This window comes from Bradyrhizobium sp. STM 3557, assembly GCF_045571465.1.
Lineage (GTDB): Bacteria > Pseudomonadota > Alphaproteobacteria > Rhizobiales > Xanthobacteraceae > Bradyrhizobium.
Genome location: NZ_CP120697.1, coordinates 6,058,704 through 6,116,374, shown reverse-complemented (window position 1 = coordinate 6,116,374; position 57,671 = coordinate 6,058,704). Strand labels below are relative to the sequence as shown.

Sequence of the window (57,671 nt, the reverse complement as noted above, 5' to 3'; positions counted from 1 at the left end):
TGCGGCGAAGCGCTACCGCGTCCGGCGGCGCATGCCTCCACGGCGGATGTGACATTGGGCGACAATCAAATATCAGCGAGCGAAACTCCGGCGCATCAGGCTCCTCAGGGACGGCTTGGCCTGTTGTCGCTTTCGGCACTGGGTGTCGTGTTCGGCGACATCGGCACCAGTCCGCTCTACACGTTCAAGACCATTCTCGGTGCCAGCGAGCAGACGCCAGATCCGGCATCCGTGCTCGGCGCCTTGTCGCTGGTGCTATGGACTCTGTTCATCATCACAACCATCAAATATGTGCTTTTCGCGATGCGCGTCGATAATGACGGCGAGGGCGGCATTCTGGCGCTGATGGCCTTGCTTGGCGTCAAGCGGCAGCACCGGCCGACCATCGTTGCCGTGGGCCTGTTCGGGGCCGCGCTGATCTATGGCGACGGCGCGATCACGCCGGCGATTTCGGTGCTGTCCGCATTGGAAGGCGTCGAGATGGCGACGCCTGCGCTGCAGCCCTACGTCGTTCCGGCGGCGGTTGTGATCCTCCTAGCATTGTTTGCGATCCAATCGCGTGGGACAGCTACAATCGGTCATCTGTTCGGGCCGGTGATGCTGGTCTGGTTCGCCACCATTGCCGTAATGGGACTGATCGGCATCGCAAGACACCCCGCAGTTTTTGAGGCCGTCAATCCGCTGTATGGTTTGTCGTATCTGGTCTCCAACGGCGCCACCGGCTTTCTGGTGCTCGGCGCCGTGTTTCTCTGCGTCACCGGCGCAGAAGCCCTCTACGCCGACATGGGACATTTCGGCGCCCGCCCGATCAAGCTCGCATGGTTCGCGATCGTGTTTCCGAGTCTGATCCTGAACTATGCCGGTCAAGCCGCATTGGTGCTGAACGGCGCACCGACCGACGGCAATATCTTCTACCGGCTGTGCCCGCAGACGCTGCTCCTGCCGCTGATCGCGCTTGCGACACTGGCGACCATCATCGCAAGCCAAGCCGTCATCACCGGGGCATTCTCGATGACGCGGCAGGCGATCCAGCTTGGCTGGCTGCCGCGGCTCGCGATCAAGCAGACGTCTTCGGAAGGCTACGGTCAGATCTATGTCGGGGTCGTCAACTGGCTCCTGATGATCGTGACGCTGGGGCTCACGATCGGTTTTCGCAAGTCCGACAATCTGGCCTCGGCCTACGGCATTGCCGTATCGTTGACGATGCTGATGACGTCGGCGCTGCTGTTCATCGCGATGCGCGAGATCTGGGGGTGGGGCCTTGCTGCGGCAGGTGCTGTAGCTGCGCTGTTTCTGATCATCGACAGCGCGTTCTTTCTGGCCAACCTGACCAAGGTTGCAGAGGGCGGCTATGTGCCGCTGTTGCTGGCGATCGGCGTCTACGGCATCATGTGGATCTGGCATCGCGGTGCCGCTGCAGTATCGGCGCGCCTGCGCGAGACGTTGACTCCGCTGCCGACGTTCATGGCCGCAGTGGCCGAGAAGCACATCGCGCGCGTTCCTGGAACCGCGGTGTTCCTGACGCGCACCGAGGGCGGTGCGCCACCGGTGATGCATTGGCACGTCAAGCACAATCGCGCCTTGCATGAGCATGTGTTCGTGCTGCGCGTCACCGTGCAGTCGGTGCCCTGGGTGTCTGCCGCAGATCGTCTCAGTCTCGAAGAGGTGGTGCCGAATGTCTGGCGGGCGGAAGCGCGGTTCGGCTTCATGGAGCGGCCACATATTCCGGAATTGCTTGCGGCGAGCAAGGCGCTGGGTTGCACAGTCGACCTTGCGGATGTCACTTACTACGTCGGCCATGAGACCGTGATCGGCCGTGAGGATGGCACAGGCCTGCCGGCCTGGCAGGAACGCTTGTTTGCCGTTATGGAGCGCAATTCCGTCCACGTCAGCGATTTCTTCAGCCTCCCCCAGGATCGCGTCGTGGAGATCGGCCGGCACGTTGCGATCTGACGTTCCCGAGAGCTGGACCATCTGAATATCAGGGATGCAAAGCTCACTCGCACCTGATATCTGACGCCCGTTGCGCCCGCGCCTGACAAGAAGACGCACAAGGGAGGTCGTTGATCATGCATTCACGACGCAACATTGTCGGCTTTCTGGCAGGCATGGCGGTCGGCTTCAGCTTGGCGCCGCGGCGCATCTTCGCTCAGGCTGCGCAGCCGTCGGAAGTGATGGACACGCTCAGTGCCTATATGGGCGAGGCGCACAATCGCGCGCTGCCGGAGGAGGCTGTCGAGCAGGCGAAGCAGCATCTGCTCGACACGCTGGCGGCAATAATCTCGGGATCGGAATTGCCACCCGGCCAGGCGGCGCTGCGCCATGTCCGGGAGCAGGGCGGCAACGGCACGATCACCGTGATCGGCTCGTCTCTGACATCATCAGCGATCGATGCGGCGCTCGCCAATGGCGTGATGGCGCATGCCGATGAGACCGACGATTCGCATAATGAGTCACGCTCGCATCCCGGCTGTGCCGTCGTTCCGGCCGCGCTCGCAGCGGGCGAGAGCTTTGGCATCGACGGCGCGACTTTGCTGCGCGCGGTGGCGCTTGGCTACGACATCGGACCCCGCGCGGTGATGGCCATGGGCGGTGCCGGCTTCAGCTACGACAGCAGCCTCGCGACCCACAGCATCGCCGGCACGTTCGGCGCCGCCGCTGCGGCGGCCTGCGCCGCCGGCCTCGAGGCACGGCAGATGCGCTGGCTGCTCGATTATGCTGCGCAGCAGTCCTCCGGCATTGTCGCCTGGCGCCGCGACACCGATCACATCGAGAAGGCCTTCGTCTTTGCCGGAATGCCGGCCCGTAACGGCGTGACCGCAGCGCTCCTGGTCAAGTCCGGGTGGAACGGCGTCGACGACATTTTCTCCGGGCCGGACAATTTCTTCGCCGCCTATGCGCCGAAAGCGCAGCCGGAGCGTCTGATCGAGCAGCTCGGCGCGCGCTATGAGATCACCCGGACCGACATCAAGAAATGGGCGGTCGGCTCGCCGATCCAGGGACCGCTCGACGCAGTCGATTCCATCAGCACCAAGCACCCATTCGATGCGGAGCAGGTGAAACAGGTAGTGGTGCGGCTCGCGCCTTCGGTCGCCGCCGTGGTCGACAATCGCAACATCCCCGATATCTGCCTGCAGCACATGATCGCGGTGATGCTTGTCGACAAGACCGTGTCGTTTCACGCTGCACATGACAAGGCGCGGATGCAGGACCCGGCCGTGCTGAAGCAGCGCGCCAAGGTCAACCTGGTTCGCGATGACGAATTGGCCAAGCGGCTGCCGGTCCGCGAAACCGTCGTCGAGATCGCCTTCACGGATGGAAGCCAGGCCTCGGAGCGGGTGTCGGCCGTGCGCGGGATGCCCCGCAACCCGATGGAGCGTACCGAGGTGATCGACAAGGCGCGCGATCTCATCGCGCCAGTGCTGGGGCGCGACCCATTTGCGCGGCTGGTCGAGGCCGTGTTCGATATTGAGCGTGTGCCGGACGTTCGCAGTCTGCGGCGCCTGTTGCAGCGCTGATGCAGCGGCGGCGACCGGCCGGCCGGTTTCAGTAGCGCGGATCGTACATATGCGCTTCGACATAGCCGAGCAGATCGTTCGGCGCCGGCCCGGTGGCAAGCCCGTTCTGATAGGCCACGCTGGCCACCGCAGCGCCAATATGCGCGGAGACTTCGCGGATCCTGGGCAGGGCAGGATACAGACTGCCCTGTTCGAGATCGGCACCGGTCACGCAATTGGCGAGCGTGTGAGCTGCGGCCATGAACATCTCGTCGGTGACCAGCCGCGCTCCGCTCGCGATTGCGCCGAGGCCGACGCCCGGGAAAATGTAGGAGTTGTTGCCCTGGCGCGGCACGAACGTCTTGCCGTCGAGCCTGACAGGATCGTAGGGGCTGCCGCAGGCGAACAACGCGCGCCCGCCGGTGCAGCGATAGGCGGCTTCGGCCGAGCACTCCGCCTTCGACGTCGGATTTGACAAGGCAAAGATGATCGGACGCTCATTGAGCTCGCCCATGGCCTGCAGCACCTCGGGCGTGAAGGCGCCGCCCACCGCAGCCACGCCGATGATCGCGGTGGGCTTCAGCGTCTTGATCGCGGTCAGGAAGTCACCGATCGCCGACTGATCATGGGCATAGCGCAGCTTGTGGCCGCCGAGATTGTCGCGGCCTTTCACCACGAGCCCACGCGAATCCGTCAGCCAGTTGCGCCGCAACGCCTCAGCCTCCGACAGACCTTCGGTCATCATTGCCGACACCACGAGGTCGGCTATTCCGGTCGCGGCCTCCCCGGCGCCAAGGAACAGCACGGTCTGGTCGCGCAGCTTGCCGCCCTTGACGCGAAGTGCCGAGAAAAGGCCGGCGAGCGCGACCGCTGCGGTGCCTTGGATGTCGTCATTGAAGACGCAGGCCTCGTCGCGATATTTGTGCAGCAGCTTGAAGGCCGAGTGATTGGCGAAATCCTCGAACTGGATCAGCACGCCGGGGAAGGCCGCACGCGCAGCGGTCATGAATTCATCGACAAAGGCATCATAGGCGTCGCCAGTGAGGCGCTTCTGGCGAAGACCGATATAATAGGGGTCGTTGAGAAACTCTTCGTTGTTGGTGCCGACGTCGAGCATCACTGGCAGGCAGAGCTCCGGGTGGATGCCCGCGCACGCCGAGTAGAGCGACAGCTTGCCGACGGGAATGCCCATTCCATTGGCGCCGAGATCGCCCAGACCCAGGATACGTTCGCCGTCGCTAACCACGATCAGCTTGGTGCGATACGGCCAGTTCGCGAGAATATCGGCAATGCGTCCGCGGTCGTTGGCGGAAATGAACAGGCCGCGGGGCCGCTGGAAGATCAGCCCGTATTTCTGGCACGCCAGACCCACCGTCGGCGTGTAGATCAGCGGCTGGATCTCGTCGATGTGGTCGCAGACCACGCGGAAGAACAACGCTTCGTTGCGATCGTGCAGCGCATTCAGCGCAACATATTTGTCGAGATCGTTGGGCAGGCTGCGCAAGTTGAGCAGGATGCGCTCGACCTGAGCTTGCATCGACAGCACGCCCGCGGGCAGAAAGCCTCGCAATCCGAGATCATCGCGCTCTTGCTCGGTAAAGCCGGTGCCCTTGTTGAGCAGCGGATCGCGCAACAGCGCCAACCCGCGCAGCGAGGTGGATTGCGTCGGGCGCGGATTCGATCGTTCTGACATCGTCAAGGCAGCCTCCCAAGGAACGCTTCTGTTTAGCGTCGCCAGACCGAAGCGCAACCCGCATTGACGAAGATCAGGCGCGGAAAACATGGCAACTCACGCGCAGAATCATAGCGGGGAAGCTTTATCGCAGTGCATCAAACGCGTTTTGCACCCGCGATTGGAGGCACGGCTGATGTGTTGCAAAGCTAGAGGTTCGATCAGGAGGAATGACCGAGCACGGACGATCCGAGCAGTGCCAGCACGGCCAGCGCCATGAGGGCGGTGCCGACCCAGCCCAATCCGATCAGCCAGGACCTCGCGCGGAATTGTCCCATCAGCGCCGCGTTCGACACGATCACCATCATCATCACCATGATGGGCACGGCAACGATACCGTTGAGCACCGCGCTCCACACCAGCATATGGATCGCATCGATGCCGGTGAAGCCGAGACCGAATCCGATCACAGTCGCCGCCGCGATGATGGTGTAGAAGCCCGTCGCTTCGTCCGGCTTGGCTTCCAAAGTCGCACGCCAGCGGAAAATCTCCGAGACGCCGTAGGCGGCGGAGCCGGCAAGCACGGGGATGGCGAGCATGCCCGTGCCGATGATGCCAAGCGCGAACAGCAGGAAGGTGAAATCGCCTGCCAGAGGCCGCAGCGCTTCGGCTGCCTGTGTCGCCGAGCTGATATTGGTGGCGCCGTTGGCATGGAGCACGGTCGCGGTGGTGAGAATGATGAAGAACGCGATCACATTGGACAGGACCATTCCGACGCTGGTGTCGAGCCTGATGCGCTCCAGATCGGGATGGGTCCCCCGCCGCAGCTCGCGCAACGGTCGGTCGACCTTGCCCTGGTTCATCTCCTCGACTTCTTGCGAGGCTTGCCAGAAGAACAGATAGGGGCTGATCGTGGTGCCGAGCACGGCAACAACCATGAGAAGGTAATCAGCGTTGACAGTCGCCTTCGGCCAGACTGCGGCGAGCAGGGCGGTGCTCCAGGGAATCGTCACGGTGAACGCGGTCGCCACATAGGCGAACAGAGACAGCGTCAGGAATTTGAGCACCGGCGAATACCGGCGATAGGGCACGAAGACCTGCAGCAATGTCGAGGTGGCCGCAAAGATCAGCGCATGCTCATGATGGAGGCCGCCGATCACCAGCGACAGCGCCTCGCCCATGGCGGCGATGTCGGCTGCGATGTTGACGGTGTTGGCGCCGACCAGCAGGAACACCAGGCCGAGCACCATCCAGCGCGGTGCCACCTCCATGACATTGGCGGCAAGACCCTTGCCGGTGACGCGTCCGATCCGCGCGCTGACGAGCTGGATCGCGATCATGAACGGCGTGGTCAGGAACACGGTCCAAAGCAGCCCGTACCCGAACTGCGCTCCAGCCTGCGAGTATGTGGCAATGCCAGAGGGATCGTCGTCCGCAGCCCCGGTCACGAGGCCCGGGCCAAGCCGGCGCAGGAGCTGCCAGCCAGAGCGCTTGGAGGTTTGCAAACGCGCTGGCGAGGCAGTGTAGGTCGTCACGAGGATGCTCCGGCTGGCCGATCGGCGATCGAGGTTCGCACAAGGAAAAGCCGTTGGCGGCCAAATCGTTCCGGACCTGGGAACTCAGGCGCGCTGATTCCGTTGTGCTGTCACGAGCCGAGCTGGACGAACATCGCTATAGGAGCTCCCGAGGCCAAGAACATTCGTGCTAGCGGACGCTGACGAGCTTGCCCCAGACGGCAGCCAGGATTGCGGCTGTCAGCACATAGTGTGGATTGTCGCAGAGCGATCCGCCATAGCGGCACACGTCGTCACCGATCGAGCCGATCTCATGGTGACCGGAAACGTAGAGCAATCCGAACAGCACGCCGAGCGCTGCGGCGAAATTATACATGCGCAGTCTCCCTTGCTACACTATGCGCGATCGCCAGCGCGGCGATGCGCCGACTGGCGTGATGAGGCGCTTGCACGCTTGACTCGTCGGGCAAATCAGGTGCAGATTCACATCATCGACGAGACTATAGAGCCCGCGCCGAGAAATCGGCAGCGGGTTTTTCGCTAAACAAGCTGAGAATTTGCCAGGCCGGTTTCGGCGCGCCCAAGGCGATGTACGGCATTTTCATCAAATTTGACACGTCGGGCAAATCACCTGCATGATGTCACCATCGCAAACATCGCCTTCGCGGTAGTTCAGCCCGCAGCCGCAGAACCGGCCGGCGGGCTTTCGTTTGCCCGGATGCGGGCTCCTGTTTGCCAGATATTCTGATCGGACGGCGATCCGCACAACGGGACGCCCACAACTCGCCTTGCGTCGATCACGCGCGTCGCCGTCCACCCCTTTTTCAACCGAGCGTCGCGTCCCGATGTCGCGCGTTCGATCACTATTGACCGGCCCGCGCGAACGGGCCGGTCTGTGGCGCGGCGAATATCGCTGCCGCCGCTGCGGCCCCTCGGCAGTTCGAGGGATAGGGTTCGCGCCCGAAACGATCGCGCTGGCGAAACGCGATCTGCCGCGCCTTTCATTTGTTCAGGAGATGCCGACGATGACTGCCTATCTGATCTCTCTTGCCATTGCAGGCCTGGTCGCGCTTGCAATCTGCGACGCACTGCTCTGATCGATTGCCCGGTCGTCGTTACACCTTCCGTCGTCATCCAAGAGCAACAGAAGCAGACTATGCCAAAGACCCTGACCGACATACGCGCTGATTTTCAGCATCTGCGACGGTGGCGAAAGAGCGTCGAGCAGGCTCAGAGCTATACCTTCAAAGCTGTGATCACGATCATTGTCAGCGGCTTCGTTGGTGCGGTCTGGCTCGGCGTGAAGGCGATGCTCGGAAAGTGAGCCGAGTGCCGCGAAACGATAGCGGCGTCAGTCAGCGTGCATGGCGAGGGCTTGGGATGTATCGGATCCGGGAAGTCGACGTGCTCGACGAGGAGGTGGCCGACTTGTTGGCCGACCTGCATCGGATAACGTTCCTGAACAGCGCGCCACTGCCGCAGTTTGATGCCGGGCACTGGTGGATCGCGAGCCTGCGCCGGATGCCTGTTGCCTTCGCCGGGATCGTCCCGTCGGTTCTGGTTCCGGGCTGCGGATATTTCTGCCGTGTCGGCGTGGTCAGGTCGCACTGGGGCCGTGGCCTGCAGTTGCGACTGATGCGGGCCATGGAACATCGCGCGCGGCTTAACGGCTGGCGCGGAGTGGTTTCCGACACGACCGACAACATCGTCTCCGCAAACAATTTCATTCGTGCCGGCTATCGCCTGTTCGAGCCGCGCTTCCCGTGGGGTTGGACCAACACGCTCTACTGGCGCAAGGCGCTCTCGCCGATCGACGACTAGCTGTTGACACCGTGTTGTCGCGGCTTGCGCCGCAGCAACGCTTTCCTGCCCGGCGGCTATGTGGCCGCCGGACTTTTTTTCTGCGTCGAGGTGGGCTAACCAAAGACGGAATTGCACCCGAGGCCGCCAAGAGCCGCGGTGTTCAAGATCACGAAGATGATCGCTAGCGAGGGAGAACGCTGCGTATGGCCTGTCCAGTGCCGTTACCCGATCGGCCGCCGCGCGCAAAGGATGCGCCGACCGCGCTCGATGGCCTGCTCGTCATCGATTTCACTCGCGTCGTGGCAGGGCCGGCCTGCACGCAAACCTTGGGGGACTTTGGCGCCGAGGTCATCAAGATCGAAAATCCCGAGGGCGGCGATGATACCCGTGCTTACGAGCATGCGGAGGTTGCCGGCGAGAGCGCTGCCTTTATCAGCTTGAATCGCAACAAGCGCGGCATCGCGCTCGATCTGGCGATCCCGCAGGCTTGCGAGGTGGCGCGCGACTTGATCGCCAAGGCGGATGTCGTGGTCGAGAATTTCTCCGCCGGCGTCATGGGAAGATTTGGCCTCGATTATGCGAGCGTGTCGCCTGCAAATCCGCGGCTGATCTATTGCTCGATCTCGGCCTATGGGCGAAACGGGCCATTCGCCTGGCGTCCCGGTTTCGACCCGATTACGCAGGCGGAAAGCGGCTTCATGTCGCTGAACGGCTTCCCTGATGGTCCACCAGTGCGGACCGGACCGCCTGTTGTCGATTTGGCAACCGGCATGTCGGCCTGCAACGCCATTCTGCTGGCGCTGATGGCCCGCGAGCGGCTTGGGCGAGGGCAGTACGTCGAGGTCGCCCTTTACGACATGGCCATGGCCATGACCGGCTTCTACGGCATGGCGTATCTGATGAATGGAAGCAATCCAGGCCGTTTCGGCAATTCGCCGAACGGGTCCCCCAGCGTGGGTGTTTATGAAGCCTCGGATGGTCCGTTCTACATCGCATGTGCCAACGATCGGCTCTATCGCCGCCTGGTAACAGATGTGCTCGGTCGACCCGAACTCATGACGGATGCTCGATTTGTGACGCGGAAAGAGCGGTGGGCGAACAAAGAGAAACTGCGGACGATCATCGCCGAGGTGTTCGCAAGCGATCGCCTCGAGAACTGGATGGCCAAGATGAAGAAGGCGAACATTCCAGCGGGCTATCTGCGAAGCGTCGAGCAGGGATTCAATGCGCCGGAAGCGCGCGAACGTGATCGGCTCTCCCGTATCCCGCATCCAAAGGCGGGCTGGGTGCCGAACATCGAGACGCCGATCACCATGCAATTGACCCCGACCGTCACCCCCGTCGCCGCGCCGGTGCTCGGCCAGCACACGAACGAGGTCCTGCGGGATATCTTAGGTTACAGCGAATCCCGCATTGCAGCGTTGGGCAAAGCCGGAGCGTTCGGAAAATCCGCTGAATGACGGTTGCGGGCCGCAGGCTGCCCATGATCGGGATTGGTTGCCAATTCCGAGATAACGGATAACAATGAACAGACGAGCTAGGAGGTGGCGTGGGCAAGTCGGGCCGCGTCCAGCAATGCGTCACGGTCCGGGGCAGAGGACCTTTCGGCTGGCAAGGAAGGCGACGATGATGAAGGCTCCGACCCAGGGCCCGATCGGCAGGACGCGATGAGCGACCCGTTTGCCCCAATCGCCGAGCGCGTCCGTGCGCTCCTCCCGGCGCTTCGAAAGCGCGCCGAGTGGACGGAGGAGCTTCGCCAGCTGCCACCGGAAACCGAGCAAGACCTGCATGATGCCCAGGTGTTTCGGATCCTGCAGCCAGAGAGGGTCGGTGGCCTCGAACTGGACTATGTCGCGCTGGTCGATTGCACGGACCTGCTTGCGCAGGCCGATGCATCCGTCGCCTGGAACGTCGCCAATCTTGCCAGCCATCACTGGATGATGGCGATGTTCGACCGCCGGGCGCAGGACAAGGTTTGGGGGGATGATCCGAGCATCCTGATCGCGTCCTCGTTCATCTTCCCAGCCGGTCGCGCGCGGCGCGTGAAGGGCGGATATGAATTGCGAGGCAGTTGGCCGCTGTCGTCGGGCGTCGCCTCCTGCCAGTGGAATATGCTGGCCAGCGTTGTCGCGTCCGAAGATGAAGCAGATGGTGTCGAATATCGCATCTTTCTGCTGCCAAAGACGGACTACACGATCCTCGACACCTGGAAGGCGGCCGGTCTGCGAGGGACGGCGTCGAACGACGTCGAAGTGCGCGATGCCTTCGTCCCTGACGAAATGACAATCGGCGTAAACGATCTGGCTGGCGGTCCGACGCCGGGGAGCGCCAGCAATCCCAATGTGCTTTATCAGCTGCCGGTATTCTCGCTCTTTCCGTTTGTCATCTCCGGGGTTGGGCTCGGCAACGCGCAGGCCTGTCTCGATGATTATATCGAGGGCGCCCAGCACCGGGCATCCACCTACAATCGCGCCAGGCTCAGTGATCTCCAGAGTACCCAGATCAAGATCGCCGAAGCCTCTGCCAAGATAGACGCTGCCCGCATGATCATGCGCGCGAACTGCATCAGCGCGATGACCGACGCGAGAGCGAGCCGTGTCCCCGACATGATCACCAAGACCCGCTATCGGCGTGACGGCGCCTATTCGGTCAATCTCTGCACGGAAGCCGTCTCGTTGCTGTTCGCCGCGAGCGGCGCGCGCGGCTTGTTCACGTCGGGTGTGCTGCAGCGGCAATTCCGCGATGCGCACGCGATCAATTCCCACATCGCGTTCAATTTCGACGCGGCAGGCACCAGCTACGGGCGGGTTGCACTTGGCCTGCCGTCGGACAATTTGACGCTCTGAGGCATCCGGATGAACGACACGCCCAAGCATCCGGCCGGCCTAGATCCGACGAAAGAACTGGCCAGCGATAGCTCTCCGATCGATCCACGAGACTTTCGCAACGCGCTGGGAACATATGCGACCGGTGTCACGATCATTACCGCTGCCGACGACAACGGGAAGCCTTACGGTCTGACGTGCAACTCTTTCGCGTCGGTGTCTCTCAATCCGCCGCTCGTGCTCTGGAGTCTTCTGCTCTATTCGTCGAGCCTCAGCGTGTTTCAGAACGCCAGCCATTTCGCCGTGAACGTCCTGGGCGCCTCGCAACAGGCGTTGGCCAGCAAATTTGCGAGATCGTCCGATGACAAATTTGCTGGCGTGGATTGGACAGCAGGTCTCGGTCGAGCGCCATTGCTGGCCGATAGCGTGGCTAGCTTCCAGTGTCGCTCCGTCAACCGCTACTATGGCGGAGATCATGTGATCTTTCTCGGCGCGGTGGAGGCGTACGCCTACAATCGCGGCGAGCCGTTGCTGTTCTTGCGCGGCGACTTTGGTCGGTTCTCATCCGGTGATGATCGTAAGACGAACGAAGGTTGACGCTCCGGCTCGTCGCTCCTTGGTTGTGCCATCTACGTCCTTCTGCTCTCACGGCTAATAATGGGTCGTCTCATCCTCACCTTTGTCGCTCCGCAATACTGTGCTGTCGCAAATTCTTCATATGCGGCCATTAGTGGAAGCCCGTTGTTGGCCAAAGGGCCATCATGACGGAGTTTACCGTATGAAGATCACCCGCCTCGCCGTCGTTTTGCTTGCGCTATGCGTCTTGGCGCCGTGGCATGCGGCCAAGGCCGCCGACGTCATTTGCTACAATTGTCCGCCCGAGTGGGCGGATTGGGCATCGATGCTCAAGTCCATCAAGACCGATCTGAATTACGATATTCCGCACGACAACAAGAATTCGGGACAGGCGCTCGCCCAGATTCTGGCTGAGAAGAACAATCCGGTCGCCGATATCGGCTATTTCGGTGTGACCTTCGGCATGAAGGCCAAGAGCCAGGATGCTCTCGAGCCATACAGGTCGGCCCATTGGGACCAGGTCCCTGCCGGCCTGAAGGACCCGGACGGTTATTGGACGACCATTCATTCGGGCACGCTGGGTCTGTTCGTGAACAAGGACGCGCTTGGCGATAAACCGGTGCCGGCGTGCTGGAAGGATCTGCTCAAGTCTGACTATAAGGGAATGGTCGGCTATCTCGATCCGAGCTCCGCCGCTGTCGGATATGTCGGCGCGGTCGCGGTGAATCTCGCCCTCGGCGGATCGTCATCCAATTTCGATCCCGCGATTACTTTCTTCAAGGAGTTGCGCAGGAACGATCCGATCGTACCGAAGCAGACCTCCTATGCGCGCGTGGTGTCCGGTGAAATGCCGATTCTGCTGGACTACGACTTCAACGCCTATCGCGCCAAATATTCAGAGAAAGGAAATTTCGAGTTCGTGATCCCGTGCGAAGGCACGGTTGCGTTTCCTTATGTCGTCGGACTGGTCAAGAATGCGCCTGACAAGGAGAAGGCGAAGAAGGTTTTGGATTACCTGTTGTCCGACAAGGGGCAGGCGATCTGGACCAACGCCTATCTCCGTCCGGCCCGTCCGATCGAACTGCCTGAGGCGGTCAAGAGCAAGTTTCTGCCCGATAGCGACTATGCGCGTGCCAAGAGTGTCGATTGGGGCGAAATGGAAAACGTACAGAAGGGCTTCGTCGACCGCTATCTTGCCGAGGTCCGTTGATGCAGTATGATGCCTCGTAGGCGGGCATTTTCCTTCATGTCACACCGAAGCTTTGTTTCGCTGTGTTTGCTGCCGCTGATTGTGCTCACGGCCGCATTCTTCCTGATCCCGATGGCGAGGCTGCTGGTCACGGGCGCCGACGGGCCGCGCGGAATTGCGGAGTATTTTGCGATCCTTACCGAGGCCCGCTATCGCGCAACGCTGATGAACACGGTGTTGCTGGCGGCAGCGACCACCGTCGCCACGATGATCGTGGCGACGATCGTGGGGCTTTTCCTGCAGCGTCGCCGCTTTGCCGGACGGTCGCTCTTGATCGCCGTGCTGACCTTTCCTCTGGCCTTTCCCGGCGTCGTCGTCGGCTTCATGATCATTCTTCTCGGCGGGCGGCAGGGCTTGCTTGGAGAGTTGTCGACGCGCCTCGGCAGCAACAAGGTCGTCTTCGCGTATTCGATTTACGGGTTGTTTTTTGGCTATCTCTATTTTTCCATTCCGCGCGTGATCCTGACGATCATGGCTGCGGTGCAGAAGCTTGATCCGGGTCTGGAAGAGGCCGCGAGATCGCTTGGTGCGGGTCCCTGGGCTGTGCAGCGAGACGTCGTGCTGCCGGCGCTTGCGCCAGCATTTGTTGCGTCAGGCGCGATTGCGTTCGCCACAGCGATGGGCGCTTTCGGCACGGCTTTTACCCTTGCCACCAACATCGACGTACTCCCGATGTTGATCTACACCGAGTTCACGCTGGCTGGGAATCTGGCAACATCCGCAGCGCTCTCGGTCGGGCTTGGCATCATTACCTGGCTCGCTCTCGCGCTGGCTCGATCGTTCAGTGGCAGTGCTGTTGCGGCTGCTGGCTAAGATGATTCGCGATCGCCTCATCTTTACCGGCCAATTGCTGTTCACGTTTCTGGTGGCGGCGTTTCTCATTGTGCCGGCCGGTCTCTCCATCGCCGCAGGTGTGACTGTCAACTATTTCCGTGGTATTCAATCGGGGCTGACACTGCAATGGATCGCCCAGGTCTGGGAACTCTATGCAGCTACGATAGCATCCTCCTTCGTCATCGCATTCGCCACCCTGGCGATCACGCTGCTGGCCGGCGTTCCCGCGGCCTACGCGCTCCTTGTTCGAGGAGGGCGATTGGCCCGTATGATCGAGGAGATCATCACGCTGCCGCTGGCGATTCCGGGACTTGCAATCGCGTTGGCGTTGCTGCTGACTTATGGTGGCTTCGGTGCTTTCCGTCGTTCCTGGCTGTTCATCGTCGTTGGCCATGTCATCTTCACCATGCCTTTCATGGTGCGCTCCGTGATGGCCGTATTTGCAACTGTCGAAATCAAGACCCTGGACGAAGGAGCGGCCTCGCTCGGCGCACCGGCATGGCGGAGGTTCTGGGACGTCATCGTTCCCAACGGGACTCCGGGAATTCTTGCCGGTAGCTTGATGGTCGTCACGTTGTCGCTCGGCGAATTCAACCTGACCTGGATGCTCCATACGCCACTGACCAAGACATTGCCGATCGGGCTTGCCGACAGTTACGCCTCGATGCGGCTCGAGGTCGCCTCGGCATATACGCTGGTATTCTTCATCATGATCATCCCGCTTCTGGTCGCCATGCAGTGGATCGCCGAAAGGGGAGGCGCGCGGTGAAGCTGTCGGCGGGACACGGCGTTGCAGTTCGCATCGAGGCGTGCGCCAAGACATTTGCGGGTGGCGCACGCGTGCTTGCGCCTGTGACGCTTGACATTGCAAGCGGCGAAACGCTCGTGCTGCTCGGGCCGTCCGGTTGCGGCAAGACCACTATGCTGCGTATCATTGCGGGGCTCGAGCAGCCCGATGCAGGTGGACGTGTCATGTTCGATGGCAAGGACATGACACGGGTGCCGATCGAGCGGCGTAACGTCGGCATGGTGTTTCAATCCTATGCGCTGTTCCCGAATATGAGCGTCGCGGACAATATCGGCTATGGCTTGAAAATCCGCGGTGTGCCGCAAGCGAAACGTGCCGAGCGGATAGCCGAACTCGTCGAACTGACCGGTATCGACGGGCTCGAGGATCGCCGTGTCGATCAACTCTCGGGGGGACAGAGACAGCGCGTCGCGCTGGCGCGCGCCGTTGCGATCAGGCCCAGCGTTCTCTTGCTTGACGAGCCGCTTACAGCGCTCGATGCCGCATTGCGCGAACGGCTCCGCGGAGATCTGAACCGGCTGTTGCGCTCTCTCGGGATCACCACGATCTACGTGACGCATGATCAGGCAGAAGCGATGGAACTCGGCGATCGGATCGTCGTCATGAGCAAGGGGCGCGTTGCTCAGGTCGGTTCGCCGCGGGAGGTCTATTTCGAGCCGGCCAATCGCTTCGTGGCCGAGTTTATTGGTGCCGCCAATATTCTCGAAGCCCCGATTGAGGGCTGTCGACTCATGCTGCCGGGAGGCAAGCTGCCTGTCGACGGGGCTGCCAATCAGGCGCGAGCTATGGTGATGATCCGGCCTGAGACGATCCGTATTGTCAATGTCGATGCGGCGTCGCTTGCCGGCACGGTCGAGACCGTTCGCTTCGCAGGCGACCGACTGCGGATCACGGTTCGAGATGCCGCGGTCAATATGCTCGCGGTCGAAGCGCCTAATGCGGTTGCGGTAGCGGCTGGCGATCGGGTCGGGCTCTCGATCGCGCCTGACGCCATTCGCCTATTACCAGCGGAAAGCCAGTGAAGGACATGCCGAGCAAGCCGACCCGTATTGCGCAGATTTCCGACCTTCACATCAAGGCGCCGGGAAAGCTTGCCTATAGGCGCGTGGATACGGCGCAAGCACTCAGACGTTGTATTGCAACGCTGAACAGGCTTACGCCCGCGCCTGATGTCGTGGTGATCTCAGGCGATCTTGTGGATACGCCGACCGAGCACGAGTATCAGCACCTGACAACCCTGCTGGCCGAGTTGAGACTTCCATTTGCGGCTGTTCCGGGCAATCACGATTCGCGCGATCTGATGCGGAGCGCCTTCCCGGACTGCGCTTACGCATTTCCGTCCGGAGCCCTCAATCAGTGCATCGAGCTCCACACCCTCGACTTGTTGCTGCTGGATTCCAGTGTGCCAGGCAAGCCCCATGGCGAACTCGACGAGCCAACGCTCGAATGGCTCGACAGTAGATTATCGATGTCAGCGGATAGACCCGCGCTGCTGTTCCTGCACCATCCGCCATTTTTCACCGGCATCGGTCACATGGATCGGCAGAACCTGCGCAATGCCGCCGATCTCGCGTCAATCATAAGACGTCATGACCGCGTAAGACTGATTGCGAGCGGTCACGTCCACAGGGCGGTCTTGACGGCGTTTGCGGGTGTCATCTGCACGATCTGCCCGGCGCCCAATCATGCCGTCGCCCTCGATCTTGCGGAGCGTTGGGCGCCTTCATTTGCGATCGAACCGCCGGCACTCCATCTTCACGTCTGTTTCCCTGGGGAAGGATACGGCACGATCGTGAGCCACCAGGTTCCGATTGGCCAATTCGATGGCCCGCATCCGTTCTTCGACGCTGCTGGCAATCTGATCGACTAATGCTTCTTCGCGGTCTCGTCGGCTTCGGGCGGATCAAGATACATGCCTGACACGGTGTCGACCCAGCAGAGTTGGTCATGAACCGCCCTGACGCCTGGGATGTTCTCGGCTGCGACGATGGCCGCATGCCGCGATTGCTCGTCGGTAATCACCCCGCTCAAATGAACAATGCCATCTTTTACGATGACGCTGAGCCCGAACGGACACCAGTCGTTCTTCTCCAGCGCGTCAATCACGCGGTTGCGGATATGGTCATCGTCTGCCGTTGGATCCGGAACTTGGCGCGCGAGAGAAGCAACAGCCTGCAGCAGATTTGCCCGTGAGACGATGCCGACGAGCTGGTCTCCGCGCATGACCGGCAGCCGTTTGACATTATTCTTCTCCATCAGCGCGACGATCTCGGCCAGCGCAGTATCCTCCGCGATCGTCAGCGGCGATGTCGTCATGACGTCTGAAATCTTGCGCCCGTGCTCTTGGACAAAGTCGGAAGCGGTCTTTCCTGGCCCGAGAATGAAACGCAGCCAGCGACCGCGTTTACGCCCAGTGCCGATTTCGGCTCGGCGAATGAAGTCGCCCTCGGACACGATGCCGACGAGCTTGCCGGAGGTGTTGACGACCGGCAAGCCGCTGACATGGCGCCGGAGCATGAGGTTTGCGGCGTCGATGATCGGCGTATCGGGCGTGACCGTGATGACCGGGCGAGTCATGATCTGATGAGCGCGCATTGCAAGCTCCAAGAGGCCGGGAACCGGTTGACCGTAGCGCCCAGTCAGAGCGGAGATTTGATGCAGGTCAAGTGAGATATAGAAGCCGAATTGAAGCACCCTGGAACACGCAGGTTGAGGACGCGCTCAGACGCCGTTTCGCAGGTTAGTCTAGAGGCGTCCTCCCGCGCCTTATCGGTCAATGTTGGATCGAACAACGTTTTTCGATTGGAGAACCGTCGTGGACTGCGCGCCTTGCTGGGCTATGATGTCGGTCCAGATGGACGAATATTGATCCACCTCGTGCATCAACGTCGAACCCCTGCGGAATACGTCGATGTCGACTTATCGCTTGAACAACCTGCTGTCGCCACGTTCGGTCGCGTTGGTTGGTGCGAGCCCGCGCCGCAACTCGGTCGGTCGTGCAATCCTGCAGAATCTTGTCCAGAGCGGATTTGCCGGCGATGTTGGAATCGTCAATTCCCGATATTCCGAGATGGATGGTGTCGCCACCGTGCCGAGCCTGGACCGGCTCCCTTTCGTTCCGGAACTCGTCATCATTACGACGCCGCCGGCGACGCTGCCGGTTTTGGTTGAACAGGCGGGAAGGGTCGGCGCGGCCGGTGCATTGATCATCACGGCAGGCCTCGGGCACGGACCAGGGTCGTTGCTGGAGCAAACGGAGCGTGCCGCGAAGCCGTACGGTATACGGCTCGTCGGCCCCAATTCTATTGGCATCACCGTGCCGGCAATCCGGCTCAACGCCAGCTTTTCCGCCCACACGCCGCACGCAGGCAATCTGGCGCTGATCTCGCAGTCGGGCGCGATTGCGGCCGGGATGGTCGATTGGAGCGTCCAGCGCGGCGTGGGTTTTTCGGGCGTCGTCTCGATCGGGGATCAGCTCGACGTCGATATCGCAGACCTCCTCGACCACTTTGCGCTAGATACCAAAACGCGCGCCATCTTGCTCTACATTGAAGCAATCAAGGATGCCCGTAAGTTCATGTCAGCCGCACGTGCGGCTGCGCGAGTGAAGCCCGTTGTCGTCGTCAAATCCGGCGGTGGGGTGGAGGCAGCCAAGACTCCGGCTACGCATATCGGCGCGCTGGCTGGGGCGGACGCGGTCTATGATGCCGCATTTCGCCGTGCGGGTATCGTGCGTGTCTCCGATCTTCGTGAGCTGTTCGATTGTGCGGAGACGCTAGGACGCCTGGAGGCGCCGATTGGTAAGCGGCTGGCCATTCTCACGAATGGGCATGGAATCGGCAATCTCGCGATCGACCGCCTTCTCGAACTTGGCGGAGTGCCGGCGTCCGTAGGGCCGACCGTGCAGGCGAAGCTCGACGCCGTTCTTCCGTCGATCTGGTCGGCATCGAATCCGGTCGACATCGTCGGAGATGCTGACGCTGAGCGCTATGCTGCCGCGCTCGAGGCTCTGTTGTCCGACCAGGACAATGATGCCGTGCTGGTCCTGAATGTTCAGACTGCGATCGCAGCGGCAGACGACATCGCGGCGAGCGTCGCCAAATTGGTGCGCACCTATCGCGAGCAACATCGCCGTTGGGCCAAGCCGGTTCTCGCTGCTTGGATCGCTGCGGAGCAGGCGACGCTCGACACGCTCAGCAACGCGGCAATTCCCAACTATCCGACCGAAGGTGACGCCGTGCGCGGCTTCATGCATCTGGTTCGTCACCGTGAGGTCGTCGAGGCGCTCGCCGCCGTGCCGCCTGCGATGCCAAGCTCGTTTGCCCCCGACGTGGCGGTTGCCCGCAGCATCGTCGCGCGCGCAGTGACGGAAGGGCGAAGTTGGCTCGATCCGGTCGAGATCAAGCGGTTGCTCGAAGCCTATGAGATCGAGATGGTGCCGACCTTCGCGGCCTCCAACGTTGACGATGCTGTCCGCTCCGCTTCTGAACTGTTCGCGCAGGGCGCGACCGTGGTGCTGAAAATTCTCTCTCCTGATATCGTGCACAAGTCCGATGTCGGAGGCGTGGTGCTCAATCTGACCTCGCCGGACGCGGTACGAACGGCCGCGAACGAGATCATGGCTCGGACTGCGTCGTTGCGGCCGGAGGCGCGCATTTCCGGCGTGATCGTGCAGCCTATGGTCATTCGAAGCAAGGCGCGCGAGATTATCATGGGAATTGCCGACGACCCGACATTCGGCACCGTCATGGTATTCGGTCGCGGCGGAACTGCGGTCGAGATCATCAACGACAAGGCCTTGGCGCTCCCGCCACTTGATCTGCGTCTCGCGCGGGACCTGATTGAGCGAACGCGGGTGTCGAGACTGCTACGCGCCTATCGCGACGTTCCAGCCGTCAAGCCGGACGCGGTCGCAATGGTCCTGGTGAAGCTCGCGCAGATGGCGGCAGACATCCCCGAGATTCGCGAGCTCGATATCAATCCGCTGTTGGCCGACGAGAGCGGCGTCATGGCTGTGGATGCCCGGGTCGCGGTTGGCCGGACCGAGCCGAAGTTCAAGGGGTCTGGTCCATCCAACCTTGCCGTGCGCGCCTATCCGACGCAATGGGAGCGGCACCTGGAAATCAAGGACGGCTGGCACATCTTTGCCCGGCCGATCCGTCCAGAAGACGAGCCGCTCATTCATGACTTTCTGCGTCACGTGACAAGCGAGGATCTTCGCCTGCGGTTCTTTGCGCCGATGAAGGAATTCACCCATGACTTTATCGCTCGCCTGACGCAGCTCGATTATGCGCGCGCCATGGCCTTCGTCGCGTTTGATGAGGCAACCAACGAGTTACTGGGCGTCGTGCGGATTCACTCCGATTCGGTCTACGAGAATGGTGAGTATGCGATACTGCTTCGTTCCGATCTGAAGGGGAAGGGACTGGGCTGGGTACTGATGCAACTCATGATCGAATATGCGCGTTCCGAAGGACTGAAGGTTATCTCGGGCGACGTTCTGCAGGAAAACACAGTCATGCTCGACATGTGCCGCAATCTTGGCTTCGAGGTCAAAACGGATCCCGCCGAGCTCGATCTCTGTAACGTCAAACTGCGGCTCTAGCGCGCCGATTCTGAAGTTCGTATCGTAGTTGCGGCATCCTTGTTGGCGGACTTTGGAATCGAAGAGCGGTCGATACGACTGCCAACGCTCCATTTGATTTGGATCAAATGCCGTTTCACCGATCCGCTAAGATGCGCGCGAGGCTTCGGAGCTTTGCATGAAGACGTCACTGTTTGCGGTTGGTTCCAATGGACAGAGCTGTGCTGATTGTGCCGTCCGCGAGTTCAGCGTCTGTTCATCGCTGGATGAGGTCGAGATGCACGATTTCGAGCAACTCAGCCGGCGAGTTCATTTTTCGGCCTGCGAGACAGTGTTCGCCCAGGAGGACATGTCCTTGCCGTTGTTCAGCCTCGTCGATGGGGTGATCCGGCTCTACAAGCTGCTGCCGGACGGCCGCAGGCAGATCGTCGGCTTTGCGCTGCCCGGCGATCTTCTGGGCATGACGACGGCGGATCGCCATGGTGTCTCGGCCGACGCAATCGGCCCCGTCACCGTCTGTCGCATTGCCCGGGCGCCCTTTGCACGCTTTTCTGCGGATAACGCCAACCTGTTGCGCCGGATCAACGAGTTAGTCATTCGGGAGCTCAATCGGGCTCGGGATCATATGGTCCTGCTTGGGCGGCGATCAGCGGAGGAGAAGGTCGCAATCTTTCTGGTCGATTGGCGGGATCGTCTGGCCGAATTGCGGGAGACCACAGATGTCGTCCCCCTGCCGATGAGCCGGCAGGATATTGCCGATTATCTCGCCTGACGATCGAGACCGTGAGTCGAACCTTCACCAAGCTCGAGCGCGACGGCGTTATCGAGATCATTCCCGGCGGGGTCTGTCTCCGTAATCCCGCGCGGGTCGAGGCGTTGGCTGCAGCTTGACCTCTTGTCAGCTGGCAGCCGATGTCTCGTGAAGGCGGCCCGCTCGCCCGGCGTCCAATGCTCGCTAGTGCGGATCGTGACCGGGGGCGCCTCAGCCGCCGCTTGGCGCCATTCTACGGAGGTCCAATATGTTGCTTCCGACTTCAGTCTTCGGTGTAGGGTCTTGTCCGTCCTGTCCGACGGCTGCTAATTCGACTATTATTCTGTTTTGCGTCTCTGGGACGACACATCCACCTAATTTTCGGTAATATCTTCCGGTCGGCAGAGGCCGATATCTGGAGGACCGGCGTGATTGAGGATAAAAAGGCGAGTTCCCGTTCGTTGGCAGGCGGCAAATTGTCGGTGCTTCGTCAGCATCCGATCTTTCATGACCTCGATTCGGACGCCCTCGATCAGCTCTGTCGCTATGCCAAGCCGACCTCGCTGAAGCGTGGGGCCACCATCTTTTCCAAGGGCGATCCGGGCAACAGTCTCTACGCCATTATCAGCGGCACCGTTAAAATCAGCGTTTCGTCGCCGGATGGACGCAACGCGATCCTGAACCTGATCAGCGCCGGCGAGATTTTCGGAGAGGTCGCGCTGCTGGACGGCCGGGAGCGGACGGCCGACGCCACGGCCAATACCAATTGTGAGATTTTCGTTATCGACCGCCGCGATTTCCTGCCCTTTGTCAGGAGCCAGCCGATATTGGCCATGAAGTTCATCGAGCTTCTATGCGATCGGCTGCGCTGGACCAGCGATCAGGTCGAGCAGGTCATTCTGCAGGATCTGCCGCGCCGGCTCGCCAGCGCGCTACTCGGCCTTACCGAGAAGCGGAAGCTCGAACCCACCAGCCGGACCATCGCGATCACCCAGCAAGAGATCAGCGAGATGGTCGGCATGACCCGCGAGAGTATCAACAAGCAGTTGCGCGCCTGGGCTGCGCGCAACTGGGTCCGCCTCGAACATGGCGCCATCGTCCTGCTCAATCCGGATCCGCTCCGTGCGCTCGCGGAAGCCGGTGCCGACAATTCCGAGTAACAGAGAATCAAATCAACACGTGATGCGTGTGCTTTGCCGACAATCTCAGGCGAATGTGATCTCGTTCGCATGCTTCGGTGCGCAGATGCGCTAGGGCGGTCCCGCGATCTGCACAGGAGGCGCAATGCTCCGGCTTTACAATCCGCGCCCGCCCAAACCCCTTGTCGACTGGCCATGGACCGTCGGCCTTCTCTCCGCACATGGTCTGGCCTTGCTTGCCCTGGTCTGGCTCGCTCTCGTCAACCCGAAAATCCCGGTTTGGATATCGGAGGGGGCTGAGGCGGAGCTCGCAGCAGCGGTTCCCCCGGCCATCGCGTCAAGGGTACAGGTTGCGGAGCCCGCCGCCCCGAGGCGCATGCAAATTGTCGAGCGCGTCTACAAGTAGCCTTCGCCAGCTTCCGCGGCGAAGCGGCCCGGGTCGCCTTCCCAGACGATGCGGGCGTGTTCCAGGACATAGACGCGGTCGGCGTGAGGCAGGGCGAAAGTGACATTCTGCTCGCCGAGCAGCACCGTGATCGACGTGGTCTGCCGTAACTTCTCCAATGCTTTGGAGAGCTGTTCGAGAATGACCGGCGCGAGCCCCAGCGTGGGCTCGTCGAGGATCAGGATCTTTGGCTGCATCATGAGCGCACGTCCGATTGCCAGCATCTGCTGCTCACCGCCGGACAGCGTCTGGGCGAGCTGATCCTGCCGCTCCTTAAGGATCGGGAATAGCTCGAACAGCCAAGTGAGTTGTTTGTCGCGGGCGTCGTCGGAGAGATGCTGCCCGCCAAGGTCGAGATTTTCGCGCACGGTCATCTCGCCGAACAACTCGCGTGATTCCGGGCATTGCACGATGCCCTCGCGTGCGATCCGGGCAGGGCTGGTGCCGCGGAGCGGCGCGCCGTCGCGGACGATGTCCCCGCTGTAGGGCAGAAAGCCCGAGATCGCGTTGAACAGCGTGGTCTTGCCGGCACCATTGAGGCCGACCACCGAGACAAACTCGCCGTGGTGGATGTGGATCGAGACATCCTGAAGCGCCTGTGCCTTGCCGTAGAAGACGCTGAGGTTCTTCACCTCCAGCGCCGGCACCTTGTCCTTGAAGCTCGTCTCCGGACGCGCCGAGGTCTCGATCGCCCCTCCCAGATAGACCCGCCTGACCGTCTCGTTGCGCATCACCTCGTCGGCGCGCCCGGTCACGATCTCTTCCCCCAGATACATCGCCAGCACGCGGTCGACGAGCGCCGCTACGCTTTTGACGTTGTGGTCGACCAGCAGCACGGCGCGACCTTCGTCGCGGAAGCTGCGGATCAGCTCCGAGAACATTCCGACTTCGGCAAGCGTCAGACCGGCGAACGGCTCGTCCACCAGCACGACCTTCGGATCACGCGCGATTGCTTTGGCGAGTTCGAGCCTGCGCAGATCGGCAAACGGCAGGGTCGGCGGGCGCCGGTTCATCACCGCGCCGAGCCCGACGCGCTCGGCAATCCACTTGGCCCGCTCGGTCAGCGCCTTGTCCGGAAACAGCATCAGCAGGCTGTCCGGCAGCAGCGCCACCATGATGTTTTCCAGCACCGTCTGGCGGTTGAGCGGCCGCGAATGCTGGAAAACCATGCCGAAGCCCTTGCGCGCGATCTTGTGCGCAGGCAGGCCGGCGATGTTCTCTCCCTCGAAAATGACCTCGCCGCCGGTCGGCCGCTCGATCCCCATGATCGATTTCATGGCGGTCGACTTGCCGGAGCCGTTCGGCCCGATCAGGCCGAAGATCTCGCCGCTATGCAGGTCGAGGCTGATGTTCTTCACTGCCGTCAGTCCGCCGTAGCGCTTGACCAGGCCGCGGACCTGCAGGGTCGGAGTGGAGGAGCTTGCGTCGATCACGAGCGTGCCTCACGCGACAGGGCCGCTCCCAGGAAGCCGCCAGGGAAGAACAGAACAACGAGCAGCGCGACGAACGAGACGATGAAGGTCGCGAGCTCACCGGTCGGCCGCAGGAATTCGCCGGCAACGATCAGGAAGATCGCACCCAGCGCCGCACCCAGCACGGTGCGTCGGCCGCCAAGCACGGCGGCGACGATCACGTTGACGCCGACGGCGACGTCGATCACGGTTCCGACCGACGCCGTGCCGAAATAGAACACGAGGAGCGCGCCCGACAGGCCGGAGAAGAAGGCGCTGACGATGAACGCGAACAGCTTGTGCTTGACGATGTTGAAGCCGAGCGCGCCGGCCTGCACCGGATCCTGACCGCTCGCCTGCAGCACCAGGCCGAGCGGCGATTGCGACAAGCCGTAAAGGATTGCTGCGCTCACCGCCATGAAGCCGAGCGCGATCCAGTAATTGGCGTTGGCGCTGATGGTGATGACGTCGGGAATGGTGAGACCGATCTCGCCGCCGGTGAGATCGGCAAAGACGACAACGAAATTCTGCAGCATGAGCACCGCGACCAGGGTGGTCAGACCGAAATAGGGCCCCCGGACCCGCAAGGCTGGCAGCGCCAGCACGAAGCCGGCAATCACTGCCGCCAGCGCGCCGAGCACGATGCACAGATAGACCGACCAGCCATATTGATTGTTCAGAATGCCGGCGGTGTAGGCGCCGACTCCGATCAGGAAGGTCGGGCCAAAATTCACCTCGCCTGCGAAGCCGAACAGGAGATCCCAGGCCATCGCGAACACGCCGAAATAATAGGCGACGGTCAAGAGGCCCAGCACATAGCCGGAGACGTAGAGCGGCAGGGTTGCCGCGACCACGACCGCGAGAAGCGAAATCAGGAACAGGCGCGATCTGAAGAAGCCGGCCATCTCAGCGCCTCCCGAGCAGGCCCTGCGGCCGAATATACATGACGAACACCAGAAGCAGCAGCGCGGGAATGGTCCGATAGGCCGGCGAGATCAAATAGGCCGTCAGCGTTTCCAGATAGCCGACCACGAAGGCCGCAATCAGCGAGCCTGAGACGCTGCCAAGCCCGCCGAGCACGACGATGGAGAAGGCGCTCGCGGTCAGGGGACCGACGCTATAGGAGCTGACGCCTAAGAACATGCCGAGCAGCACGCCGGCGATACCCGCCAGCACGCCGTAGATGGTCCAGACCACGATGTAGATGTTGTTGAGCTCGAGTCCCAGCAGCGTGACGCCGCGCGGATTCATCGAGGCCGCCAGCACCGCTTTGCCGGTGCGGGTGCGGTTCACCAGCGCCCAGAGCAACGCGATCACGAAGCAGCAGACCACGGCCGTGAACACCTCGTTACGCGGGGTCCGCACGCCCAGGATGTCGATCACCCCTTCGACGATCGGCAGCACCGTCTTGGCGTTGTTGGTGAAGAAATAGGCGATCAACTCCTGGATCATGATGCCCCAGAGCAGCGTGCCCGTGAGGACGAAGATCTCTTTCTCTTCATTGGCGATGCGTTGCGATCGCTGGATCGGTTGCACGACCGCGAAATAGGTCGCGAACGAGGCGACGAGCGCGACCGCGACTCCGATCAGAGCCCCGACATAAGTGTTGGTGTGAAGGATGCTCGCCGCGGCCCAGGCCGCGACCGCCGCGAGCACCATGATGGCGCCATGGGACAGGTTGAGCACGCCGGAGACCCCGAAAATCAGGGTGAAGCCAGTCGCGCCGAGCGCATAGAGAGCGCTGACGGCAAAGCCGTCGATCAGGATCTGGAATGCACGCATGAATGTCCGCTGCAGCAGCAGCGGTGCCGCTGCCTTGGCTGAGATGAGGTCCTAAAGGATCTGCCCCCGAAACCAGCCGGGGGCAGGGTGTGTCCCATGTCAGTTCGATGTGACCTTGATGAAGCTTGGGAACTTGATCTGGGCCTTGGCGACTTCCTTCGGCCAAACCGCGATCTGTTGGCCGTCCTGCCACTGCAGCATCAGTCCCGTGATCAGACCCTTGCCGTATTTGAGCGAGTGGGTGAACGGATCATCCTTGCCGTAGAACTGGATGCGGCCGATCGTGCCTTCCCAATCGGTCTTCTCCAGCGCATCGACCAGCTTGTCGGCGTCGGTCGAGCCCGCGCGCTTCACGGCATCGGCGATGTAATAGACCTCGTCATAGGCCGTGTAGCCGGCGTAGGACGGGAAGTTGCCGAACTTGGCCTTGAAGCCGTCTGCAAACGGCACGGACTTCGGAGTCACGGCGACGCCCGGGCCGGACACGCCCTGATAGAGCACGCCGTTGGCGGCATCATTGGTGTCCTTGCCGAACGTCGAGTTGGTCGCCTGCGAACTGATGCCGAGCATCGGGATCGGCACCTGCTGGTTCTTCCACTGCACGGTTGGCTGCACGCCGACATGAGAAATGCCGGTGATGATCACGTCCGGCTTCGCTCCCTCGATCTTGTTGAAGATCGGCGTGAAGTCGGTGGTGTCGGGCGAGAAGCGGATATGATCCAGCACCTTAAGCCCGATCTTGGGCAGGCATTCCTCGTAGCCGATGTCGAGCGGCTTGGTCCAGGCGGCATCTTCGCTCATGATGACCGCAGTCGTCATGTGCTTCTGCTCGACCAGCAGCTCCTTCGCGGCATCACAGACCGACAATGCCAGCGCGGCCGAGGTCAGATAGCCATGGAAGGTGTATTTGTTCTTCTCGTAGTCGGCATGCACGCTCTTGCTGATCTCGTTGGAGGCAGCACCCGGCGTGATGAAGGGCGTCTTCAGGCGCGAGGCCCAGGGCTCGAGCGCCAGCACGACCTCGCTGATATAGCTTGCAATGACGACGTTGACCTTGTCCTCGTTGACGGCGCGCTGGAACGCGCGAACCGAATCGGCTGAGGAAGAGTGGTTGTCGTAGGTGACGATCTCGATCTTGCGGCCGTCGACGCCGCCCTTGGAGTTGATCTCGTCGGCGGCCATCTGCGCGGCCTGCGGAATCGAGGCGCCGGCGATCGCCTGGGCTTCCGCGATGACGCCGATTTTGATCGGGTCGGCCGCGAGCGCCTGGCTTGAGACGCTTGCCAAAAGCCCGAATGCTGCGACTGCGAGAATTGCGCGCGGCGGTAATGAATGGGATGAATACAGGCTTTTTTTCATAACGTTTCTCTCCGCTGATCATTTTTATCGTTCTGCGTTGAGCGCATTGTAGCGGCGCCCGTGCGCGCAGCAAGCGGAACCCGCTCGCTGCGACGCTGAACTACGACTAATTTATATGCATCCTTAAGATGTTAGCTGTCGAGAATCGCAACTGCGCGGGTCCAGCCGGCGGAGGCCCGCTCGATCTTGACCGGAAAGCAGGACACCATGAAACCGGTCGATGGCAGAAGCTCCAGATTGTGCAGCTTCTCCAGGTGGCAGTAGCCGATGTGGCGGCCGGCCTTGTGTCCTTCCCAGATCAGGCTTGCATCCTTGGTCTCGGCATATTTCCTGGCTGTGTGCACGAACGGCGCGTCCCAGCTCCAGCCGTCGGTGCCGGTCAGCCGCACGCCGCGCTCAAGTAGATACATCGTGGCCTCATAGCCCATGCCGCAGCCCGAGCTGACATAATCGGGACGGCCGTATTTGGCGCCGGCGGATGTGTTGACCACGACGATCTCCAGCGGCGAGAGCGTGTGTCCGATCCGCTTCAGCTCCTGCTCGACATCCCCGGCGGTTACCACGTAACCATCCGGCAGATGGCGGAAGTCGAGCTTCACGCCGGGCTGCAGGCACCACTCCAGCGGCACCTCGTCGATCGTCCATGATCGTTCGCCGCGATTCATGGTCGGATGGAAGTGCCAGGGCGCATCGAGATGAGTGCCATTGTGGGTCGAGAGCTGCACCTGCTCCACAGCCCAGCCTTGCCCGTCAGGGAGATCTTCGGCCTTCAGCCCCGCGAAGAAGTGCAGCATGGGCGCGAGACCCTGCTGATGATCGATATATTGGATCTTTGGATGGTTGCCGGGCGGGTCGGCCGGCACGTCGTTCTGCAGCGGCACTGAAATATCGATCAGCCTGCGCGCCATGATGCAATTCTCCGTCGTTGGGCGGCAGGATCTCAAGCCTGCACGTTCAAGAGCCTTGCTGCAGTGCGTCCGAGGACGTCAAGCTTCTCGTGGTCGCTGAGAACAGTTGACGCGAAGATGTGATCGACCGGATGCAGCTGCCACGGATAGGGATAGTCGCTGCCGAGCACGATCTGGCTGGCGCCGACCTGCGCAACCAGATGGCGGATCGCCTCGGGCGAGAAGATCAGCGAGTCGAAATAGATCTGCTTGAGATATTCGGTCGGCTTCTTCTTCAACGCAATCTCCGCCTTGCAGCCTTTCGGTCCGACGAGGCAGGCATAGTCGGAGCGATCGGCGTAGGAGGGCAGATAGCCTCCCCCGTGGGCTGCAATGATCTTCAATCCCGGGAAGCGATCGAACGTGCCTTCGAAGATGAGATGCGACAGCGCGATCGTTGTGCCGAGCGGATTGGCGATGGTGTTGGCGAGCCAGCCATTGCCGGCCAGTCGCTTGCTCAACTCAGGAACGCCCTGGGGGTGAATGAACAGCGGCACGCCGAGCTCTTCCGCCTTGGCCCAGACCGGGTGGAATCTGGCATCGGAGAATTCGGCGCCGTTCACGACGTCACCGATTGCTGCGCCCTTCAATCCCTGCTTTTTGACCGCAGTCTCTAGCTCCTGCACCGCAAGATCGGGCGCCTGCAACGTCAGTGATGCAAAAGCCGCGAACCGGTCCGGCTTCGACGCGCACAACTCGGCAAGCTTCTCGTTCTGGATCTTGACGATCTGGGCGGCGAGGTCGCGATCGCGGTCATACCAGAACGGATTGATCGACAGCACTTCGAGGTCGATCGCCTGAGCGTCCATGGCCGCCAGGCGCTTGTTGACGTCGATATAGACCTCGTCGCCACCATTGACCGGCACAAGCTGCAGCTTGGTCCCTTCATCGCCGAGCAGGGCGCCGGCTTCCGGAATGTGGCAATGGCAGTGGACGTCGATGGTCTTGACGCGCTTGCCGTTCACCGCCACGGGAAGCGTCTGGCGTGCCGATTGCCCGCGCACGCCCTGCAGCATGCCGCACCCGCAAAAGACGAGACCGGCAGCGGCGCCGCCGCGCAGAAAATCACGACGCGTTGTCATGACCCATTCCTCCCAGAAGTTGTTTTTATGGCGGTAGCGTATGCCAGGCTGATGGCACGTCGCAAGGCGATGTGCACGGAGCGCGGCGCACAAAGAAACCCTGATCAACGTCTCTTGATACCCGTCATGATCGCGTCACGCGGCGCTACACGTCCGGCGATTTAGATCGCGCTCACCGGAGGAGCGGCGTTCAGACCGGCTTGATGCCGGCCTTCGTGATGATGTCGCGCCATTTCGGCACTTCATCCGCGATGCGCTTCCTCATGCCGTCGGGACCGTTGGCGATCACCTCGAAGCCGTCATTGCGCAACTGGTCGGCGACGTCGGCCCTCTTCAGGATGTCGATCGATTTGGTCGCGAGCAGGTCGATCACCGGCGCCGGCGTATTTGCTGGTGCTAGGAATCCCTGGAACGTATCGGAGACGAAGTCCTTGTAGCCGAGCTCCACCATGGTCGGCACATCGGGCAGGTCGAACCAGCGGTGTTCGCCGGTCACCGCGAGCGCCTTCAGCGCGCCGGACTCGATCTGCGGATGCGCCGGCGGAAGCGCCGCGAAAGCGATCTGCGTGGTCCCGGTGAGGATCGCCTGGATCGCAGGACCCGCACCGGAGAAGGGTACATGGGTGATGTTGATCCCGCAGCGGATCTTGAAGAGCTCGCCGGATAGGTGGGGCGTGGTGCCGATGCCCGGGCTCGCATAGTTCAGCTCGTTCGGATTGGCCTTCGCCCGGGCGATCAAGTCGGCCACCGAGTTCACGCCGAGCTTGGGATCGACCAGGATCACATTGGGTGACGTGCCAAGCTCCGCTATGGCGGCGAAATCCTTAGAGGGATCGTAGGGGATCTTCGCATACAGCGAGGGATTGACGACATAAGCGCTCGACGTGACCAGGAGCGTATAGCCGTCGGCTTCCGCATGCGCGGCGATCCCGATGCCGATATTGCCGCCCGCGCCGGGACGATTCTCGACCACGACCGTGCCGCCAAGCGTCTCGCCGAGATGGCGCGCGAGAATCCGCGCCATGATATCGGTCGGCCCCGCGGGCGCGAAGGGCACGATGATCCTGATCGGGCGCTCGGGATAATTAGCCGCTTTGGCGAAGCGTGGGCCAAGCGCCGTCGCCGCGGCTGCAGCGATGAAGCGGCCGCCGGTGCGGATAATGTCGCGGCGCGGGTATCGGGTTTTCCTTTCCGGCATGTTCTTCGTCCGCGCTGTAGCTACATGTCGAATACCGCAACCGCACGGATCGGCGAGGCCGTGCCGTCCCGCCATTTCAGCGGCAGGCCAATGAACGTGAACTGACCTTGGCCCAGCAACGCCTCCAGATTGCACAGGCTCTCGATATGGGTGATGTCCAGGTCGAGGCAGGCTTTGTGGACCAGGAGATTCACGTCGCTATCAGGACCGGGCCGCATCGAATCGATGCCGAAATGCACGACGCCCTGTTTGGCGAGCCATTCGGTGGCCGCGACGTTCACGCCGCAATTGTCCGTCGCATAGGCCTTGCGCGGAAAGGTGCGCGCGTGATGCCCCGTGCAGAGCAAGACCGTGCCGCCCCTGGGCACGCCGACCCCGGCCTTCTCGACTGCGTCTTCCAGATCGGCGGGCGTGATCTCGGCGCGCGGCGCGATGTGCTGCAGGTCGAGGCAGATCCCCGGCACGATGCATTTTTCCAGCGGATATTGGTCGATCGAGATGCCGCGCGGGCCGAAATGCCGCGGCGCGTCGATATGCGTGCCGCCATGATCGGCCATCGAGATGAACATCGATGCCAGCCCCCACACGTTGCCGGACTCGGCCAGCGCCTCCTCGTGGCTCTTCCATATACCGTGGATGATCGGCGGATGGCCGGGGTAGCTCGGCGTACGATGATAGAGCTCACGGCTGAGGTCGATGATTTTCATGGTGCGCGCCTTCTCGAATGGGGCCCTTCAGGCCAGCATAACGCACCATCCGGAGAAATGAATACTCCGGATTCGGAAGACGCGAGCGCGATGAGTCTCTCGTTCGCTAGCGCAGTACCTGCCGCGGCAGCCAGAGCGAGATCTCCGGAATGTAAGTGACGGCCATCAGCACAGCGAACATCACCGCATAGAACGGCCAGATCCGTCGCATCACCTGCTCGATCGTCACCTTGCCGACCGCGCAGCCGACGAACAGTATCGCGCCAACAGGCGGATGGCACAGGCCGATGCCGAGATTGAGCAGCATGATCATGCCGAAATGCACAGGATTGACGCCGAAATTCTGCATCACCGGCAAGAGGATCGGCGTTGCGATCAGGATCGACGGCGCCATGTCGACGAGCGTGCCGAGCAAGAGCAGCAGCACATTGATCAGGAGCAGGATGACGTATTTATTGCTCGAGATCGACAGGAAGAACTGCGTCATCTTGGTCGGCATCTGAGTCAGTGCCATGATGTAGCCGACTGCGGACGCGCAGGCGATCAGTGTCATCACCATCGCGACGGTGCGCAGGGTCCGGTGCAGCAGCACAGGCAGGTCGCGCCAGCGATAGTCCCGGTAGATGAACATGGTGACGAAGAAGGCCCACAGGCACGCCACCGCGCCTGCCTCGATCGCAGTGAAGACGCCGCCCAGAATGCCGCCGAGAATGATGACCAGCGTGATCAGGCCCCATGCGGCATCGATCGTGATCCTGATCGCATCCTTCGCCGGAACGGTCTTGCCCTGCGGATGGCGCTCGCGATAAGCGATGACGACGCAGAGCAGGATCAGCGAGAAGCCGAGCAAAAGGCCCGGAAACACGCCGGCCATGAACAGCGCGCTGATCGAGATGGTGCCGCCGGTTGCCAGGGAGTACAGCACCGCGTTGTGGCTTGGCGGCACCAAGAGCGCCTGCACCGACGAACTGATGGTCAGATTGGTCGCGAACACGCGCGGATAGCCGGAGCGCTCCATCTGCGGAATCATCACTGAGCCGATCGCCGAGGTGTCGGCGACAGCCGATCCGGAAATGCCGCTCAGGAAGGTCGTCGCCAGCACGTTGACGATCGAGAGGCCGCCGCGCAGCCGCGTCAGTCCGACCAGCACGTCGGCAAAGGCCACCAGCCGCCGCGCCATGCCGCCTTCGGCCATGATGGCGCCGGCCAGCACGAAGAACGGAATGGTCAGCATCGCGACCTTGCTGACGCCGTCCGAGATCTTCAGCATCACCGCTTCCAGCGGGATTCCGATCCAGAAAGCGCCGACGATCGCGGCCATCGCCAGCGAATAGGCGATGGGCATGCCGATCAGGAAGCACACCAGCATCGTCGCAAGCAGGATGAAAATATCCATGGATCTGTCCCTGCCGGCTTTAATCGATTGAGGCGGCGTCGCTGTGGGAAATGGGATCTTGCGGTACGCCAAGGACGAGCCGCTCAATGATGAAAAGAAGCAGGCAGAGCCCGCCGATCGGAATCGGTAGGTAGGTCACGCCGACCGACAGGAAGGGAAAGTCCGCGATCGTGTTGGTCCAGGTCACCGAGACCAGCCGCTCGCCCCACACCACCATGAAGATCGCGATCAGCGCCATCAGGAGCTGAACGAGAACGTCCAATACCCTGCGCCAGCGCTCGGGCAGCTGGTTGGCGAAGTAGGACAGGTTCATGTGCAGGTTGAGGCGATAGCCGGCCGCAGCACCGATGAAGGTGAGCAGGATGGTGAGCAGCACTGCGAGCGGCTCGGGCCAGGATGCGGCGCTGTTCAGCACGTAACGGGTGAACACCGCATAGGGTATCACCGCCGAGATCGCCACCAGCGCCGTGCAGCCGACCAGCACGCAGGCGAGATAGAGCGCATCCATTGCGCGGCGGAACAACGCAGCCATGGTCGAACCTCCCGTTACGTGATCGCTCACGCGCTCACGCGATCTCCTGGATGCGCTTGATCATCTCCTGATATTTCGGGCCGTATTTGTCCCAGACCGGCTTCACCGCGGCCTGGAACGGTGCCTTGTCCGCGATCTCGATGATCTCGCAACCAGCGGCCTTGGCCTTCTCCATGGCCTCGCGCTCATAGGCCTTCCAGAGCTCGCGCTCCTCCATCTGCGCCTCGCGGGCGAACTTCTTGATCAGGGTCTGGTCGTCAGGCGAAAGCGTCGACCAGGCCCGCTTCGAGAAGGCCAGCACCTCGGGGATGACGAGATGCTCGGTCAGCGAGTAGTATTTCGCCGCCGTGTAATGATTGCTGAACACATAGCTCGGCGGGTTGTTCTCGGCGCCGTCGATCACACCGGTCTGCAGTGCGCTGAATACCTGATCATAGCCCATGGCGACGCCGTTGCCGCCGAGCGCGTTCATCATGTCGATGAAGATCGGATTGCCGATGACGCGGATCTTCAATCCCTTGATGTCGTCAATCGTCTTGATCGGATGCTTGGTGTTGTAGATGCTGCGGGCGCCGGAATTCATCCAGCACAGCGCAACCAGCCCGGCATTCGGGTTGGCGTTGATGCGGTCGAGCAGATCCTGTCCAACCGCGCCGTCCATCATTTTCTCGGAATGCGCGATGCTTTTGAACAGGAACGGCATGTTGACGACATTGACCTCGTCGACAATGGGGCCGAGTGCGCCGGCGCTGACGCGTAGCATCTGGATGGCGCCGATCTGGGTCTGTTCGATGGTCTCCTTCTCGCCGCCGAGCTGAGCGGAGGGATACATCTGGATCGAGAGCCGGCCGTTGGTGGCGGCAGCGAGCTTCTTGCCAAGGTTCTCGGTGGCGGCCACGGTCGGATAGCCGGCCGGCTGCACGTCGGAGGCCTTGAACACGGCCTTTGATTGCGCCGATGCGGGCGCAAAGGGCAGGGTCGTGGCAGAAGCTAATCCAACGCTCAGCTTGATGAAGTCGCGTCGTTTCATGGCGTCCTCCCGGGACTGACTTGGTGTTGTGTCGCGATCGGCGGTGATCGCGATCTGTTTGCGGTGAAGGTTCGTCAGCTTGGTCGAAAGAATTCGGGGTTGATGGTCTGGATGGCCGAGATATCGTCGAGCAGCCGTTCGAGATGGCTCGCCATCGCAAGCCGCGCGCGATCCGGATCGTGCGCCTCGATGGCGGCCAGGATCGGTTCATGCTCTGCGATCACTTCGGTCATGCGACCGACCTGCGGCAGCGTCAGCCGTCGATAGCGGTCGACATGGACCTTCACCTGCAGGATCAGTGTCCAGATTCCGGGATAGCCGGCGACATCGGCGATCCCAGCATGAAATGCCTCGTCGGCTTGATGAAACGCCTCGCGATCCCTGGCATCCGCGGCTTCGCGCTGTCGCTCCAAGATGGCATGCAACGCGAGCAGCTGGCTCGCGGTCGCGCGCTCCGCCGCCATGCGCGTCGTCGTCTCTTCGAGCGCCTTGCGGATGATGATGGCCTCGGGCAGGGCGGCCATCGGAATGCGCGAGACGAAGATGCCGGACTGCGGAAAGATCTCGACCAGGCCTTCGTCGGCTAGCTTCAGGATAGCCTCGCGCACTGGCGTCCGGCTGACACCGTAGTCCAGCGCGATCTGGTTTTCCGAGATCGTCTCGCCCGGTCGCCGGGCGAGTGAAACCAGCTCGGCCCTGAGCTCGGCATAGATGCGTGAGGAAGCGGTCGCGCCGCGCGGTCGGCCGCTGCGGCGCATGCGGGCGACTGCCGGTGCTGGCGTCGGGTCCAGTTTCCTTGGAGCGCGGGCGGTCATCTACGTTTCCTCAATTGATATATTAGTATATGAACTGGGTTTGGCAACGAGAATTACCGCTGAGTGCGCCGCCATAATTTGCGGTCGTTCCGTGGCTGCCAGAACATCTGTAGCAGCGCTGGGGAGGTTCACGTCGTGACGGACTATCGCAAGCTTTTCGATCTCACGGGGAAAACCGCATTGGTGCTCGGCGCTGCTTCGGGCATTGGCAGGTCGTCGGCGCAGGCGCTGGCCGCGCTAGGCGCGCGCGTCCTCTGCGCCGACCGCGAGATCGGAGGCGCGGAGGCCACCGCAGTCGCCATTCGCGGTGACGGGGGAGTTGCGGAAGTGGCAGCGTGCGACGCGGCAAGCAGAGATGACGTCGCGGCACTTGCGGAGCAGGCTACAAAACTGTTTCCGCGGCTCGACATTGCGGTGACCACGCCAGGGCTCAACATCCGCAAGACCGTGCTCGATTACACCGAAGAGGATCTCGACCGCGTGCTCGATCTGAACGTCAAGGGCACGGTGTGGTTCTTCCAGGCGTTCGGCCGCATCATGACCGAGCAGCGTGGCGGCAGCTTGATCGCGTGCTCCTCGATGCGCGCCGTGACGATCGAGCCCGGACTTGCGGTGTACGGTGCGACCAAGGCGGCGATTGGCCTGTTGGTGAAGGGCTTTGCCTCGGAGGTCGGACCGTTCGGCGTGCGGGTGAACGCAATCGCACCCAGCATCGTCGAAACCGCGCTGACTGCGCCATTCAAGCAGCGGCCCGAGATCTACAATCTCTACGCCGCACATACCGTGTTCAACCGCTGGAGCAGCGCCGACGAGGTCGCGACCGCGGTCTGCTATCTCGCCTCAGACGCCGCAAGCTATGTCAGCGGCAGCACCTTGTTCGTCGATGGCGGCTGGACTGCGGTCGATCGTCCGCCGACCGGTCTGACCAAGCTCGGCCGCTGAACCGCGGTTCCAATCAGGAGATCTCGCGCCCCAGATTTGCCCGTGCAATGCCTGTTGAATGCACTCGGCTGACGCTCATTTTGGTGTTACCAATTTCGTCATGAACCAGCAGACCCGACTCCAGATCCGCCATTCCACCTGTCCGCATGATTGCCCCTCGGCCTGTGCGCTCGACGTCGAGGTGCTCGACGGAGCGACGATTGGCCGGGTGCGCGGCTCGAAGAAGCAGACCTATACTGCTGGCGTCATCTGCGCCAAGGTCGCCCGCTACGCCGAGCGCATTCATCATCCGGAGCGGCTGATGCATCCGCTGCGCCGCACGGGACCCAAAGGCTCGGGGGAGTTTGCGCGCATCACCTGGGATGAGGCGCTGGACGAGATCGCGCGTCGCTTCCTCGCGGCCGAGCGGGACTTCGGGGCTGAGTCGGTCTGGCCCTATTACTATGCCGGCACCATGGGCCTCGTGATGCGCGACGGCATCAATCGCCTGACTCATGTGAAGAGATATTCGCGCTTCTACTCGACCATCTGCGCCAACGTCGCGCGGATCGGCTTTGCGATCGGCACCGGCAAGATCGCCGGCGTCGATCCGCGCGAGATGGCGCTCTCTGACCTAGTGGTGATCTGGGGCACCAACCCCGTGAACACACAGGTGAACGTGATGACCCACGCCGCGCGTGCCCGGAAGGAGCGCGGCGCCAGAATCGCGGCGGTCGACGTCTACGACAACGAGACCATGAAGCAGGCGGACATCCGCATCATCCTGCGTCCGGGCACCGACGGCGCGTTCGCCTGCGGCGTCATGCATGTGCTGTTCCGCGACGGCTATGCCGACCGCGACTACATGGACCGCTACACCGATTGTCCGGCGGAGCTGGAGGCGCATCTTAAGACGCGCACGCCGGAATGGGCGTCCGCGATCTGCGGCGTGCCCGTGGCGGAGGTCGAGGCGTTCGCGCGCGCGATCGGCGAGACCAAGCGCACGTTCATCCGGCTCGGCTATGGCTTCACGCGCAGCCGCAACGGCGCCACGCAGATGCACGCGGCTCTGTGCATTCCGGCGGTCACGGGAGCCTGGCAATATGAAGGCGGCGGCGCCTTCTTCAACAATGCCGCACTGTGGGGCTTCGACGAGGCCGTCATCGAAGGTCATGATGCAATCGATCAGAACGTCCGGATTCTGGACCAATCACAGATCGGCCGCATCCTGACCGGCGATCCCGTGGCGCTGTGCGGCGGCGGTCCCGTCAAGGCGATGCTGATCCAGAACACCAATCCGATGACGGTGGCGCCGGAGCAGGCGCTCGTCCGCCAAGGCTTTGCGCGCGAGGATCTGTTCGTCGCTGTCCATGAGCAGTTCATGACCGAGACCGCGCAAATGGCCGATATCGTATTGCCGGCCACGATGTTCATGGAACATGACGACGTCTATTACGGCGGCGGCCACCAGCACATCTCGGTCGGCCCGAAGCTGATCGATCCGCCGGGCGAGTGCCGCTCCAACCACGACGTGCTGCAGGCTCTGGCGCGCCGCCTGCGCGCCGTCCATCCCGGTTTCGAGATGACGCCGCGCGAACTGATCGACGCCACCTTGAAGCGCAGCGGCCACGGCGACATCGCAGGCCTGGAAGCCGACATCTGGCGAGATTTGCAGCCGGACTTCCGCACCTCGCATTACCTCGATGGTTTTGCGCACAAGGACGGCAAATTCCACTTCAAGGCCGATTGGGCGCATCCGCCGTTCGGCCGGCCGATGGGCGATATCGCGAGCATGCCGTCGCTGCCCGACCACTGGGCCGTCATCGAGGACGTCGATCAGCGCCATCCGTTCCGGCTCGCGACCAGCCCGTCGCGCTCGTTCCTCAACACCACCTTCAACGAGACGCCGTCATCCCAGGCCCGCGAGGGCGCTCCTTCGGTGATGATCCATCCGCTCGATGCCGCCGCGCTCGATATCGCTGATGGTGATGCAGTGACGCTCGGCAACGACCGGGGCGAGACCTCCCTGGTGGCGCGGTTGTTCGAGGGCGTGCGGCGCGGGGTCCTGATCGCCGAATCCATCCATCCCAATCACGCTCATCTCGGGGGCCGCGGCATCAACATGCTCACCGGCGCCGACACCATCGCGCCCATCGGTGGCGCCGCCTTCCACGACAACAAGGTGTGGCTGCGCAAAGGCGCGGTGGATCGCATCGCGACGGCCTAGAACACCGTTTCCATGCAATCGGCCGTCGCAGGATGGGTTGAGCTCTCGCCATCTTCAACGCTGTCATGCTCCGCCCCCGGGTCTCGCCTTTGGCGAGCCCGAGGACAGGCTCCGGCGGAGCATCCAGTAATCCGCGGCAGAAGAGATCGAACAGAGACGTCACGGCGTACTGGATCGTCCGCAGGAGCCTGTCATCCGGCCGGCCGAAGGCCGGACCGGGTGGCGGACGATGATAGGGGCCGTATCAACAAGCCCGAGACTTAGGAACAAGGCGTCTAGCCGATCGGGCCAGGGCCGGATCTGGCAGTCGGGACAGAAGTTGTTCTCAAACAATGACTTGCGCAGCAGTCTGGCGTGCGCGAACGGACCGCCTCAGGGCTTATTTCCATGACTTGTACGGGCTTATGCATTTTCCGCTTGAGCGTCGCTCATTTTTGCGCTAAGAATTTTGAGCGTTGCTCAAAAATGCGAGGCCGCGATGACAACCCAGACTACGCGAATGCCGAACCTCTTCTCGGACGATGCCATCGCCTTGGTGAACGGTTTGGTCCGGATCGTCTCTCACTTGGTAATGGCGCCGGTCGAGCGGATCGCCAATGCCTGCGATGTCGGCGGTCTTCTTGCCGCCCGGCGCGCGGCACGGCGGGCCGCCTCCAGCCTGTATCGGGCGGCCGGCCGCGGCGGGCATCGCGCCCGCCGTCGCGGCCTGTTCGGTTGTCTGCATTACCTGAGTGAACTGACCTAAAGGTCGCGCCAATCCTCGTTTCCAGTGCAACGAAGTGATCACCATGTCCCAACATGCCGCCCGCACCGATCGGCTTCCGCGTACCCGGATAAGCTTTTCGTCCATCACTTTCGCGACATCCTCAGGCCAGCTCGGCGGCGGTCTCGTTGTGTTTCCGCCCGCGCGTCGTTGTTTGCGTTCTCGATAATCGGTCCCTCATTTCGACAAGGTCGCGGCGCTTTCCAAGCATCAGCCGCTGCACAGCAGGAAAGACTCATGATCAAGCAGTTGATGTCGTCCCGCCGCTTCGCGCCGCTGTTCTGGGCGCAATTCTGCTCGGCGCTGAATGATAATGTGCTGAAGAACGCGCTGGTCATCATGCTGCTCTATGGCGCGGTCGCCAGCCATGGCGACGCACTGGTCACCGTCGCGGGCGCCGTGTTCATCTTCCCGTTCTTCATCCTGTCCGGGCTCGGCGGTGAGCTTGCCGACAAATACGTCAAGGGCGTCGTCGCCCGCCGGCTGAAATTCGTCGAAATATTTGCCGCCGTGTTCGCGGCGCTTGGCTTCTTCATGCATTCCGTGCCGCTGCTGTTCATCGCGCTGGCGATGTTCGGCGTCGTCGCGGCGCTGTTCGGGCCGGTGAAATACGCGATGCTGCCGGACCAACTCACGGTCGGTGAGCTCGCCACCGGCAACGCGCTGGTCGAAGGCGCGACCTTCATGGCGATCCTGATCGGCACCATCGCGGGCGGTCAGCTCGTGTCGGGCTCGACCCATATGGGCCTCGTGTCCCTGGCGGTTGTCGGGCTCGCGCTGCTCTCCTGGGCCTCGGCGTCGCGCATCCCGCATACGGCACCGTCCGCGCCAGAGCTCCGCATCACCTCCAATCCCTGGACCTCGACCGCGCATCTGTTGAAGTCGCTCTATGCCGAGCCGCGGCTGTGGGACGGCATGATCATCGTCTCCTGGTTCTGGCTCGCCGGTGCGGTCGTGCTGTCGCTGCTGCCCGCGCTGATCAAGGGCGTGGTCGGCGGCAGCGAAGGCGTCGTCACGCTGTGCCTTGCGATCTTCGCCATCGGCATTGCGGTCGGCTCGCTGTTTGCAGCCCAGCTCAGCCATGTCAGGCCCAATCTGGCGCTGGTGCCGATCGGTGCCATCATGATGGGCGTGATCGGGCTCGATCTTGCCTGGGCCATCGGCACCACCACGACCGGCGCCGACATCACGTCGGGCGCCTTCGTCACGTCCTGGGCGGGCCTGCATCTGCTGATCGACTTCGCGCTGTTTGCCTTCGGCGGCGGCTTGTTCGTGGTGCCGTCCTTTGCCGCGGTCCAGGCCTGGTCGGAGCCATCCGCGCGTGCCCGCGTGATCGCCGCCGGCAACGTCTTGCAGGCCGCCTTCATGGTGGTGGGCTCGCTGGTTGTCGCGGGTCTGCAGGCGGCGGGCCTTTCCGTGGCCTGGATCTTCTTTGGTCTGGCGCTCGCAAGCTTTGGCTCGGTCTGGTTCGTGCTTAGCAAATGGGGCCGCGAAGGCGTGCGCGACTTCGGCGCGCTGCTGGTCCGGGCGCTATTCCGTACCGAGGTGCGCGGGCTGGAGAACCTGCCGCCGGTCGGCACCCGCATGCTGATCGCGCCCAATCATGTCAGCCTGATCGACGGCCCGCTGCTGCACGCGGTGCTGCCAATCGACGCCACCTTCGCGGTCGACACCGGAATCTCCAAAGCGTGGTGGGCGAAGATCTTCCTGAAGATGGTCCGCCACATCACCATCGATCCGACCAAGCCGCTCGGCGCGCGCGACCTGATCAAGCTCGTCGCAGCCAGCGAGCCGGTGGTGATCTTTCCCGAAGGGCGGATCACCGTCTCCGGCTCGTTGATGAAGGTCTATGACGGCACCGCGATGATCGCCGACAAGGCCGATGCCGTGGTCGTGCCCGTGCGCATCGAGGGCGCGCAGCGCTCGCATCTCAGCTACCTCAACAACGGCGAGATCAAGCGCTCCTGGTTCCCCAAGGTGACGGTCTCGATCCTGCCGCCGGTGAAGCTCGACATCGACACGTCGCTGAAGGGCAAGACCCGCCGCAATGCCGCGGGCGCTAAGCTGCAGGACGTGATGATCGATGCCATGGTCAAGAACGCGATGCTCGACCACACGCTGTTCGAGGCGCTGGCGCATGCCTATCGTGACCGCGATACCGGCAAGGTGCTGATCGAGGATCCGCTCGGGACCCAGCTCACCTATCGCAAGCTGCTGCTCGGCGCGCAGGTGCTGTCCCGCACGCTGGAGGAGGGCACCGCGGTCGGCGAGAACATCGGCGTGCTGCTGCCGAACTCGGCCGGTGTCGCCGTCGTGTTCATGGCGCTGCAGTCGATCGGCCGGGTGCCGGCGATGCTCAATTTCTCGGCTGGTCCCGTCAACGTGCTGGCGGCGATGAAGGCGGCGCAGGTGACGACCGTGCTGACCTCGCAGGCCTTCATTGATAAGGGCAAGCTCGATAAACTGATGGCGGCGATCGAGGGCCAGGCGCGAGTCGTCTATCTCGAGGACGTGCGCGCCGCGGTCTCCATCATCGACAAGATCAAGGGCCTGCTCGACGGCATCGCCCCGCGCGTGGCGCGCACGGCCAATGATCCCGCGGTGATCCTGTTCACCTCGGGCTCGGAGGGCACGCCCAAGGGTGTCGTGCTGTCCCATCGCAACATCCTCGCCAATGCGGCGCAGGCGCTGGCCCGCGTCGACGCCAATGCCAATGACAAGGTGTTCAACGTGCTGCCGGTGTTCCACTCATTTGGCCTCACCGGCGGCTTGATGATGCCCATGTTGGCGGGCATTCCGATCTACATGTATCCATCGCCGCTGCATTACCGGATCGTGCCCGAGCTGATCTATCAGACCGGCGCCACCATCCTGTTCGGCACCGACACTTTCCTGACCGGCTATGCCCGTTCGGCCCACGCCTACGATTTCCGCACCCTGCGGCTGGTGATCGCCGGCGCCGAGCCGGTCAAGGACCGCACGCGGCAGGTCTATATGGAGCGCTACGGCATCCGTGTGCTGGAAGGCTACGGCGTCACCGAGACTGCCCCGGTGCTGGCGATGAACACGCCGATGGCTAATCGTGTCGGTACCGTCGGCCGGCTGTCGCCGCTGATGGAAGCCCGCCTCGACCCGGTGCCGGGCATCGAGGAGGGCGGCCGGCTGTCGGTGCGCGGCCCCAACGTGATGCTTGGCTATCTGCGTGCGGAAAATCCCGGCGTGCTGGAACCGCTCCCTGAGGGTTGGCACGACACCGGCGACATCGTCACCATCGATGCGCAGGGCTTCATCACGATCAAGGGGCGCGCCAAGCGTTTTGCCAAGATCGCTGGCGAGATGGTCTCGCTCTCGGTGGTCGAAGCCATCGCAGCCGCGTTGTGGCCGCAGGCGACTTCGGTCGCGGTGTCGATCCCCGATCAGCGCAAGGGCGAGCGCATCGTGCTGCTGACCACGCAGAAGGACGCCGAGCGCAGCGCGATGCAGCGCCAGGCGAAGGCGCAGGGCGCGCCCGAGCTTGCCGTGCCGGCGACCATCATGGTGGTCGACAAGGTGCCGCTGCTCGGCAGCGGCAAGACCGACTATGTCACCGCCAAGGCGCTGGCCGAGGAGCAAGGCGGCGCTGTTCAGGAGCGCGACGTGGCGTGAGGTCTTCGCTGCCCACACGATCGAAACAGAGCGGCCCCTGCACAGCGGGGGTCGTGCTGCTGCACGGCATCGCCGGCCGCTCATTGATGCTGCGCCGGATGGAACGGGCGCTGCAGCGCGCCGGCTTTGCAACGCTCAATCTCGACTATCAGAGCCGCAAGAAGCCGCTGGACAGGCTGGCTGAGGACATCCACCCTGCGATCGCCGCCTTTGCCGCCGCACACGCCGGCCCGATCCATTTCGTTACCCATTCGATGGGCGGGCTGCTGGCGCGGGTCTATATCGCCAGGCATCGACCTCTGAGACTCGGCCGCGTCGTCATGCTGGGCACGCCGAACGGCGGCAGCGAGGTGGCCGATCGCCTCAAGGACGTCTCGCTCTACCGCGCCTATTTCGGCCCGGCCGGCCTGCAGCTCGTGACCACCAAGGATGCGACCTTGGCTGCATTGCCGCCGCTCGACTACGAGGTCGGCATCATCGCCGGCAACCGCTTCCTCGATCCGATCTCGGCCCTCTTACTGTTGCCTTGGCCGAATGACGGCCGTGTTTCGGTCGAGAGTTGCAAGCTCGATGACATGGCCGATCACACCACGGTCAAGGCCTCGCATATGGGCCTCTTGGTCCACCCCACCTCCGTCAGACAGACCATCGCGTTCCTGCGCCATGGGCGATTCGAGACTGTTCGTTCGATGTGGCGAACCGCGCGCGATGCGCATCGCGTGGCGGGCTGACGCAAGCTTTCCTTGCCTGGCGCCGCTATCCGGCGACAATCTCGTTTTTCGGCTAGCACATAGGCAATGCCATGACCGACAGCGTCATCCTCGACAAGCGCGGACAGTCCCTCTGGATCACCATCAACCGGCCGGACAAGCGCAATGCGCTCAATGGCGACGTCATCGCCGGCATCGCGCGCGGCTACGCGAAGGCGCATGAAGATGCGGAGGTGCGGGTGATCGTGCTGACCGGCGCGGGCGAGAAGGCATTCTGCGCCGGCGCCGACCTGCAGAATTCGGGTGCAGCGTTTGCGACGGATTTCTCCCGGCCCAATGTCGATTATGCCGATCTCTTGCGCCTGTCGCAGAACGCGACCAAGCCGGCGATTGCGCGCGTCAACGGCGTCTGCATGGCCGGCGGCATGGGCCTCTTGTGCATGACCGACATGGCGATAGCCGCCGATCACGTGATCTTCGGCCTGCCGGAGGTGAAGGTCGGCGTGTTCCCGATGCAGGTGCTCAGCCTGCTGCAGAACATCGCGCCACGGCGGCTCATCAACGAATGGGCGCTGACCGGCGAGCCGTTCGATGCGAAGGCCGCGATGGCCGCGGGCCTGCTCAATCATGTGGTGCCGGCAGCCGAGCTCGACGCCAAGATCGACTGGCTGATCGGCCGCATCATCGACAAGTCGCCGACCGCGATCCGCCGCGGCAAGTATGCCATGCGCGCCATTGGCGCGATGTCGTTCGACGAGAGCATCGCCTATCTGGAAAGCCAGATCGCGCTGCTGGCCATGACCGAGGACGCCAAGGAAGGGCTGAAGGCGTTCGCCGAGAAGCGCAAGCCGGTGTGGACGGGGAAGTAATGTGCTACGCGATATCTCGCAGTTAGTTGTACTACGACGGCCTCGCCGCATCCCTGGTGTCGTCCCGGCGAACGCCGGGACCCATAACCACCGGCCGCTGTGATTGAGCACGCCGTTAGCTCCAGCTCGCGCATACGACATCCCGTGATTATGGATCCCGGATCGCTCTCACTGCGTTCGCTTGTCCGGGACGACAGCGGAGGAGGTGGCGCGACATTGCGAGCGAAGCAATCCAGAAAGCGCGAAGCCTGGAGCAATCCGTCACTTCGCTTCTTGCAATGAGCGGAAGGTGATATTTCTGATTCAGCTGCCAGCAGTCTATGGCGACGTGCGCGTGATCTTGCGGCATTTCGCGCTGGAGGGCTTCCAGCCGAGCTTGCCCTGACGACCCATTAGCTTCATCATAGATGATCGGTGCTGCGGGAAACAAGGCGAGCGCATGATGCGATCTGTCGAACATTCCGAAATCGGCAGCTTGTGCATTCGATCGATGCGACCGGACGAGATTGCGCTCGCGACGGACTGGGCGGCGGCCGAGGGCTGGAATCCCGGGCTGGCCGATACCGCCTGTTTCGCCGCGGTCGATCCGGATGGCTTTCTCGTCGCCGAGCGGGACGGTGAGCCTGTCGCGACGATTTCCTGTGTCAATTACGACGAACGCTTCGCCTTTCTCGGTTTCTACATCGTGCGCCCGGATCTGCGCGGCCGCGGCCACGGTCTGCGCATCTGGAACGCGGCGATGGCGCATGCGGGCAGCCGCGTCGTTGGGCTCGATGGCGTGGTCGCGCAGCAGGACAACTACAAGAAATCCGGATTCGATTACGCCTACGCCAATCTCCGCTATGGCGGGATCGCCAAGGCCCCGAGAAGCCGGCAAGCCGGTATCGTTCCGCTGACCGAAATTCCGTTCGCCGCAGTCGAAGCGTCCGATGCAACTGTGTTTCCGGCACGGCGCAGTGCCTTTCTGAAGAGCTGGATCAGCGCACCCGGGCATGTCGGGCGCGCGCTGATGCGGGGCGGCGAGCTTGTCGGCTGGGGCGTCGTCCGTCCGTGCCGGACGGGCTACAAGATCGGGCCGCTGGTCGCCGATGATCGCGGCACTGCCGAAGCGGTGCTGTCAGCCTTGTTGGCTGAGGTCGCTCATGCCGAGGTCTTCCTTGACGCCCCCGCGATCAATCGCGATGCCGTCGCGCTGGCGCAAGGTCTCGGACTTGCACCGGTGTTCGAAACCGCGCGCATGTATACCGGACCGATCCCGCCGCTGCGGATGGAGCGGGTGTTCGGCGTCACGACCTTCGAGCTAGGCTGACAGGCCTTGTCCGTGCGTATCGAGGTCTTCGCCGCTTCTTTGCGTTGGCCGATGCCGCGCCGGCCGCGAAGAACAGCAGGGCGCCGAGTGCGACAGTGGCCGCGCGCGCAACGTCGCCGGGAATCAGCATCGCGCGCTGCGCGGCTTCGTTGCTGAACGAGCCGCGGGTCCGATGCAACCGCGTCACGGGGCGATCGAGATTGTCGGTGTGGTCGGGCACCAGCGGTACATCGGTCTGCTGCCCGGTAACCGCCCTGCGCGCGAGATAGCGATCGAGAAAAGCGGGCGCGATGGCGTTGCCGAGAATGGTGAGCAGCGTCTGCCAGCCGATCCAGTATTCGCGAAACGGCCCATCGACGACGCGATAAACCGCATCGGCGATCACCTCGGGCTCGACCGGCTGGCCCATCGGGCGCGGTGAGTACGGGATATGCGCGCGCGCCCAGTCGAATTGCGGCGTATTCACCGCCGGCAGATCCACCATGCTGATCGTGATGCCGGAGCCCTCGTTGAGCAACTCGGTGCGGAGCGAATCCGTGAAGCCGCGGATCGCGTGCTTGGCGCCGCAATAGGCCGACTGCAGCGGGATGCCGCGATAGGCGAGTGCCGAGCCGATCTGGATGATGCGGCCCTGGTTGCGCGGCCGCATCGACGTCAGGGCGGCCATGGTGCCGTAGACGAAGCCCAGATAGGTCACCTCGGTAACCCGACGGAATTCCTCCGGCGTCATGTCGGACACCATCGAGAACACCGTTTCCATCGCGTCGTTGATCCAGACATCGGCCGGGCCGAGTCGCTCTTCGAGCCGCGCTGCCGCGGCGAACAGCGCGTTGGCGTCCGCCACGTCGACCGCCTCGAATTCGGCGTGCGCACCGGAGCGCTCCAGTTCGCTCCGCACATCCTGCAGCGCAGTTGCGTCACGCGCAATGAGCCCGACGCGGTCGCCGGTTTGCCCAAACCGATTGGCGATGGCGCGGCCAACGCCCGCCGAAGCGCCGGTGATGATGACAGTGCGGGGGTGTCGTTGACGCGGCATGTTAAATCTCCGGATGCCCCATCTATCAACGTCTGCCCGCCATCGATGTTTCCGACGCCAGGGTGCCGCACCGCTGAAGCTTTGGTAAGCTCCGTGGCTGCGCCCTGTGCTCAGCCGGCGTTCGGCTTCAGCCCGGCGGCCTCGATGCCGGCGATGGCGCAGATCTCGTCATTGTCCGAGGTGTCGCCGGAGACGCCGACGGCACCGAGCACCTTGGCGCCGTCCATGATCAGGACGCCGCCGGGCACCGGCACCATGCGGCCCTGCGCCAGCGTGTTCACCGCGTCGATGAAATAGGCCTGCTCCTGCGCGCGCTGGAACAGCGCCCGCGAACCCAGGCCGAGTGCCAGCGCGCCATAGGCCTTGCCGTGCGCAACCTCGGCCCGCATCAGGCTGGTGCCATCCTGTGCGGCCGTGACCTTCACCGCGCCGCGGGCGTCCAGAACCGTGATGACGAGCGGCTTCAGCTTTTTCTCGACCGCCTTGGCGAGCGCGGCATCGAGGATCTTGCGGGCGGTGTCGAGCGTAAGGTCGGCCATGGTCAGTGTCCTCTGTGATCGGCAATGAAGTTCTTGGGGGAGGAGGGCGCGCGGTCGAGGCTCATCGCCAGGATCTGCGCCGCATGCACCGCGCCGCGGGCGGCGCCGTCCTGAATCTGGTGACGGCATGAGGTGCCGTCGGCGACAATGAAGGTGGCCGCATCGGCCTTGCGGACGGCCGGCAGCAGTGAAGCCTCGGCCATCGCCATCGATTCCTCGTGAGTATCGGCGCCATAGCCGAACGCGCCGGCCATGCCGCAGCAGGAGGACTCGATAGTCTCGACAGCGAGTTCCGGAATCAGCCGCAGCACCTGCTCGACCGGCTTGAACGCCGCGAATGATTTCTGGTGGCAATGGCCGTGCAGCAGCGCCTTGCCGGACAGGGGCGCGAGCGGAAGCTGCAGCCGGCCGCTCTCCGCCTCGCGCGCCAGAAACTCCTCGAGCAGCAGCGCATGCGCGCTGATCGTCTTCGCAGCGGTGTCGGCGCGGAGCGACAGCAGTTCGTCGCGCAGGGTCAGCAGGCAGCTGGGCTCGAGCCCGATGATCGGCACGCCGCGTGCGGCGAACGGTCCGTAGGTCTCGACCACGCGATTGAGCTCGCTCTCGGCCTGATCGACCAGGCCTGCGGAGAGGAAGGTGCGGCCGCAGCACAGCGGCCGGCCACCATCCCTCGGCTTCGGGATATAGACGCGGTAGCCGCCGGCGAGCAGCACCCGCAAGGCGGCATCGAGGTTCTCGCGCTCATAGATGCGGTTGAAGGTGTCAGCGAACAGCACGAGCTCACGGCCATTCTCCGGGCCCATGGCCTCAACATCGACGCTGAAGGTGTCGCGGCGGAACGCCGGCAGCTTGCGCTTGGCGCTGATGCCGGCAACGCGCTCCATCAGCTTGCGCAGCAGCGCGCTGTGATTGCGCAGGTTCATTAGCGGCGCGAAGGTCGCGGCGAGGTCGGCGTAGCGCGGCAGATATCCCACCAGACGATCACGCAAGGTGAGGCCGCGGCTCTTCGCGCGCGCCGCCAGCACCTCGATCTTCATCTTGGCCATATCGACGCCGGTCGGGCATTCGCGGCGGCAGGCCTTGCAGGAGACGCACAGCTTCAGCGTCTCCATCATCTCGTCCGACGCCAGCGCGTCGGGGCCGAGCTGGCCTGATATCGCGAGCCGCAGCGTGTTGGCGCGGCCGCGGGTGACGTCCTTTTCATTGCGCGTCGCACGATAGGACGGGCACATCACGCCGCCCTCGAGCTTGCGGCAGGCCCCGTTGTTGTTGCACATCTCGACCGCGCCCTGGAAGCCGCCGCCCTTGCCGGGATAGGCCGACCAGTCGAGCACGGTCTTGAGATCGCCGACGTGATAGTCCGGTGGGTAGCGGAACAGCGAGCGATCGTCCATTTTGGGCGGATCGACGATGCGACCCGGATTGAGCACATTGTCCGGATCGAAACGCCTCTTCACCTCGCGGAAGTCGTCGACAATGCGCGAGCCGAACATCTGTTCGTGGAATTCCGAGCGGACGATGCCGTCGCCATGCTCGCCGGAATGCGAGCCCTTGTATTCGCGGACCAGCGCGAAGGCTTCCTCGGCGATCGCGCGCATCGCGCGCACGTCCTTCTCCAGCTTAAGGTTCAGCACCGGCCGCACATGCAGGCAGCCTTCGCTAGCGTGCGCATACATGGTGCCGCGGGTGCCGTGCTTGGCGAAGACGTCGTTGAGCCGCGCGGTGTAGTCGGCGAGATGCGGCAGCGGCACCGCGCAATCCTCGACGAAGGAGACCGGCTTGCCTTCCTGCTTCATCGACATCATGACGTTGAGGCCGGCGGCGCGGAATTCGGCGACGCCGCTCTGCAGCGCAGGATCTGATATCTCGACCACGCCGCCCCATTTGCGCGGCTCGTGATCCCAGGCGAAGCCGAGATCGCCCATCAGCTGGGTGAGCTGCTTCAGCTTGGCGAGGTTCTGGTCCTGGTCTTCTTCGGCGAACTCCACCACCAGGATCGCATCGGGATCGCCGCGCACGGCAGCGCCGATGATCGGCTGGAACATCGCGATCTCGCGTCCCAGCGCGATCATGGTGCGGTCGACCAGCTCGACTGCGATCGGCTTCAGCTTGACCAGGTGCTGGGCGGCATCCATCGCCTCGTAGAAGCTGCCGAAATGACAGACGCCGAGCACCTTGTTGCGGATCAGCGGCCATAGCTTGAGCTCGATCTGGGTGGAGAAGGCGAGCGTGCCCTCCGAGCCGACCAGGAGATGCGCCATGTTGTTGGCGGCGTTGCGCGGGGTCAGCGCATCGAGATTGTAGCCGCCGACCCGGCGCTGCACTTTCGGGAAACGTTCGGCGATCTCGGCCGCCTCGCGCGCGCCGAGTGCCAGCATGTCGCGGAACAGCGCGCGGCCGCTGTCGGGCGCGTTCAGCTCGCCGAGATCGCGCGCGACCTCGCCGAAATGCAGCTGCGTGCCGTCGGCGAGTGCGGCGCCGATCGAAATCGTGTTGTCGCGCATGGTGCCGTAGCGCAAGCTCCGGCCGCCGCAGGAATTGTTGCCAGCCATGCCGCCAATGGTGGCGCGGGAGGCGGTGGAGACGTCGACCGGAAACCACAGCCCATGCGTCTTGAGCTGGCGGTTGAGGTCGTCGAGCACGATGCCGGGCTCGACCACGCAGGTCCGGTTCTCGATGTCCAGCGAGATGATCCGGTTCAGGTGCTTTGAGAAGTCGACGACGATGCCTTCATTGACGGTCTGGCCGCATTGCGAGGTGCCGCCGCCGCGCGGGGTGACGATGCGGCCGTCATCGCGGGCGATCGCAAGCGCTCGCAGCGCCTCGTCGATCGTGCGCGGCACCACCACGCCGGCCGGGATGATCTGGTAGAAGGAGGCATCGGTGGCGTAGCGGCCGCGATTGAACCGGTCGAAGAAGACGTCGCCCGTGATCTCGGCGCTGAGCTTCTGTTCGAGCCGCGAGGCGCCGGCTTGCGCTTGGGACATGGAATTCCTCGGTCGGGGGGCAGGGGTGCCAACCCCAGCCCGACGTCATTCATTTACGGCTAGACCTAAATAGATTTTGCATGCAAGTCTAGCGATACTGCCGGGACAATCAGCCGGCTCTGGCAAGCCGTGTCGATGTCGCGGGGGCGGGCGCAGCGTCGGGTTCGGTGAGGTAGGAGATCGCGGCCGCGCCCTTGTTGCGCAGATGCTGGAACAAGCTGTCGGAGAGCTCGCTGCCGGAGCGGCGACGGAGCGCCTCCAGGATCGCCTCGTGCTCGCGCATTGCCTCGCTCCAGCGCTCCCGCTGATGGGCGAAATTGGCGGAGAAGCGCACCCGCCTGATCCGCCCCGCCAAGCTCTCATAGGTCGTGCGCAGTGCCGCGTTGCCGGCGGCCTCGACGATGGCGTGATGGATGAGCTGGTTCATCCGGAAATAGCCCTGCATCTCGCGGCGCATGTAAAAGCCGTACATATCGTGATGCAATTGCTCGATTTTTTCGATCTCTTCATCCGAAATCCGCTCGCAGGCGAGCCGGCCGGCGAGACCCTCGAGGCCGCCCATCAGGTCGAACAGTTCGCGGATATCGTCCGCACTCAACGGGCGCACCCGGGCACCCCGGTTCGGCAGCAGCTCAAGCAACCCTTCAGCCGCCAGCACTTTTAAGGCTTCACGCAAGGGCGTGCGGGAAACCTTCAGCATTTCACAGAGTTGCCGCTCGGAGATGCGCGCGCCGTCAGGGATATTGCCTTCGACGATGTAGTCGCGCAGCCGCGACAGGATCTCGTCATGCAGCGAGACCTCGTCGCGCCCCGGCGCATCCTTGCCGCTGGTTTCGGTGGGCGCCGCGACCGCCTCATCTGGAATCGTTGAGTTCATCGGGAAACTCTAGCGGTCGTTGCAAGGCACGTCGATGGCGAAATTGAATTCATTATTGCCTTGTCGTTGGCTGAATTGAATGCAATTCTGTCTCGCCAAAACGCTGCCCCAAGGGAGATTTGCCTGTGACCCGCCATCAAGGACGCCATTTTCTGCAGATTCCGGGGCCGAGCCCGGTGCCGGATCGGGTGCTGCGGGCCATGGACATGCCGGTCATCGACCACCGCAGCGCCGAATTCGGCGAGCTCGGCAAGGCGGTGCTTTCGGGCTCGCAGAAGATCTTCAAGACCACCAGCCCAGTCATCATCTACCCGTCCTCGGGTACCGGCGCCTGGGAGGCCGCCATCGTCAACACGCTGTCGCCGGGCGACAAGGTGCTGATGGTCGAGACCGGCCATTTCGCCACGCTGTGGCGGCAGATGGCGGCGAAATGGGGCATCGAGGTCGATTTCGTGCCGGGCGATTGGCGCCGCGGCGTCGATCCGGCTGTCATCGAGGAGAAGCTGACGGCGGACAAGGCGCATCAGCTCAAGGCCGTCATGGTGGTGCACAACGAGACCTCGACCGGCGCCACCAGCCGGATCGGCGAGGTGCGCGCGGCGATCGACCGCGCGGGGCACCCGGCGCTTCTGATGGTCGACACCATCTCCGGCCTCGGCTCGGCCGATTTCCGCTTCGACGAGTGGAGGGTCGACGTCGCCGTCTCCTGCTCGCAGAAGGGCTTCATGCTGCCGCCGGGGCTGGGCTTCAACGCGATCTCCGACAAGGCGCGCGCCGCCGCCAAGACCAACAAGCTGCCGCGCTCGTTCTGGGATTGGGAAGAGATGCTGAAGCCGAACGCGAACGGCTTCTTCCCCTACACGCCGGCGACCAATTTGCTTTACGGCCTGCGTGAAGCAATTGCGATGCTGCTCGAAGAGGGGCTCGATCAGGTCTTCGCGCGCCACCAGCGGCTGGCGGCCGCCACCCGCGCCGCGGTCAATCATTGGGGCCTCGAGGTGCTGTGCCAGGAGCCGAAGGACTTCTCGCCGGTGCTCACCGCGGTGCTGATGCCGCCCGGCTATGACGCCGACCAGTACCGCAAGGTGGTGCTGGAGAACTACAACATGTCGCTCGGGTCCGGCCTGTCGAAGGTCGCCGGCAAGGTGTTCCGCATCGGCCATCTCGGCGAGTGCAACGAGCTCACCCTGATCGGCGCGCTTTCCGGCGTCGAGATGGGGTTCGTGGCCGCGGGAATCCCGCATCGCGCCGGCGGCGTCGATGCCGCGATGAAGGTGCTGGAAGAGCGCCCCGACGGCAATGCGGCCTCCCGCCTCAAAGTGGTCGGGACCTGATCGACATGAAGCGCGGCGTCGTTCAACGGCGCCGCGTTTTTGCTTGCTGAGCCAACGCCTTCAATAACATTCCGACAGTCGGGAGTGAAAATGGGACCGCGCTTCAAGGCCACGCACGTCGTGCTCGCGATGCTCTGCGTGATGTACTTCATCACCTATGTCGACCGGGTCAATATCAGCACGGCGGCGAGCGGGATTCAGAAAGACCTCGGGCTCAGCAACACTCAGCTCGGCTTCGTCTTCTCCGCCTTCGCTTATCCCTATCTGCTCTTCCAGGTGGCCGGCGGCTGGGTCGGCGACACGTTCGGGCCGCGCAAGACGCTGTTCTGGTGCGGCATGATCTGGGCGCTCTCGACCATCGCGACCGGCTTCGTCAACAGCCTGCCGACGCTGTTCCTAGCCCGCTTTGCGCTCGGCTTCGGCGAGGGCGCGACCTTCCCGACCGCAACGCGTGCGATGCAGTACTGGACACCGGAGAGCAGCCGTGGCTTCGCACAGGGCCTGACCCACGCATTCTCACGGCTCGGTAACTCGGTGACGCCGCCGCTGGTGGCGGTGCTGATGGCCTGGCTGACCTGGCGCGGCTCGTTCGTGGTGCTGGGTCTCGTCAGCCTGCTCTGGGGCGTTGCCTGGGTCGCCTACTTCCGCAACGAGCCGAAGGAGCATCGCCACATCACCGCGGCGGAGCTTGCTGCGCTGCCGCCGCGCCCCACTGGCGCGAAGCCGCCGGTGCCGTGGGGAGCACTGCTGCGCCGGATGTGGCCGGTGACCCTGACCTATTTCTGCTACGGCTGGGGTCTCTGGCTTTACCTCAACTGGCTGCCGCTGTTCTTCAAGAACAACTACGGTCTCGATCTGAAGAATTCGGCCCTGTTCGCCTCCGGCGTCTTCTTCGCCGGCGTGGTCGGCGACAGCGTCGGCGGCATCGCCTCGGACGCGCTGCTGAGGCGCACCGGCAGCGTGCGCTTGGCGCGGCTCGGCGTAACGGTAGCGGGCTTTGTCGGCGCGCTGGCCTCGCTGCTTCCGATTCTGTTCGTGCACGACATGACCATCGTCGCGCTGTGCTTGTCGGCCGGCTTCTTCTTCGCCGAGCTCGTAATCGGCCCGATGTGGTCGGTGCCGATGGACATTGCCCCGCGATATTCGGGCACGGCGTCGGGGATCATGAACATGGGCTCGGCGGGCGCAGCGATCGCTTCCCCGCTAGTCGCAGGCGTGGTGATCGACGCCACCGGCAATTGGTATCTGCCGTTCATCATGCTGATGGTCGTGCTCTTGATCGGTGCGGTCTCGGCGTTCTGGATGCGGCCCGAGCTGCCCTTCACCGATACTGTCGAGGCTTTGCCGTCGGGCAAGATCGTGGCTGCCGAATGATGGCGGCCTGAGCCGGCCAGCTTCCCGGTCTGGTGGATTGATGTTGTCCCGTAAGTTGTCCAAGGCGGGAGATTGGTGCTATGCGAGCCGCCAAACCAATCCGAAGACCGGGAAGGACGCCTATGACTTTGCATACGGGACGGCATTTTCTCCAGATTCCAGGGCCGACCAACGTGCCGGACCGGGTGCTGCGGGCCATGGACATGCCGTCTCTGGACCATCGCGGCCCCGAATTCGCCGAGCTCGGCTTTGCCGTGCTGGAGGGGATGCAGCGGATGTTCCGCACCCGCCAGCCTGTGATCATCTACCCGTCGTCCGGAACCGGCGCCTGGGAAGCGGCGATCGTCAACACGCTGCAGCCTGGCGACAAGGTGCTGATGGCCGAGACCGGTCAGTTTGCCGTGCTCTGGCGCGGCATCGCCGAGAAGTTCAAGCTCGACGTCGATTTCGTCCCCGGCGACTGGCGCCACGGCGCCGACATCGCGGCGATCGAGCAGCGGCTCGCCGCCGACAAGGCGCACGCCATCAAGGCGGTCTGCGTCGTGCATAACGAGACCTCGACCGGCTGCCTCACGCCGCCGCTCGAGGTGCGCAAGGCGCTCGACCGCACGGCGCATCCGGCGCTGCTGATGGTCGACACCATCTCCGGCCTTGGCTCGATGGAATATGAGCACGACGCCTGGGGCATCGATATCTCGGTCGCCGGCTCGCAAAAGGGCCTGATGCTGCCGCCCGGCCTCGGCTTCAACGCGGTGTCGGAGAAGGCGCTCGCGGCTGCCAAAGCCAATCCCGGCCTGCGCTCCTATTGGGAGTGGCAGGAGATGCTCGCGTTCAACAAGCTCGGCACGTTCCCCTATACGCCCGCGATCAATCTCCTCTTCGGCCTGCGTGAGGCCTTGAAGATGCTGGAGGAGGAGGGCCATGAAAACGTGTTCGCCCGCCATCGCCGTCACAGCGCCGCCACCCGTGCCGCGATGAAGGTCTGGGGCCTGGACACGCAGTGTCAGGATCCGCAGGCGCACTCGCCGGCGTTGACCGGCGCTGTCATGCCCGAGGGCCATGATGCCGACGCCTTCCGCAAGGTGGTGCTGGAGAATTTCGACATGTCGCTCGGCACCGGCCTGAACAAGATCAAGGGCAAGGTCTTCCGCATCGGCCATATCGGCCATTTCAACGACCTGATGCTGATGGGCACCCTGTCCGGCGTCGAGATGGGGCTGGAGCTCGCCGGAGTGCCGCACCGCAGCGGCGGCGTGCTGGCAGCAATGGATGTCCTGAAGAAGCGCGAGGCTGCGGCGATGCCGAACGTCGCCTGAGATGCATCGCTGATATCAGAACAAGTGCGTGGAACGCGATGGCGATTGGTTCTAAGCCTGTCATCGCGTCCACGTACAAATGCAGCAGGAAGTTGACATGAATGCTCCCGTGACCGGCACCGAGGACTTGATCTACACGATCGAGGACGGCATCGCGAAGATCGTCTTCAACCGTCCGCAGGCGCGCAACGCCATGACGTTCGCGATGTACGACCAGATGGCCTCGATCTGCGAGAGCATCAATGGCGACCGGTCGGTCAAGGCGCTGATCATCACCGGCGCGGGCGACAAGGCGTTCGCCTCCGGCACCGACATCTCCCAGTTTCGCGCCTTCAAGACCGCGCAGGATGCGCTCGACTATGAGGCGCGGATCGATCGCGTGCTCGGCACGCTCGAACAGTGCCGCGTGCCGGTCATCGCCGCGATCGCGGGTGCCTGCACCGGCGGCGGTGCGGGCATCGCCGCCTGCTGCGACATCCGCATCGGCACCGCATCGACGCGGATCGGCTTTCCGATCGCGCGCACGCTCGGCAACTGCTTGTCGATGTCGAATATCTCCCGCGTGGTGTCGCTGCTCGGGCCGGCCCGCACCAAGGATATGATCTTCAAGGCGCGCCTGGTGGAAGCGGAGGAGGCGCTCGCCATCGGCTTGCTCAGCGAGATCGTGCCTGACGTCGATACGCTGCAGGCGCGCGCGCTGGAGACCGCAAAGCTTCTCGCGTCCCATGCGCCGATCACGCTCGAGGTGACCAAGGAGGCCGTGCGTCGCATCCGTCGCACGCTGTCGCGCGAGGAAGGCGAGGACCTGATCCTGCGCGCCTATATGAGCGAGGATTTCCGCGAAGGTATGGATGCGTTCCTCAACAAGCGTACGCCGAACTGGCAAGGGAAGTAACAGACAAATCGACGCGCTCCTCTAAAAACGCGCGTTGATGACGCTTTGCAACCTCGTGCGAAATCGCGGGGTAGCTAATCACAAGCCAGCCTTGAACTGGCCGGAATAAGTCAGCAGTATCGGGGTGGGATACAAGCAGGCGGTAGAGGGGAGAGTTACGTGCGTAACATCATCAAGGTGACGGCTGCGCTCGCAGCGATGCTTTGCAGCGCACCGGCGCTGGCCGGCTGGGAGCCGAGCAAGCCGGTCGAGATCGTCGTTGCCGCCGGTGCCGGCGGTGCGTCCGACCAGATGGCGCGGATGATGCAAGCCGCGATCCAGAAGAACAATCTGATGAAAGCACCTGTCGTGGTGTCGCTGAAGGGCGGCGCCTCCGGTGCTGAAGCGCTCATGTACATGAAATCCAGCGAGGGCGACCCGAACAAGGTGCTGATCGCCTATTCGCTGATCTACATGCTGCCGCTGTCGGCCAAGCTGCCGTTCGACTGGCACGAGCTGACTCCGGTCTCGATCATCGCGCTCGACCAGTTCGTGCTGTGGGACAATGCGGCAGGACCGAAGACGGTGAAGGAGTTCATCGCGGCGGCAAAGGCATCGAGCACGCCGTTCAAGATGGGCGGCACCGGCTCCAAGCGCGAGGACCATGTGCTCACTGTCTTCGTCGAGAAGAAGACCGGCGCGAAATTCTCCTATCTGCCCTACAAGTCCGGCGGCGAGGCCGCGACCCAGCTGGTCGGCAACCACACCGAATCCAACGTCAACAATCCATCCGAGAATCTCGAGGTCTGGCGCGCCGGCCAGGTGCGCCCGCTCTGCGTGTTCGACAAGGAGCGCATCTCCTACACCACAAAGGTCACCGAGACGCAGTCCTGGCACGACATCCCGACCTGCAAGGAGCAGGGGCTCGACGTGCAATATCTGATGCTGCGTGCGATGTTCCTGCCCGGCAAGGTCACAGCCGAGCAGCAGGCCTATTACGTCGACCTGTTCCAGAAGGTGATCCAGACGCCGGAATACAAGGACTACATGGAAAAGCAGGCGCTCAAGCCGATCTTCCTCACCGGCAAGGACATGCTGCAGTTCCTGGAAGATGACGATGCGCTCAACAAGCAGCTGATGACGGAAGCGGGCTTTGTGGCGAACTGACATGGCTCAGGGAAAGCTGTCATGCCCCGCGCAGGCGGGGCATCCAGTACTGCGACGAAGGTCAACGCCTTCACTGCCGCGGACGATGACTCTGGTTTGAAGCGATAGATGTCCAACACCGATATCGAAATCGTCGTCGACGATCCGACCGCGCCGGAGGAGAACTCGCCTGCGGTGACCACGAACCGCTCGGTCGATGTCGTGGTCTCGTTCGGCCTGCTCGCGCTGGCCCTCGTGCTCGGCTACGACAATTGGCGCGCCGGCGCGTCCTGGGATTCGACCGGGCCGCAGCCCGGCTACTTCCCATTCTATCTCTCGGTGATCCTGGGGCTCGCCAGCCTCTATGGCATCGGCGCGGCCTTGCTGTCGCGCAAGGAGGCAGGAGAGACCTTCGTCACCCGCGCGCAGCTGCGACGTGTGATGGCGGTGTTCGTGCCGACGCTGCTGTTCTGCATCGCCACGCAATTCCTCGGACTCTACGTCGCGAGCTTCCTCCTCATCGCAGGCTTCATGCGATGGGTCGGCAAGATCGCGCTGTGGAAGTCGCTGCTGACCGCGTTCCTGTTCAGCGCGCTGATGTTCGTGACCTTCGATATCGTGTTCGACGTGATCATGCCGAAGGGACCGCTGGAAGCGGCATTCGGGTATTGACGTTGTGAGATGTATCCATCCGTCATGGCGAGGAGCGAAGCGACCGAAGCAATCCAGACTTCTTGCTTGGCTCTGG

Annotated in this window: 48 protein-coding genes and 1 pseudogene; 29 read left to right on the top strand and 20 right to left on the bottom strand. The window is 63.0% G+C overall.

Annotation, left to right across the window (positions count from 1 at the left end):
• The first annotated feature begins 48 nt into the window (after window positions 1-48).
• A complete protein-coding gene (locus tag P6U24_RS28250) occupies window positions 49-1,953 on the top strand; it encodes a potassium transporter Kup (protein WP_407160622.1) in 1,905 nt (634 codons plus the stop codon).
• Between the two features lie 116 nt (window positions 1,954-2,069).
• Window positions 2,070-3,518 carry an MmgE/PrpD family protein gene (locus P6U24_RS28245; RefSeq protein ID WP_407155713.1) on the top strand — a complete coding sequence of 483 codons (1,449 nt, stop codon included), beginning with the start codon at window positions 2,070-2,072 and terminating at the stop codon, window positions 3,516-3,518.
• Between the two features lie 28 nt (window positions 3,519-3,546).
• On the opposite strand, the gene P6U24_RS28240 is transcribed toward P6U24_RS28245, so the two are convergent.
• The 3 genes from P6U24_RS28240 to P6U24_RS28230 form a co-directional block, all read right to left on the bottom strand.
• Window positions 3,547-5,139, bottom strand: a complete 1,593-nt coding sequence (locus tag P6U24_RS28240) for an NAD-dependent malic enzyme (protein WP_407160621.1) — start codon at window positions 5,137-5,139, stop codon at window positions 3,547-3,549.
• 251 nt (window positions 5,140-5,390) lie between these two features.
• Complete coding sequence (locus P6U24_RS28235; protein WP_407160620.1) at window positions 5,391-6,674, bottom strand: NRAMP family divalent metal transporter; 1,284 nt, start codon at window positions 6,672-6,674, stop codon at window positions 5,391-5,393.
• 199 nt (window positions 6,675-6,873) lie between these two features.
• Window positions 6,874-7,059, bottom strand: coding sequence for a hypothetical protein (locus tag P6U24_RS28230; protein ID WP_407155712.1), 186 nt, complete (start codon window positions 7,057-7,059; stop codon window positions 6,874-6,876).
• 469 nt (window positions 7,060-7,528) lie between these two features.
• Here P6U24_RS28230 and P6U24_RS28225 point away from each other — a divergent pair, with 469 nt between their 5' ends.
• The 11 genes from P6U24_RS28225 to P6U24_RS28175 all read left to right on the top strand — a co-directional run bounded on the left by P6U24_RS28225 (window position 7,529) and on the right by P6U24_RS28175 (window position 16,648).
• A complete protein-coding gene (locus tag P6U24_RS28225) occupies window positions 7,529-7,780 on the top strand; it encodes a hypothetical protein (protein WP_407155711.1) in 252 nt (83 codons plus the stop codon).
• A gap of 59 nt (window positions 7,781-7,839) precedes the next feature.
• The gene (locus tag P6U24_RS28220) at window positions 7,840-8,007 is read left to right on the top strand and encodes a hypothetical protein (RefSeq protein ID WP_407160815.1); all 168 of its coding nucleotides are present in this window, start codon (window positions 7,840-7,842) and stop codon (window positions 8,005-8,007) included.
• 56 nt (window positions 8,008-8,063) lie between these two features.
• The gene (locus P6U24_RS28215; protein WP_407155710.1) at window positions 8,064-8,504 is read left to right on the top strand and encodes a GNAT family N-acetyltransferase; all 441 of its coding nucleotides are present in this window, start codon (window positions 8,064-8,066) and stop codon (window positions 8,502-8,504) included.
• Between the two features lie 185 nt (window positions 8,505-8,689).
• Entirely contained in the window at window positions 8,690-9,946 is a 1,257-nt protein-coding gene (locus P6U24_RS28210) for a CaiB/BaiF CoA transferase family protein (RefSeq protein WP_407155709.1), read from the top strand.
• A 207-nt stretch (window positions 9,947-10,153) separates the two neighbouring features.
• Window positions 10,154-11,332 carry an acyl-CoA dehydrogenase family protein gene (locus P6U24_RS28205; protein ID WP_407155708.1) on the top strand — a complete coding sequence of 393 codons (1,179 nt, stop codon included), beginning with the start codon at window positions 10,154-10,156 and terminating at the stop codon, window positions 11,330-11,332.
• Window positions 11,333-11,341: 9 nt separating this feature from the next.
• A complete protein-coding gene (locus P6U24_RS28200; protein WP_407155707.1) occupies window positions 11,342-11,908 on the top strand; it encodes a flavin reductase family protein in 567 nt (188 codons plus the stop codon).
• A 181-nt stretch (window positions 11,909-12,089) separates the two neighbouring features.
• Entirely contained in the window at window positions 12,090-13,097 is a 1,008-nt protein-coding gene (locus tag P6U24_RS28195; protein WP_407155706.1) for an ABC transporter substrate-binding protein, read from the top strand.
• Window positions 13,098-13,133: 36 nt separating this feature from the next.
• Window positions 13,134-13,949, top strand: a complete 816-nt coding sequence (locus tag P6U24_RS28190) for an ABC transporter permease (RefSeq protein WP_407155705.1) — start codon at window positions 13,134-13,136, stop codon at window positions 13,947-13,949.
• A gap of 4 nt (window positions 13,950-13,953) precedes the next feature.
• A complete protein-coding gene (locus P6U24_RS28185) occupies window positions 13,954-14,739 on the top strand; it encodes an ABC transporter permease (RefSeq protein WP_407160619.1) in 786 nt (261 codons plus the stop codon).
• Window positions 14,736-15,800: an ABC transporter ATP-binding protein gene (locus P6U24_RS28180; protein WP_407155704.1), complete on the top strand. Its 1,065-nt coding sequence runs from the start codon at window positions 14,736-14,738 to the stop codon at window positions 15,798-15,800. The genes P6U24_RS28185 and P6U24_RS28180 overlap by 4 nt, the downstream gene beginning before the upstream one ends.
• 5 nt (window positions 15,801-15,805) lie before the next feature.
• Window positions 15,806-16,648: a phosphodiesterase gene (locus P6U24_RS28175; protein ID WP_407160618.1), complete on the top strand. Its 843-nt coding sequence runs from the start codon at window positions 15,806-15,808 to the stop codon at window positions 16,646-16,648.
• Here the strand turns inward: P6U24_RS28175 and P6U24_RS28170 are convergent.
• Window positions 16,645-17,373, bottom strand: coding sequence for a CBS domain-containing protein (locus tag P6U24_RS28170; RefSeq protein ID WP_407160617.1), 729 nt, complete (start codon window positions 17,371-17,373; stop codon window positions 16,645-16,647). The genes P6U24_RS28175 and P6U24_RS28170 overlap by 4 nt on opposite strands.
• A gap of 316 nt (window positions 17,374-17,689) precedes the next feature.
• Between P6U24_RS28170 and P6U24_RS28165 the strand changes: the two genes are divergently transcribed.
• From P6U24_RS28165 to P6U24_RS28155, 3 genes and pseudogenes are all read left to right on the top strand, one after another.
• On the top strand, window positions 17,690-20,383 hold the full coding sequence (locus P6U24_RS28165) for a GNAT family N-acetyltransferase (protein ID WP_407155703.1): 2,694 nt from the start codon (window positions 17,690-17,692) through the stop codon (window positions 20,381-20,383).
• Window positions 20,384-20,540: 157 nt separating this feature from the next.
• A pseudogene (locus P6U24_RS28160) lies at window positions 20,541-21,253 on the top strand (helix-turn-helix domain-containing protein).
• Between the two features lie 288 nt (window positions 21,254-21,541).
• Entirely contained in the window at window positions 21,542-22,273 is a 732-nt protein-coding gene (locus tag P6U24_RS28155) for a Crp/Fnr family transcriptional regulator (protein ID WP_407155702.1), read from the top strand.
• Window positions 22,274-22,648: 375 nt separating this feature from the next.
• On the opposite strand, the gene P6U24_RS28150 is transcribed toward P6U24_RS28155, so the two are convergent.
• From P6U24_RS28150 to P6U24_RS28095, 12 genes are all read right to left on the bottom strand, one after another.
• Window positions 22,649-24,127 (bottom strand): ATP-binding cassette domain-containing protein, encoded by a 1,479-nt coding sequence (locus P6U24_RS28150; protein WP_407160616.1) that lies wholly within the window; start codon window positions 24,125-24,127, stop codon window positions 22,649-22,651.
• Window positions 24,127-25,053, bottom strand: coding sequence for a branched-chain amino acid ABC transporter permease (locus P6U24_RS28145; protein ID WP_407155701.1), 927 nt, complete (start codon window positions 25,051-25,053; stop codon window positions 24,127-24,129). Before P6U24_RS28145 ends, P6U24_RS28150 begins: the two co-directional genes overlap by 1 nt.
• A gap of 1 nt (window position 25,054) precedes the next feature.
• Complete coding sequence (locus P6U24_RS28140; RefSeq protein ID WP_407155700.1) at window positions 25,055-25,930, bottom strand: branched-chain amino acid ABC transporter permease; 876 nt, start codon at window positions 25,928-25,930, stop codon at window positions 25,055-25,057.
• A gap of 99 nt (window positions 25,931-26,029) precedes the next feature.
• Window positions 26,030-27,289, bottom strand: coding sequence for an ABC transporter substrate-binding protein (locus P6U24_RS28135; RefSeq protein ID WP_407155699.1), 1,260 nt, complete (start codon window positions 27,287-27,289; stop codon window positions 26,030-26,032).
• A gap of 131 nt (window positions 27,290-27,420) precedes the next feature.
• Window positions 27,421-28,197 carry a cyclase family protein gene (locus P6U24_RS28130; protein WP_407155698.1) on the bottom strand — a complete coding sequence of 259 codons (777 nt, stop codon included), beginning with the start codon at window positions 28,195-28,197 and terminating at the stop codon, window positions 27,421-27,423.
• 32 nt (window positions 28,198-28,229) lie between these two features.
• Window positions 28,230-29,318, bottom strand: coding sequence for an amidohydrolase family protein (locus P6U24_RS28125; RefSeq protein ID WP_407155697.1), 1,089 nt, complete (start codon window positions 29,316-29,318; stop codon window positions 28,230-28,232).
• A gap of 190 nt (window positions 29,319-29,508) precedes the next feature.
• A complete protein-coding gene (locus P6U24_RS28120; protein ID WP_407155696.1) occupies window positions 29,509-30,516 on the bottom strand; it encodes a Bug family tripartite tricarboxylate transporter substrate binding protein in 1,008 nt (335 codons plus the stop codon).
• Window positions 30,517-30,536: 20 nt separating this feature from the next.
• A complete protein-coding gene (locus P6U24_RS28115; protein WP_407155695.1) occupies window positions 30,537-31,223 on the bottom strand; it encodes a cyclase family protein in 687 nt (228 codons plus the stop codon).
• A 106-nt stretch (window positions 31,224-31,329) separates the two neighbouring features.
• Window positions 31,330-32,619: a TRAP transporter large permease gene (locus P6U24_RS28110; protein ID WP_407155694.1), complete on the bottom strand. Its 1,290-nt coding sequence runs from the start codon at window positions 32,617-32,619 to the stop codon at window positions 31,330-31,332.
• Between the two features lie 19 nt (window positions 32,620-32,638).
• A complete protein-coding gene (locus P6U24_RS28105) occupies window positions 32,639-33,151 on the bottom strand; it encodes a TRAP transporter small permease (RefSeq protein WP_407155693.1) in 513 nt (170 codons plus the stop codon).
• Window positions 33,152-33,185: 34 nt separating this feature from the next.
• Window positions 33,186-34,181 carry a TRAP transporter substrate-binding protein DctP gene (dctP, locus tag P6U24_RS28100; protein WP_407155692.1) on the bottom strand — a complete coding sequence of 332 codons (996 nt, stop codon included), beginning with the start codon at window positions 34,179-34,181 and terminating at the stop codon, window positions 33,186-33,188.
• A 74-nt stretch (window positions 34,182-34,255) separates the two neighbouring features.
• Window positions 34,256-34,939: a GntR family transcriptional regulator gene (locus P6U24_RS28095; protein WP_407160615.1), complete on the bottom strand. Its 684-nt coding sequence runs from the start codon at window positions 34,937-34,939 to the stop codon at window positions 34,256-34,258.
• Window positions 34,940-35,131: 192 nt separating this feature from the next.
• Between P6U24_RS28095 and P6U24_RS28090 the strand changes: the two genes are divergently transcribed.
• The 7 genes from P6U24_RS28090 (at window position 35,132) to P6U24_RS28060 (ending at window position 45,440) form a co-directional block, all read left to right on the top strand.
• On the top strand, window positions 35,132-35,938 hold the full coding sequence (locus P6U24_RS28090) for an SDR family NAD(P)-dependent oxidoreductase (RefSeq protein ID WP_407155691.1): 807 nt from the start codon (window positions 35,132-35,134) through the stop codon (window positions 35,936-35,938).
• Window positions 35,939-36,038: 100 nt separating this feature from the next.
• The gene (locus tag P6U24_RS28085) at window positions 36,039-38,144 is read left to right on the top strand and encodes a molybdopterin oxidoreductase family protein (protein ID WP_407155690.1); all 2,106 of its coding nucleotides are present in this window, start codon (window positions 36,039-36,041) and stop codon (window positions 38,142-38,144) included.
• A 499-nt stretch (window positions 38,145-38,643) separates the two neighbouring features.
• A complete protein-coding gene (locus P6U24_RS28080) occupies window positions 38,644-38,889 on the top strand; it encodes a hypothetical protein (RefSeq protein WP_407155689.1) in 246 nt (81 codons plus the stop codon).
• A gap of 255 nt (window positions 38,890-39,144) precedes the next feature.
• Window positions 39,145-42,552: an acyl-[ACP]--phospholipid O-acyltransferase gene (locus P6U24_RS28075; RefSeq protein WP_407155688.1), complete on the top strand. Its 3,408-nt coding sequence runs from the start codon at window positions 39,145-39,147 to the stop codon at window positions 42,550-42,552.
• Window positions 42,549-43,283, top strand: a complete 735-nt coding sequence (locus tag P6U24_RS28070) for an esterase/lipase family protein (protein WP_407155687.1) — start codon at window positions 42,549-42,551, stop codon at window positions 43,281-43,283. The genes P6U24_RS28075 and P6U24_RS28070 overlap by 4 nt, the downstream gene beginning before the upstream one ends.
• A gap of 71 nt (window positions 43,284-43,354) precedes the next feature.
• On the top strand, window positions 43,355-44,131 hold the full coding sequence (locus P6U24_RS28065; protein WP_407155686.1) for an enoyl-CoA hydratase/isomerase family protein: 777 nt from the start codon (window positions 43,355-43,357) through the stop codon (window positions 44,129-44,131).
• Window positions 44,132-44,597: 466 nt separating this feature from the next.
• The gene (locus tag P6U24_RS28060) at window positions 44,598-45,440 is read left to right on the top strand and encodes a GNAT family N-acetyltransferase (protein ID WP_407160614.1); all 843 of its coding nucleotides are present in this window, start codon (window positions 44,598-44,600) and stop codon (window positions 45,438-45,440) included.
• Here P6U24_RS28060 and P6U24_RS28055 read toward each other — a convergent pair.
• The 4 genes from P6U24_RS28055 to P6U24_RS28040 all read right to left on the bottom strand — a co-directional run bounded on the left by P6U24_RS28055 (window position 45,418) and on the right by P6U24_RS28040 (window position 50,879).
• On the bottom strand, window positions 45,418-46,476 hold the full coding sequence (locus P6U24_RS28055; protein ID WP_407155685.1) for an SDR family oxidoreductase: 1,059 nt from the start codon (window positions 46,474-46,476) through the stop codon (window positions 45,418-45,420). The genes P6U24_RS28060 and P6U24_RS28055 overlap by 23 nt on opposite strands.
• Window positions 46,477-46,586: 110 nt before the next feature.
• Window positions 46,587-47,015, bottom strand: a complete 429-nt coding sequence (locus tag P6U24_RS28050) for a GlcG/HbpS family heme-binding protein (protein WP_407155684.1) — start codon at window positions 47,013-47,015, stop codon at window positions 46,587-46,589.
• A 2-nt stretch (window positions 47,016-47,017) separates the two neighbouring features.
• On the bottom strand, window positions 47,018-50,002 hold the full coding sequence (locus P6U24_RS28045) for an FAD-binding and (Fe-S)-binding domain-containing protein (RefSeq protein WP_407155683.1): 2,985 nt from the start codon (window positions 50,000-50,002) through the stop codon (window positions 47,018-47,020).
• A gap of 109 nt (window positions 50,003-50,111) precedes the next feature.
• Window positions 50,112-50,879 carry a GntR family transcriptional regulator gene (locus P6U24_RS28040; RefSeq protein ID WP_407155682.1) on the bottom strand — a complete coding sequence of 256 codons (768 nt, stop codon included), beginning with the start codon at window positions 50,877-50,879 and terminating at the stop codon, window positions 50,112-50,114.
• A gap of 125 nt (window positions 50,880-51,004) precedes the next feature.
• Between P6U24_RS28040 and P6U24_RS28035 the strand changes: the two genes are divergently transcribed.
• The 6 genes from P6U24_RS28035 to P6U24_RS28010 all read left to right on the top strand — a co-directional run bounded on the left by P6U24_RS28035 (window position 51,005) and on the right by P6U24_RS28010 (window position 57,595).
• A complete protein-coding gene (locus P6U24_RS28035) occupies window positions 51,005-52,213 on the top strand; it encodes a pyridoxal-phosphate-dependent aminotransferase family protein (protein ID WP_407155681.1) in 1,209 nt (402 codons plus the stop codon).
• 90 nt (window positions 52,214-52,303) lie between these two features.
• Complete coding sequence (locus P6U24_RS28030) at window positions 52,304-53,587, top strand: MFS transporter (RefSeq protein WP_407155680.1); 1,284 nt, start codon at window positions 52,304-52,306, stop codon at window positions 53,585-53,587.
• A gap of 122 nt (window positions 53,588-53,709) precedes the next feature.
• Window positions 53,710-54,903 carry a pyridoxal-phosphate-dependent aminotransferase family protein gene (locus P6U24_RS28025; RefSeq protein ID WP_407155679.1) on the top strand — a complete coding sequence of 398 codons (1,194 nt, stop codon included), beginning with the start codon at window positions 53,710-53,712 and terminating at the stop codon, window positions 54,901-54,903.
• Window positions 54,904-55,000: 97 nt separating this feature from the next.
• Window positions 55,001-55,798 (top strand): enoyl-CoA hydratase/isomerase family protein, encoded by a 798-nt coding sequence (locus P6U24_RS28020; RefSeq protein WP_407155678.1) that lies wholly within the window; start codon window positions 55,001-55,003, stop codon window positions 55,796-55,798.
• 159 nt (window positions 55,799-55,957) lie between these two features.
• The gene (locus P6U24_RS28015; protein WP_407155677.1) at window positions 55,958-56,944 is read left to right on the top strand and encodes a Bug family tripartite tricarboxylate transporter substrate binding protein; all 987 of its coding nucleotides are present in this window, start codon (window positions 55,958-55,960) and stop codon (window positions 56,942-56,944) included.
• A 108-nt stretch (window positions 56,945-57,052) separates the two neighbouring features.
• The gene (locus P6U24_RS28010) at window positions 57,053-57,595 is read left to right on the top strand and encodes a tripartite tricarboxylate transporter TctB family protein (protein ID WP_407155676.1); all 543 of its coding nucleotides are present in this window, start codon (window positions 57,053-57,055) and stop codon (window positions 57,593-57,595) included.
• The last annotated feature ends 76 nt before the right edge of the window (window positions 57,596-57,671 follow it).

What these genes read in the sequence shown, in the direction of transcription:
- P6U24_RS28095 (WP_407160615.1), bottom strand. Translation starts at nt 34,939, where the DNA reads ATGCGCCGCAGCGGCCGACCGCGCGGCGCGACCGCTTCCTCACGCATC.
- P6U24_RS28245 (WP_407155713.1), top strand. Translation starts at nt 2,070, where the DNA reads ATGCATTCACGACGCAACATTGTCGGCTTTCTGGCAGGCATGGCGGTC.
- P6U24_RS28020 (WP_407155678.1), top strand. Translation starts at nt 55,001, where the DNA reads ATGAATGCTCCCGTGACCGGCACCGAGGACTTGATCTACACGATCGAG.
- P6U24_RS28045 (WP_407155683.1), bottom strand. Translation starts at nt 50,002, where the DNA reads ATGTCCCAAGCGCAAGCCGGCGCCTCGCGGCTCGAACAGAAGCTCAGC.
- P6U24_RS28195 (WP_407155706.1), top strand. Translation starts at nt 12,090, where the DNA reads ATGAAGATCACCCGCCTCGCCGTCGTTTTGCTTGCGCTATGCGTCTTG.
- P6U24_RS28055 (WP_407155685.1), bottom strand. Translation starts at nt 46,476, where the DNA reads ATGCCGCGTCAACGACACCCCCGCACTGTCATCATCACCGGCGCTTCG.
- P6U24_RS28025 (WP_407155679.1), top strand. Translation starts at nt 53,710, where the DNA reads ATGACTTTGCATACGGGACGGCATTTTCTCCAGATTCCAGGGCCGACC.
- P6U24_RS28230 (WP_407155712.1), bottom strand. Translation starts at nt 7,059, where the DNA reads ATGTATAATTTCGCCGCAGCGCTCGGCGTGCTGTTCGGATTGCTCTAC.
- P6U24_RS28110 (WP_407155694.1), bottom strand. Translation starts at nt 32,619, where the DNA reads ATGGATATTTTCATCCTGCTTGCGACGATGCTGGTGTGCTTCCTGATC.
- P6U24_RS28120 (WP_407155696.1), bottom strand. Translation starts at nt 30,516, where the DNA reads ATGCCGGAAAGGAAAACCCGATACCCGCGCCGCGACATTATCCGCACC.
- P6U24_RS28135 (WP_407155699.1), bottom strand. Translation starts at nt 27,289, where the DNA reads ATGAAAAAAAGCCTGTATTCATCCCATTCATTACCGCCGCGCGCAATT.
- P6U24_RS28050 (WP_407155684.1), bottom strand. Translation starts at nt 47,015, where the DNA reads ATGGCCGACCTTACGCTCGACACCGCCCGCAAGATCCTCGATGCCGCG.
- dctP (WP_407155692.1), bottom strand. Translation starts at nt 34,181, where the DNA reads ATGAAACGACGCGACTTCATCAAGCTGAGCGTTGGATTAGCTTCTGCC.
- P6U24_RS28200 (WP_407155707.1), top strand. Translation starts at nt 11,342, where the DNA reads ATGAACGACACGCCCAAGCATCCGGCCGGCCTAGATCCGACGAAAGAA.
- P6U24_RS28175 (WP_407160618.1), top strand. Translation starts at nt 15,806, where the DNA reads ATGCCGAGCAAGCCGACCCGTATTGCGCAGATTTCCGACCTTCACATC.
- P6U24_RS28115 (WP_407155695.1), bottom strand. Translation starts at nt 31,223, where the DNA reads ATGAAAATCATCGACCTCAGCCGTGAGCTCTATCATCGTACGCCGAGC.
- P6U24_RS28210 (WP_407155709.1), top strand. Translation starts at nt 8,690, where the DNA reads ATGGCCTGTCCAGTGCCGTTACCCGATCGGCCGCCGCGCGCAAAGGAT.
- P6U24_RS28205 (WP_407155708.1), top strand. Translation starts at nt 10,154, where the DNA reads ATGAGCGACCCGTTTGCCCCAATCGCCGAGCGCGTCCGTGCGCTCCTC.
- P6U24_RS28225 (WP_407155711.1), top strand. Translation starts at nt 7,529, where the DNA reads ATGTCGCGCGTTCGATCACTATTGACCGGCCCGCGCGAACGGGCCGGT.
- P6U24_RS28140 (WP_407155700.1), bottom strand. Translation starts at nt 25,930, where the DNA reads ATGCGTGCATTCCAGATCCTGATCGACGGCTTTGCCGTCAGCGCTCTC.
- P6U24_RS28165 (WP_407155703.1), top strand. Translation starts at nt 17,690, where the DNA reads ATGTCGACTTATCGCTTGAACAACCTGCTGTCGCCACGTTCGGTCGCG.
- P6U24_RS28080 (WP_407155689.1), top strand. Translation starts at nt 38,644, where the DNA reads ATGCCGAACCTCTTCTCGGACGATGCCATCGCCTTGGTGAACGGTTTG.
- P6U24_RS28065 (WP_407155686.1), top strand. Translation starts at nt 43,355, where the DNA reads ATGACCGACAGCGTCATCCTCGACAAGCGCGGACAGTCCCTCTGGATC.
- P6U24_RS28190 (WP_407155705.1), top strand. Translation starts at nt 13,134, where the DNA reads ATGTCACACCGAAGCTTTGTTTCGCTGTGTTTGCTGCCGCTGATTGTG.
- P6U24_RS28125 (WP_407155697.1), bottom strand. Translation starts at nt 29,318, where the DNA reads ATGACAACGCGTCGTGATTTTCTGCGCGGCGGCGCCGCTGCCGGTCTC.
- P6U24_RS28085 (WP_407155690.1), top strand. Translation starts at nt 36,039, where the DNA reads ATGAACCAGCAGACCCGACTCCAGATCCGCCATTCCACCTGTCCGCAT.
- P6U24_RS28030 (WP_407155680.1), top strand. Translation starts at nt 52,304, where the DNA reads ATGGGACCGCGCTTCAAGGCCACGCACGTCGTGCTCGCGATGCTCTGC.
- P6U24_RS28010 (WP_407155676.1), top strand. Translation starts at nt 57,053, where the DNA reads ATGTCCAACACCGATATCGAAATCGTCGTCGACGATCCGACCGCGCCG.
- P6U24_RS28215 (WP_407155710.1), top strand. Translation starts at nt 8,064, where the DNA reads ATGTATCGGATCCGGGAAGTCGACGTGCTCGACGAGGAGGTGGCCGAC.
- P6U24_RS28130 (WP_407155698.1), bottom strand. Translation starts at nt 28,197, where the DNA reads ATGGCGCGCAGGCTGATCGATATTTCAGTGCCGCTGCAGAACGACGTG.
- P6U24_RS28040 (WP_407155682.1), bottom strand. Translation starts at nt 50,879, where the DNA reads ATGAACTCAACGATTCCAGATGAGGCGGTCGCGGCGCCCACCGAAACC.
- P6U24_RS28075 (WP_407155688.1), top strand. Translation starts at nt 39,145, where the DNA reads ATGATCAAGCAGTTGATGTCGTCCCGCCGCTTCGCGCCGCTGTTCTGG.
- P6U24_RS28170 (WP_407160617.1), bottom strand. Translation starts at nt 17,373, where the DNA reads ATGCGCGCTCATCAGATCATGACTCGCCCGGTCATCACGGTCACGCCC.
- P6U24_RS28220 (WP_407160815.1), top strand. Translation starts at nt 7,840, where the DNA reads ATGCCAAAGACCCTGACCGACATACGCGCTGATTTTCAGCATCTGCGA.
- P6U24_RS28145 (WP_407155701.1), bottom strand. Translation starts at nt 25,053, where the DNA reads ATGGCCGGCTTCTTCAGATCGCGCCTGTTCCTGATTTCGCTTCTCGCG.
- P6U24_RS28105 (WP_407155693.1), bottom strand. Translation starts at nt 33,151, where the DNA reads ATGGCTGCGTTGTTCCGCCGCGCAATGGATGCGCTCTATCTCGCCTGC.